At 55.6% G+C, this 57,671-nt stretch carries 41 protein-coding genes, 13 tRNA genes and 3 rRNA genes (2 of these 57 cut by a window edge); 12 read left to right on the plus strand and 45 right to left on the minus strand.

Annotated elements, in window-relative coordinates; translation table 11 throughout:
- Window positions 1-869: the 3' portion of a formylglycine-generating enzyme family protein gene (locus NYE48_RS21995; protein WP_445324078.1), read on the plus strand. Its footprint begins 187 nt before the window's first position; 869 of the gene's 1,056 nt are visible here — the last part of the coding sequence; its start codon lies beyond the left edge, outside the window; its stop codon occupies window positions 867-869.
- A 397-nt stretch (window positions 870-1,266) separates the two neighbouring features.
- On the opposite strand, the gene NYE48_RS22000 is transcribed toward NYE48_RS21995, so the two are convergent.
- Window positions 1,267-2,136, minus strand: coding sequence for an AraC family transcriptional regulator (locus tag NYE48_RS22000; protein ID WP_340999960.1), 870 nt, complete (start codon window positions 2,134-2,136; stop codon window positions 1,267-1,269).
- Between the two features lie 227 nt (window positions 2,137-2,363).
- On the opposite strand from NYE48_RS22000, the gene NYE48_RS22005 reads away from it, so the two are divergent.
- Entirely contained in the window at window positions 2,364-4,343 is a 1,980-nt protein-coding gene (locus tag NYE48_RS22005) for a beta-galactosidase trimerization domain-containing protein (RefSeq protein ID WP_340999961.1), read from the plus strand.
- Window positions 4,344-4,551: 208 nt separating this feature from the next.
- On the opposite strand, the gene rnhA is transcribed toward NYE48_RS22005, so the two are convergent.
- The 3 genes from rnhA to NYE48_RS22020 all read right to left on the minus strand — a co-directional run bounded on the left by rnhA (window position 4,552) and on the right by NYE48_RS22020 (window position 6,608).
- A complete protein-coding gene (rnhA, locus tag NYE48_RS22010) occupies window positions 4,552-5,211 on the minus strand; it encodes a ribonuclease H (protein WP_340999962.1) in 660 nt (219 codons plus the stop codon).
- 45 nt (window positions 5,212-5,256) lie between these two features.
- A complete protein-coding gene (locus NYE48_RS22015; RefSeq protein WP_036712238.1) occupies window positions 5,257-5,724 on the minus strand; it encodes an acyl-CoA thioesterase in 468 nt (155 codons plus the stop codon).
- Window positions 5,725-5,825: 101 nt separating this feature from the next.
- On the minus strand, window positions 5,826-6,608 hold the full coding sequence (locus NYE48_RS22020) for an AraC family transcriptional regulator (protein ID WP_212952077.1): 783 nt from the start codon (window positions 6,606-6,608) through the stop codon (window positions 5,826-5,828).
- A 227-nt stretch (window positions 6,609-6,835) separates the two neighbouring features.
- Here NYE48_RS22020 and NYE48_RS22025 point away from each other — a divergent pair, with 227 nt between their 5' ends.
- Both NYE48_RS22025 and NYE48_RS22030 read left to right on the plus strand, forming a co-directional pair.
- The gene (locus NYE48_RS22025) at window positions 6,836-7,612 is read left to right on the plus strand and encodes an ABC transporter ATP-binding protein (protein ID WP_036712242.1); all 777 of its coding nucleotides are present in this window, start codon (window positions 6,836-6,838) and stop codon (window positions 7,610-7,612) included.
- 106 nt (window positions 7,613-7,718) lie between these two features.
- Window positions 7,719-8,858, plus strand: coding sequence for a phosphodiester glycosidase family protein (locus NYE48_RS22030; protein WP_339323666.1), 1,140 nt, complete (start codon window positions 7,719-7,721; stop codon window positions 8,856-8,858).
- Window positions 8,859-8,980: 122 nt separating this feature from the next.
- Here NYE48_RS22030 and wrbA read toward each other — a convergent pair whose 3' ends face one another.
- Window positions 8,981-9,598 (minus strand): NAD(P)H:quinone oxidoreductase, encoded by a 618-nt coding sequence (gene wrbA / locus NYE48_RS22035; RefSeq protein WP_340999963.1) that lies wholly within the window; start codon window positions 9,596-9,598, stop codon window positions 8,981-8,983.
- A gap of 102 nt (window positions 9,599-9,700) precedes the next feature.
- On the minus strand, window positions 9,701-10,897 hold the full coding sequence (locus NYE48_RS22040) for a Gfo/Idh/MocA family protein (protein WP_339323664.1): 1,197 nt from the start codon (window positions 10,895-10,897) through the stop codon (window positions 9,701-9,703).
- Window positions 10,898-11,240: 343 nt separating this feature from the next.
- Here NYE48_RS22040 and NYE48_RS22045 point away from each other — a divergent pair, with 343 nt between their 5' ends.
- Complete coding sequence (locus NYE48_RS22045; protein WP_340999964.1) at window positions 11,241-11,693, plus strand: hypothetical protein; 453 nt, start codon at window positions 11,241-11,243, stop codon at window positions 11,691-11,693.
- A 112-nt stretch (window positions 11,694-11,805) separates the two neighbouring features.
- Here the strand turns inward: NYE48_RS22045 and NYE48_RS22050 are convergent, their stop codons facing one another.
- From NYE48_RS22050 to NYE48_RS22135, 18 genes are all read right to left on the minus strand, one after another.
- Window positions 11,806-12,531, minus strand: coding sequence for an N-acetylmuramoyl-L-alanine amidase (locus tag NYE48_RS22050; RefSeq protein ID WP_212952075.1), 726 nt, complete (start codon window positions 12,529-12,531; stop codon window positions 11,806-11,808).
- A gap of 429 nt (window positions 12,532-12,960) precedes the next feature.
- A tRNA-Gly gene (locus NYE48_RS22055) sits at window positions 12,961-13,034 on the minus strand.
- A gap of 17 nt (window positions 13,035-13,051) precedes the next feature.
- Window positions 13,052-13,125, minus strand: a tRNA-Pro gene (locus NYE48_RS22060).
- 21 nt (window positions 13,126-13,146) lie between these two features.
- A tRNA-Gly gene (locus tag NYE48_RS22065) sits at window positions 13,147-13,221 on the minus strand.
- A gap of 7 nt (window positions 13,222-13,228) precedes the next feature.
- Window positions 13,229-13,312, minus strand: a tRNA-Leu gene (locus NYE48_RS22070).
- An 11-nt stretch (window positions 13,313-13,323) separates the two neighbouring features.
- Window positions 13,324-13,399 (minus strand) — tRNA-Lys (locus tag NYE48_RS22075).
- A gap of 19 nt (window positions 13,400-13,418) precedes the next feature.
- A tRNA-Gln gene (locus tag NYE48_RS22080) sits at window positions 13,419-13,493 on the minus strand.
- A 14-nt stretch (window positions 13,494-13,507) separates the two neighbouring features.
- Window positions 13,508-13,583 (minus strand) — tRNA-His (locus tag NYE48_RS22085).
- A gap of 12 nt (window positions 13,584-13,595) precedes the next feature.
- Window positions 13,596-13,671 (minus strand) — tRNA-Thr (locus tag NYE48_RS22090).
- A 36-nt stretch (window positions 13,672-13,707) separates the two neighbouring features.
- Window positions 13,708-13,784 (minus strand) — tRNA-Asp (locus tag NYE48_RS22095).
- A gap of 42 nt (window positions 13,785-13,826) precedes the next feature.
- Window positions 13,827-13,902 (minus strand) — tRNA-Val (locus NYE48_RS22100).
- A 52-nt stretch (window positions 13,903-13,954) separates the two neighbouring features.
- Window positions 13,955-14,029: transfer RNA gene (locus NYE48_RS22105), tRNA-Glu, on the minus strand.
- 23 nt (window positions 14,030-14,052) lie between these two features.
- A tRNA-Ser gene (locus tag NYE48_RS22110) sits at window positions 14,053-14,144 on the minus strand.
- Between the two features lie 58 nt (window positions 14,145-14,202).
- Window positions 14,203-14,275 (minus strand) — tRNA-Asn (locus NYE48_RS22115).
- Window positions 14,276-14,314: 39 nt separating this feature from the next.
- A 5S ribosomal RNA gene (rrf, locus tag NYE48_RS22120) occupies window positions 14,315-14,431 on the minus strand.
- 292 nt (window positions 14,432-14,723) lie between these two features.
- Window positions 14,724-17,771 (minus strand): 23S ribosomal RNA (locus NYE48_RS22125).
- Window positions 17,772-18,100: 329 nt separating this feature from the next.
- Window positions 18,101-19,653: ribosomal RNA gene (locus NYE48_RS22130) — 16S ribosomal RNA — on the minus strand.
- Together the 16S, 23S and 5S rRNA genes with 13 tRNA genes alongside form the textbook arrangement of a ribosomal RNA operon.
- Before the next feature lie 498 nt (window positions 19,654-20,151).
- On the minus strand, window positions 20,152-20,793 hold the full coding sequence (locus tag NYE48_RS22135) for an NAD(P)-dependent oxidoreductase (RefSeq protein ID WP_036713377.1): 642 nt from the start codon (window positions 20,791-20,793) through the stop codon (window positions 20,152-20,154).
- A gap of 191 nt (window positions 20,794-20,984) precedes the next feature.
- Between NYE48_RS22135 and NYE48_RS22140 the strand changes: the two genes are divergently transcribed.
- On the plus strand, window positions 20,985-21,437 hold the full coding sequence (locus tag NYE48_RS22140) for an Rrf2 family transcriptional regulator (RefSeq protein WP_036713379.1): 453 nt from the start codon (window positions 20,985-20,987) through the stop codon (window positions 21,435-21,437).
- A gap of 114 nt (window positions 21,438-21,551) precedes the next feature.
- Here NYE48_RS22140 and NYE48_RS22145 read toward each other — a convergent pair whose 3' ends face one another.
- Together NYE48_RS22145 and NYE48_RS22150 are read right to left on the minus strand one after the other, a co-directional pair.
- Entirely contained in the window at window positions 21,552-22,472 is a 921-nt protein-coding gene (locus NYE48_RS22145; protein WP_340999965.1) for a hypothetical protein, read from the minus strand.
- A 157-nt stretch (window positions 22,473-22,629) separates the two neighbouring features.
- On the minus strand, window positions 22,630-23,457 hold the full coding sequence (locus tag NYE48_RS22150; RefSeq protein WP_246537328.1) for an AraC family transcriptional regulator: 828 nt from the start codon (window positions 23,455-23,457) through the stop codon (window positions 22,630-22,632).
- A 159-nt stretch (window positions 23,458-23,616) separates the two neighbouring features.
- Between NYE48_RS22150 and NYE48_RS22155 the strand changes: the two genes are divergently transcribed.
- From NYE48_RS22155 to NYE48_RS22175, 5 genes are all read left to right on the plus strand, one after another.
- Window positions 23,617-24,780 (plus strand): Gfo/Idh/MocA family protein, encoded by a 1,164-nt coding sequence (locus NYE48_RS22155; protein ID WP_340999966.1) that lies wholly within the window; start codon window positions 23,617-23,619, stop codon window positions 24,778-24,780.
- Between the two features lie 24 nt (window positions 24,781-24,804).
- A complete protein-coding gene (locus tag NYE48_RS22160) occupies window positions 24,805-25,653 on the plus strand; it encodes a sugar phosphate isomerase/epimerase family protein (RefSeq protein ID WP_036713384.1) in 849 nt (282 codons plus the stop codon).
- 4 nt (window positions 25,654-25,657) lie between these two features.
- Window positions 25,658-26,737 (plus strand): Gfo/Idh/MocA family protein, encoded by a 1,080-nt coding sequence (locus NYE48_RS22165; protein ID WP_036713386.1) that lies wholly within the window; start codon window positions 25,658-25,660, stop codon window positions 26,735-26,737.
- 45 nt (window positions 26,738-26,782) lie between these two features.
- The gene (locus NYE48_RS22170) at window positions 26,783-27,829 is read left to right on the plus strand and encodes a Gfo/Idh/MocA family protein (protein ID WP_036713420.1); all 1,047 of its coding nucleotides are present in this window, start codon (window positions 26,783-26,785) and stop codon (window positions 27,827-27,829) included.
- Window positions 27,830-28,057: 228 nt separating this feature from the next.
- Window positions 28,058-28,819 carry an SGNH/GDSL hydrolase family protein gene (locus NYE48_RS22175; RefSeq protein WP_340999967.1) on the plus strand — a complete coding sequence of 254 codons (762 nt, stop codon included), beginning with the start codon at window positions 28,058-28,060 and terminating at the stop codon, window positions 28,817-28,819.
- A 186-nt stretch (window positions 28,820-29,005) separates the two neighbouring features.
- Here the strand turns inward: NYE48_RS22175 and NYE48_RS22180 are convergent, their stop codons facing one another.
- The 15 genes from NYE48_RS22180 to NYE48_RS22250 all read right to left on the minus strand — a co-directional run bounded on the left by NYE48_RS22180 (window position 29,006) and on the right by NYE48_RS22250 (window position 53,367).
- Window positions 29,006-31,465 (minus strand): glycogen/starch/alpha-glucan phosphorylase, encoded by a 2,460-nt coding sequence (locus NYE48_RS22180; protein ID WP_340999968.1) that lies wholly within the window; start codon window positions 31,463-31,465, stop codon window positions 29,006-29,008.
- A 387-nt stretch (window positions 31,466-31,852) separates the two neighbouring features.
- On the minus strand, window positions 31,853-33,430 hold the full coding sequence (gene gcvPB, locus NYE48_RS22185; protein ID WP_340999969.1) for an aminomethyl-transferring glycine dehydrogenase subunit GcvPB: 1,578 nt from the start codon (window positions 33,428-33,430) through the stop codon (window positions 31,853-31,855).
- 18 nt (window positions 33,431-33,448) lie between these two features.
- Window positions 33,449-34,858, minus strand: coding sequence for an aminomethyl-transferring glycine dehydrogenase subunit GcvPA (gene gcvPA / locus NYE48_RS22190; protein WP_340999970.1), 1,410 nt, complete (start codon window positions 34,856-34,858; stop codon window positions 33,449-33,451).
- Window positions 34,859-34,904: 46 nt separating this feature from the next.
- A complete protein-coding gene (locus tag NYE48_RS22195; protein WP_036713387.1) occupies window positions 34,905-35,687 on the minus strand; it encodes an SDR family NAD(P)-dependent oxidoreductase in 783 nt (260 codons plus the stop codon).
- On the minus strand, window positions 35,680-38,796 hold the full coding sequence (locus NYE48_RS22200) for a glycoside hydrolase family 2 TIM barrel-domain containing protein (RefSeq protein ID WP_340999971.1): 3,117 nt from the start codon (window positions 38,794-38,796) through the stop codon (window positions 35,680-35,682). Before NYE48_RS22200 ends, NYE48_RS22195 begins: the two co-directional genes overlap by 8 nt.
- A gap of 23 nt (window positions 38,797-38,819) precedes the next feature.
- Window positions 38,820-39,632 (minus strand): carbohydrate ABC transporter permease, encoded by an 813-nt coding sequence (locus NYE48_RS22205; RefSeq protein ID WP_340999972.1) that lies wholly within the window; start codon window positions 39,630-39,632, stop codon window positions 38,820-38,822.
- Window positions 39,629-40,618 carry a carbohydrate ABC transporter permease gene (locus tag NYE48_RS22210; protein ID WP_340999973.1) on the minus strand — a complete coding sequence of 330 codons (990 nt, stop codon included), beginning with the start codon at window positions 40,616-40,618 and terminating at the stop codon, window positions 39,629-39,631. The genes NYE48_RS22205 and NYE48_RS22210 overlap by 4 nt, the downstream gene beginning before the upstream one ends.
- Window positions 40,619-40,654: 36 nt before the next feature.
- Entirely contained in the window at window positions 40,655-41,926 is a 1,272-nt protein-coding gene (locus NYE48_RS22215; RefSeq protein WP_340999976.1) for an ABC transporter substrate-binding protein, read from the minus strand.
- A gap of 131 nt (window positions 41,927-42,057) precedes the next feature.
- Window positions 42,058-43,242, minus strand: coding sequence for a response regulator (locus NYE48_RS22220; protein WP_340999977.1), 1,185 nt, complete (start codon window positions 43,240-43,242; stop codon window positions 42,058-42,060).
- Window positions 43,220-44,962: a cache domain-containing sensor histidine kinase gene (locus NYE48_RS22225; protein ID WP_341000710.1), complete on the minus strand. Its 1,743-nt coding sequence runs from the start codon at window positions 44,960-44,962 to the stop codon at window positions 43,220-43,222. Before NYE48_RS22225 ends, NYE48_RS22220 begins: the two co-directional genes overlap by 23 nt.
- A 231-nt stretch (window positions 44,963-45,193) precedes the next feature.
- Window positions 45,194-46,900 carry an amylo-alpha-1,6-glucosidase gene (locus NYE48_RS22230; RefSeq protein WP_340999978.1) on the minus strand — a complete coding sequence of 569 codons (1,707 nt, stop codon included), beginning with the start codon at window positions 46,898-46,900 and terminating at the stop codon, window positions 45,194-45,196.
- Window positions 46,901-47,270: 370 nt separating this feature from the next.
- Complete coding sequence (locus NYE48_RS22235) at window positions 47,271-48,413, minus strand: YecA family protein (protein ID WP_340999979.1); 1,143 nt, start codon at window positions 48,411-48,413, stop codon at window positions 47,271-47,273.
- 326 nt (window positions 48,414-48,739) lie between these two features.
- Complete coding sequence (gene htpG / locus NYE48_RS22240; RefSeq protein WP_340999980.1) at window positions 48,740-50,620, minus strand: molecular chaperone HtpG; 1,881 nt, start codon at window positions 50,618-50,620, stop codon at window positions 48,740-48,742.
- A gap of 249 nt (window positions 50,621-50,869) precedes the next feature.
- Entirely contained in the window at window positions 50,870-52,186 is a 1,317-nt protein-coding gene (locus tag NYE48_RS22245) for a D-arabinono-1,4-lactone oxidase (protein WP_340999981.1), read from the minus strand.
- Window positions 52,174-53,367 carry an amino acid deaminase/aldolase gene (locus tag NYE48_RS22250; protein WP_340999983.1) on the minus strand — a complete coding sequence of 398 codons (1,194 nt, stop codon included), beginning with the start codon at window positions 53,365-53,367 and terminating at the stop codon, window positions 52,174-52,176. The genes NYE48_RS22245 and NYE48_RS22250 overlap by 13 nt, the downstream gene beginning before the upstream one ends.
- Window positions 53,368-53,781: 414 nt before the next feature.
- Here NYE48_RS22250 and NYE48_RS22255 point away from each other — a divergent pair, with 414 nt between their 5' ends.
- Window positions 53,782-54,408: a DUF3298 and DUF4163 domain-containing protein gene (locus NYE48_RS22255; protein ID WP_340999984.1), complete on the plus strand. Its 627-nt coding sequence runs from the start codon at window positions 53,782-53,784 to the stop codon at window positions 54,406-54,408.
- Window positions 54,409-54,532: 124 nt separating this feature from the next.
- On the opposite strand, the gene NYE48_RS22260 is transcribed toward NYE48_RS22255, so the two are convergent.
- The 4 genes from NYE48_RS22260 to NYE48_RS22275 form a co-directional block, all read right to left on the minus strand.
- Window positions 54,533-55,351: a carbohydrate ABC transporter permease gene (locus NYE48_RS22260; protein ID WP_339325051.1), complete on the minus strand. Its 819-nt coding sequence runs from the start codon at window positions 55,349-55,351 to the stop codon at window positions 54,533-54,535.
- 115 nt (window positions 55,352-55,466) lie between these two features.
- Window positions 55,467-56,339, minus strand: a complete 873-nt coding sequence (locus NYE48_RS22265; protein ID WP_036713404.1) for a carbohydrate ABC transporter permease — start codon at window positions 56,337-56,339, stop codon at window positions 55,467-55,469.
- Window positions 56,336-57,409, minus strand: a complete 1,074-nt coding sequence (locus NYE48_RS22270; RefSeq protein WP_340999985.1) for an ABC transporter ATP-binding protein — start codon at window positions 57,407-57,409, stop codon at window positions 56,336-56,338. Before NYE48_RS22270 ends, NYE48_RS22265 begins: the two co-directional genes overlap by 4 nt.
- Window positions 57,391-57,671: the 3' portion of an HAD family hydrolase gene (locus NYE48_RS22275; RefSeq protein WP_340999986.1), read on the minus strand. 601 nt of this gene lie beyond the right edge of the window; the window shows 281 of its 882 coding nt (coding positions 602-882); its start codon lies off the right edge, out of view; the stop codon is at window positions 57,391-57,393. The genes NYE48_RS22270 and NYE48_RS22275 overlap by 19 nt, the downstream gene beginning before the upstream one ends.

A 57,671-nucleotide genomic window follows, 5' to 3' on the forward strand; every position in this document is an offset into this window, starting at 1 on the left:
CTTTGCGCCCGGATCCCTCTTCATGGCCCGTCATTCCGGAGGGCGAATATTGGCTTGGCACCGATGATCAGGAAGGGTTCCCTTCCGATGCCGAAGGGCCGGCCAGACGGGTGCGCGTCCAATCGTTCCGCATGTCGCCCTACGCCGTAACGAATGCCGATTTTGCGGCGTTCGTCGACAGCACGGGGTATGTGACGGAAGCGGAACAATTCGGCTGGTCGTACGTGTTTCACCTGCTGCTGCCCGAACCCGGGAAGGTCGCCATCGTCGGGTCGCCTCAGCAAACGCCGTGGTGGCACGGGGTTGAAGGCGCCTGCTGGAGAGCGCCCGAAGGGCCGGGAAGCAGCATTGCCGATCGGCTGAACCATCCGGTCGTGCACGTCTCATGGAACGATGCCCAGGCCTACTGCCGATGGGCCGGCGTACGCCTGCCGACCGAAGTCGAATGGGAGGCGGCGGCCCGCGGAGGGCTCGAAGGCAAACGTTACCCGTGGGGCGACGTCCTCCGTCCCAACGGGGAGCACCGGTGCAACATTTGGCAGGGCGTATTTCCGACGAAAAACCATGCCAGCGACGGATATCTCGCCACCGCCCCGGTTGACGCTTATGAACCGAACGGGTACGGCCTCTATAACGTTTCGGGCAACGTCTGGGAATGGTGCGCCGACTGGTTTACGCGCGATCCCGGGCAGCGCGGCTCGACGGAGCGCCCGGCAGGACCCGTCGAGGGCGAAGCGCGCGTGCTTAAGGGCGGCTCTTACCTTTGCCATCATTCCTACTGCAACCGTTACCGCGTGGCGGCCCGAAGCGGCAATACCCCGGACAGCTCGACGGGCAATACCGGTTTTCGCGTCGCGGCGGATCTTTAGATTTTTAACGTGATGTCGATGTCGGCTAGCCTGAGAACTTATACATTCGAACCTCTTCAAAAAACCCCGTCCTCCCCGGAATGGCATGAACGATTCGGGAGTGCGGGGCTTTTTCGAGTTTATTTTAATGAAATACCTTTTTAACAAAATCAATCAGTTTGGACTTTAGTGCGTCACCCTGCTCCCCCCTATGAAACATATCGGTTCCATGATAACCGCTCGGATCCACGATGAGCTCTTAATTCAAAGTGATAATAGAGCTCTGTTGTACATTGAGGCCTGTTTGCTGATTTGTGTTTCGTCGTTTGCTGCTTCGCCCTTCGGATGGCCCGCTCCTCCAGGCTGGAACGAGGCGGCGCTGAAAATCGAGGCCCCTTTCAGACGCCCTCTTCTTGCCTTATAATTGGCGCTGCCGTTGAAGACGGTATTGCCCGGGCGTGATTCCCATACGCTCGCGGAACAGCCTGCCGAAAAAGCTGGCGTTCGGGATGCCGACCCTTTCGGCGATTTCCTGCACGGACAAGCTGGTCTGCGCCAGCATCGTGACCGCATGGGAAATCCGAAGATGGTGCACGTATTGAAGCGGCGTCATGCCCGAATATTTTTTCATGCAGCGCGTAATATAGTCGAATTGAAAATGGAGCGCGTCCTCCATGCTTTTGGAATGGAACGGCTCGCTCCAATGGTTTTGCAAATACAGGACCGCTTCCTTCGCCAGCTCGGACGAACGCGGGGCGGGCCTCGCTTTCGCTTCCGTTTGCAGCGTGCCCAGCAGCTCGCCGAACAACGTCTGCAGCTGCAGCGCCTCCTCCACGGACAGCTGCGCATTCAGCTTGACCATGCGGTTTAAGGCCGGCAGCAGTTTGGCGAAGGGCACGTCGCCATGCTTCGGAAGGTACATTGTCTGATCGGATGGCTTCGTATCGCTGTCGCGCCCCTGCGGAAGGACGGCAGACCACGGAATGTCCTTTGCGTCCAGCCTTCTGAGCGCCGCGGCATGCTTGAAATGCACCCAGTAGACCTCCGTTTCTTCCGTGCACGGGGCGCTGCCCGCATGGGTTTTCCCCGGTTCCAGCACCAGCAATTGCCCGCCCCGGATTACGTATTCCTCCCGATCCTCCCGCATATACATGGCGCCGCTTTTGACGAAGATGACGTCATACACGTCAAATGACCTTTCAAAATGGCAGTTCCCCGGCAACCACATCGCATGTCCGACGGTCACCAGCGACGGCAGCGGCGGGATCGCAAGCTCCAGGCATTTCAACGGGCTCCCCTCCCTTGTTCAAATCGATATCGTTTTAAACCCAATAAAACCGGTACTTCTGAAAACGGATCCATTATGTTCTATATTAACATCCCCCATCACTCCGGTCATGGTGCGAAGGTCGATATCGTGCGATATGAAGTCGCTATTTTGCGTAGTTCGCCGGCTGCGTTTCCGTTACCTTTAGGAAAAGAAATCCCTTTCCAAACCAAAGGAGGACATTCACGATGCGTTTTCGCCAGGTACACCTCGATTTTCATACGTCGGAAGCGATCGACCGTATTGGCAGCAGGTTCGAAAAAGAACAGTTCCAACAGATGCTGAAGCTTGGGCATGTAGATTCCATCACCGTCTTTTCCAAATGCCATCACGGATGGGCCTATCACCCGTCCGAAGCCAACCGCATCCATCCGGGGCTTACTTTTGACCTTCTCGGGGCAATGATCGAGGCGGCCCATGACATCGACGTTAAAACGCCCGTCTACTTATCCGCCGGATTCGACGAGAGGCTGGCCGTCAGCCATCCCGAGTGGTGGGTGCGCCCGCGTTACGGCGGCAGCGAGGATTTGTTCAGGCCCGGATATCACCTGCTGTGCCTGAATACCCCGTATCTCGACATTCTGCTGTCGCAAATCGCCGAGGTCGTTAGAAACTACGAGGCCGACGGCATCTTTTTGGACATCGTCGGCGTGAGGGAATGCTATTGCGCGAGCTGCGTCGCCGAAGCAAGGGCCGAGGGGCTCGACCCGCGCGACGCGGAAGGCATGAAACCGTTATGGGAGCGAACCTACGCCAACTACACCCGGCGCGTCCGGGAAACGGTGGATGCCCACAACCCCGGCCTGCCGGTGTTCCACAACGGCGGCCATATCCGGCGCGGCCGCCGCGATCTGGCCGGGATGAACACGCACCTGGAGCTGGAGTCGCTCCCTACCGGCGGCTGGGGCTACGACCATTTTCCGCTGTCGGCGCGTTACGTGCAGCCGCTCGGGACGCCTTTCCTCGGCATGACCGGAAAGTTCCACACCACCTGGGGGGAATTCGGGGGGTACAAACATCCGAACGCGCTCCGCTACGAGACGGCGCTCAGCCTTGCCCATGGGGCGGCCTGCTCGATCGGCGACCAGCTTCATCCCCTGGGACGGATGGACGAAGCGACCTACGGGCTTATCGGCAGCGCTTACGCGGAGGTAAAGGCGAAAGAAGAATGGTGCCGCGATGCGGCGAATGTCGCCGACGTGGCCCTGCTTTCCGTCGAAGCCGCCGGCTCGCATGCAGCGGACGGCGGGCATGACAGCTTTACCGGCCAAGCCGATGCAGGGGCTGTCCGCATGCTGACCGAAGGCCATATCCTGTTTGACGTGGTGGACCTTGAAAGCGATTTTGACGCCTATCAAGTGGTCATTTTGCCCGACCGGATCCGCATCGACGAACCTCTGCATGCCAAGCTGTCGGCCTATCTCGCCCAGGGCGGACGCCTGCTGGCGACGGGAGAATCGGGACTGTGGGCGGACCGGGACGGTTTTGCGCTGGATTTGGGCATTCGGCATGCCGGAGCGAATCCCTACCGTCCGGATTATTACCGCCCGCTCCACCCGCTCGCAAGCCTGGGCGAGGCGGCGTTTGTCTTCTATTCGGAAGGCCAGCGCATCGAACTGACCGAGACCGGCACGGAGCTCGGACGGAGGGAAGACCCGTATTTCAACCGGGACGCGTTCGCCTTCTGCTCCCATCAGCATACGCCAAGCAGCGGCAGGGACGGCGGTCCGGGCATGGTCGAAAGCCGCAATGGCATCTATATCGCCTGGAACGTCTTCGAAGATTATGCCGTGAAAGGGAGCCTTGTGCTGAAAGAAACGGTGTTGTACGCGCTGAGCCGCCTGCTGCCGGAGCCTACGCTGCGCACTACCTTGAAGGCCCAAGGCACCGTCACCCTGCAGAAGCAGGCGTCGAAATCCCGATACGTGCAGCATGCGCTGTACGCCTCGCCGGTAAGGCGGGGGAAAGGCGTCGAAGTGATCGAGGACATCCTGCCGGTCTATCACGTATCCATGGAGCTCCGCATTCCCGAAGCCGTCAACGCCGTATACATGGCTCCGCAAAGGAAGCCGCTCGATTTTAAGCAAGACGGCGAGAAATTAACGTACGTCATCCCTGAGCTGGAATGCCACCAGATGGTCGTGCTGGAATACGGGGAACCGGAGTAACGGCGGCACGACCCGTCCATGTTTGCTTCTGTTCGCTGCAAGGATCGGGCCGTCCGAAAGCAAAAAAGCCGTCCCTGCCGGTCATGTCGGCCTTGGGACGGCTTTCCTGTTATCGATCGGGTTCGCGGGGGCGAGAAACGTCCTTCGCTTTCAGCGGATACGATCGTATCGCTGTTTGGCTTGTCCATGCCCATGCATGCCCCGCGGCTTACTTCCGCCCGAAATCCGCCTTGATTTCGCCCCATTTCTCCGTGTTCCACTTTAAAACTTTGTTTTCGTAGGTGTTGTTTTCAAGCCACTGCACCGCACGGTCGGTGAGCTCCCAAATTTTGCGCGTGGACTCGTTCCTGGCGAGCGTCGTTGCGGGCTTTTTCTTGCGAACCCAGGCCAAAGCGGTTTGGGAATCGGTGTACACCGTTTTGCTGCTGCCCAGCTTCTTCAGGTAAGCCAATGCATGCACGATGGCGATAAACTCCCCCAAATTGTTCGTGCCGTTTTCGATCGGCCCGACGTAGAACAAAATTTCCCCCGTTCTCGTATCGACGCCTTTGTATTCGACCGGGCCGGGATTGCCGCGGGTGCCCACGTCCACCGAAATGCTGTCGTACACGATCTCTTTTTCGCCGGCAGGCGAAGGTTTACCGGCTCCGGCTTTCCCGCCTCCGGCCGTTTTGGAGGACGTGGACTTGCCTTGCCCCCAGTTGCCTTTCCATCCGTCTTTGAATGCGGCCTCCGCTTCCGCGCGGGATTCGTACGATTTATATTTGGCGTCCGGATAGCCGTTTACCTGGGCCTGACACTCCGCCCAAGTGGCGTAAACCCCCGGCTTTTTCCCTTCCCAAACGACGTAAAACTTCGATTTCGCCATATGCGTAAAAACTCCTTAAGTAAAAAATAAGCTGCAGCCCAAACCTTAAACCCCGCTCAAGCCTTCTTGCTCAAAAGCGGCAATCGCCCCGCGGACAACATCCGGAATCGGCGTGCTTTTGCCGCTCCCCGTATCAATCAGCACGATCGCTCCGCGTCCCGCCGCCTTGAGCCGGTCGTTCGCCACCACCGCATACTCCACGTCCAGGGACGATCTTCCCATCGAAGCAACCCGCACATGAAGCTGAACCTTGTCGCTCCGGTACATTTGCTCCAGGTATTGGCATTCGAGATCGGCGACGACGGCAACCTTTTCCGTGCCGAACATCGAATCGAACAAGCCCAAATTTTCGAAATATTCGATGCGCCCCTGCTCGAAATACATAAAATAGCTCACATTGTTGACATGTCCCAGCATGTCGGTTTCGCAGTAGCGCACCTTGATCGGAATCGAAAAACGAAACTTTTGAAGCCAGCCGGCCGGATCGGGTTTGATAAAGCTTTCTTTGCGCATCGTTTATCCCCTCTCTTCTTCAAAAAAGAACAGTTTGAACAAAAAACGAGCCGCGGCCCGTTTTCAAGCACTTTCAAATCCGCCGTTTTTCCTTCCCAGTTTCAGCTTTGCCTGAACTCGCCCGGCGTCATGCCGGCGAATTTCCGGAATGCCCTGTGGAACTGGCTCGTGCAGGAAAAGCCGAGGCTGCAGCTGATGTCCGCCACCGAATCGCCGGAGCTTTTGAGCAGCTGCTTGGCTTTGTCCACCCTCAGCATCAGCAGATACTGGTACGGGGTAACGCCCGTGCATTCGCGAAAATTCCGGATGAAATGAAACCGGCTTTGCTTGGCGACGGCGGCCAGGTCATCGACCGAAACAGCCTCCGCATAATAAGCGTGCATATATTCGAGCACCTGATGGATATGCACATCGCGAACCTTGCTTTCAAGCCCGCGTTCCGGGATGGAGCCGTTCAGCGTTGCCCGCAAATAATGGAGCACCCGGATTTCCGTCTCCTGCGCCGCAAGCGGGTCCGGCGCATCGCCGAACATCAGCTCCGACGTCCAATGCCGGAACAGGCGGGACAGCTCCCCCGGATCCATCCGCTGACGGACCGCAAATTCCGGCAGACTGCCGGAAGCCTGCTCGAGCCCCAGCGCATCCTCGCGGATTTTGATGATGATCACGCTGGAATCCGCATCAAGCCGCAAAAAATGCTCCGTTCCCGGATGCTGGATCAATCCCTCGCCCCCGTTCAGCCGGTAAGGCTTATTTTCCATCATAACATGGCATACGCCTTGAACCGGAACGGTCACCTGATACCAATGCCCGTGGCGGTGGGACCGGTTCGAAAACCGGTCGGCGCCCTTAAAAAGCTCCATCCGTTCTGTTCGAATACTCATCTCCATCATCGCTTCACCTGTTGACATTATAGCAAAAAAAGCTTTCAAGGCCAGCAATTATCGCGGCGACAACGCCTCCATAACCCGGGTAAGATGAAGGGAAATCCGTTAATGCCGGCCGCTTCCCGCCTTTGCCGGGCCGGGCGGCGGTATTGACAGCGCGCGGATTTGTTTTAACATGTGGAGAACGACATTTCTAATCAGGACTGGAGAGAGGAGATACGAACATGATCATCGATATTCAAAACATTACTTGGAGAAGCGGGCAGCATACGCTCATGAAGGATGTCAGCTGGCAGGTTAAACCGGGGGAGCATTGGGCGCTGCTTGGCCTGAACGGTTCGGGAAAAACGACGCTGCTTAATATCGTCAACGGCTATATCTGGCCTTCGGAGGGCTCGGTGCGCGTCCTTGGCCATCTGTTCGGCGAAGTCGACCTGCGCGAATTGCGCAAATCGATCGGCTGGGTCAGCAATTCGTTCCAAGAGCGGCTGTACGCTTCGGACCGCACGCAGCATATCGTGATCAGCGGCAAACACGCCACGATCGGCCTGTACGATAAAACGAGCGACGAAGATTTCGAGCGGGCCCGCGAACTGATGGAGACGCTTAGCTGCGGGCATTTGTGGGACCGCGAATACCGGACCTGCTCCCAGGGCGAAAAGCAGAAGCTCCTCATCGCCCGCGCGCTGATGGCGGACCCCCGCATTTTGATTTTGGATGAGCCTTGCAACGGGCTGGATATTTTTTCGCGGGAGCGCCTGCTCGAGAGCATTGCGGAGCTCGTGCGCCAGCCGAACGCCCCGACCTTGATTTATGTCACGCATCATACGGAGGAGATTTTGCCTGCCTTCAGCCATGTGCTGCTCATGAGACGCGGGGAAGCGGTCGGCAGCGGCAAAACGGAAGACATTTTGACGGCGGAAAACCTGAGCGGATTTTTCGAATCGCCCGTCGTCGTGGACAGGCATGGAGAACGCTTTTACGTACGGGTAGCGGAATAACCTCCGGCTAATATAAACAAAGTCCTATCCCCTATTCAACAAAAGCATGATTATTCCGATATTACACATGCAGGAATAGATCATACAAAAGGGGATTACAGCACATATGTTCAAAAGATCAATCGCGTTTTTGCTGCTCGCATTCGTCTGCATGATGCCTGCCGCGCTGGCATCGGCGCCGCCGCGGAACGTCGTCGTCATGGATGCGAAAACCAGCCATTCTTTTTTGCCCGTCCGTTTCCTTAACGGTTTTGACGGGAATCAGATCCTGTGGAACGACGCCGCAAAACGGCTTGAAATCACGCACGGCTCCACGAAAATAGCGATGACCCTTGGTCAAAAAACAGCTGACGTCAATGGCCGCTCCGTCTCCCTTCAGGATGCGCCGTACAGGGACAACGGGGTCGTCTACGTGCCTGCCCAGCTCGTAAGCCAAGAGCTTGGCTACAAGCTTGCCTGGCTGAAAGACAGCAATGCCGTCACCATCGCCGCAAACGGCTCGTCGGAAGTTCTGCCCGTCGTCATCCGCAATAACGGCAAAGCCGAAGCCAAGCCGGTCGTAAGCGAAAAGAAGACTTTTAAAATCGGCTCCCGTTCCATCGCCGCGCAGATGGTTACCGTCGACCTGATGAATCCCAAAGTTCATTTGGACGTGGTGCTGGCGGGCAATACGCCCGGCAAGGTCGAAGCGCTCGGCAGCATCGCCAAACGCAGCGGCGCGGCCGTCGCGATCAACGGCACCTTTTTTGACGCTTACACGAATGGCAGCTACAAAGCCCCCTACGGCTACATTTTAAGCAAAGGCGCCATTAAGATGGCAAGCCCGGGCGACAAGCGGGTCATTTTTGCTTACGACAAAAACCAGCTTCCAAGCTTGATTTCCGGCTTGTCTTTCAAGACGGCGTACGACCAAGGGCGCATCGAGGGAGGACTTCAGGCCGGCCCGCGCCTGCTGCTTAACGGCAAAGTGTCGCTGAACGTGAAGCAGGAAGGGTTCAAAGATCCGAAGATACTGACGGGCGGCGGGGCACGCAGCGCACTCGGCATTACCAAGGACCATAAATTGATTTTGCTGACGACGGGCGGGGCGACGATTCCGCAGCTCGCGGAAATCATGCGCCAAGCGGGCGCTTACCAAGCGATGAATTTGGACGGCGGCGCATCCAGCGGCCTGTACTACAACGGCAAATATTTGACGGCTCCCGGACGCCTCATCAGCAATGCCCTCGTCGTAAAAGTGCAATAATGAGAGTCTCTTAACTGAGCTCCGATACTCGACAAAAAGGCTGGCCTTGAGATTTGCAATCCCAAGTTCCAGCCTTTTTTGCTGCGAATTTTCGGGGAAAACGAAGAATCCGGCGTTTAGGATTACGGTTTGCCCAAACCCGTTTTCACCCAATCGGCGACGGTTACGGTGCGTTTTGCCTGATGCATCACGGCTTCCTTGACGTCCTCGATCATTTTTCCGTCCTGGCCGACCGTAACCGATGTGCCGTAGGGGTTGCCGCCTGCCGCAAAAAGCGATGGATCGGTATATCCCGGCGCCGCGATGATCGCTCCCCAGTGGTACATGCTCGTGTACAAGGAAAGGATCGTTTCTTCCTGGCCGCCATGCGGGTTTTGCGCCGAAGCCATGGCGCTGACGACCTTGTTTACCAGCTTGCCGTGGAACCAGAGCCCGCCGGTCAGGTCCAGAAATTGTTTCATTTGCACCGGCATGTTGCCAAAACGGGTAGGGATGCTGAAAATGATCGCGTCCGCCCATTCCAGGTCGGCCAGGCTGGCTTCCGGAATATGCTGCGTCGCTTCCAGGTTGGCTTTCCAGGCCGGATTGCAATCGATCGCCGATTGCGGCGCCGTTTCGGCCACTTTCAGCACTTTGACCTCGGAACCCGCTTGTTTTGCGCCTTCGGCAGCCCATTGCGCCAGCTGGTAGTTGGTGCCGCCGGAGCTGTAATAAATTATGGCCGTGTTTACGTTTGCCATCTCGAATTTCCCCTTTTTCGTGGAATATGGATAGGTTTTATTCTGCCAAAGAAGGAATTAAAGTATTCTCCGCCTAACGTTCACGGTTCATGTTGCCGGGGATTAACGATTCATCCATTTGCCGTTGGTGAAGTCCGGAATCGCCACCGGATGTCCTCCCAAAGCGATCGATTCTTCGGACAAAGCGGAGATGCACATCCAAGCGGCCATGTCGTACACGTCCAGCGGCGTCTCGGTCCCTTGTTTCACGCTTTCGAAAAAATCTTTGAACACAAGCCAGTCCATGCCGTCATGACCGCCTTTGACGCCTTCTTCGATATATTTTTTCCATACCGGATGCTCGTATTGTTCCCTGAATTGCTCCGCGTTGCCCCACTGGGGTTTCCATCCCATATGGAAGTCGTCATGCACGCCGTCCAAATAAATCGAATGGTTGTCCTCCATGTACATGCCTTTCGTACCGCGGACGGTGAATCCCCGGGAATAATAACGCGGCAGCGTCGTATCGAGCGTAATCGTGATCGTTTCGCCATGCGCGCATTTAATGACGGTCGTCACGATATCGCCCTGCAGGAATTCCGTTTGCATCAGCTCGGCATCATCGCTTTTTTCCTTGCGGACATACTCCTGCATGCCTTTTGCCTTGGAAGCCATCGATACCAGCGAAACCATGCGGTTCCCGTGGTTGATGTTCAGAATGCGGGCGATCGGCCCGATTTCATGCGTAGGATAGTTTTCGCAATTGCGATGGATGTAATTGTTCAAGCGGTAATGGCGGTTTTCTTTTCCAAAGGCAATTTCGCTTCGCAGATCGTGATGGTAGCCGCCGGCGCAATGTACGATGTCGCCCAGCACGCCCTGCTTCACCATGTTGAGCACCATCATTTCGTCCCGGCCGTAGCAGCAGTTTTCCATGATCATGCAGGGCACCCGGGTGCGTTCGTACGCTTCGACAAGCTTCCAGCATTCCTGGACGGAATAAGCCCCGCCTACCTCGCATGCCGCATAAATGCCGGCTTCCATCGCGGCCACCGCAATATCGATATGGTCGGCCCACGAAGCGCCGATGACGACCGCGTCGATATCGCCAAGCGCCATCACGTCCCGGTAATCCCGCGTCACGAAAGGACGTGCGCCGCCCTTTTCTGCAACCGCTTTCGCTGCGGCTTCGCCGCGGTCCTCGTATTTGTCGCAAACCGCCACGACCTCGACGTCGTCCATATGCAAAATAACGCCCGTCAATAATCCCATGCCGCGGGCACCGAGACCGATTACGCCGACTTTCACTTTGTTTTTCATCGCAGCCTCCCCAAGGATATGAATCTATGTTTTGATTATGAATCTATGATTCTTTTCACTCTGATATTCCCCCGTTTCCTATGATCTGTCAATATTCATATTTTTACCCTGTGATCATTTGATGATATTTGGTAGATGAATGATGGATGGGTATGGTATAATTTGGGACTGAGGTTCATGAACGACAACATCGTGAGAAGGATGGAGAAACACAGATGAAAAAGCTCTTATCAATTGTATTGATATTTTGCCTGCTGCTGCCAGCGTTTCGGCAAAATCGAACCCGCCTGCGGCCAAAACGTATCCCAAGCTTTATTTGGGCATGGACGCCTCCAAGCTTCCCATGAAGCTTTTGAACGGGCTCGTCGTTGACAAAGAACACGTGGACGGCTTGGGATTCCTGCCGGTCATCAAGCTGAACGGAAAAAAAGTATGGCGCGAAGCCGACGAATCCTGGATCAACACGGGCGGCGCCGTTCAATTTACCGTTGCATCCGGCGGAGACACATTTTTGCTGTATCTGTCGGGCGCTACCGGCGGAAGCATGGTCCAGGTGGTCGGGGTGCACAAGAACGGAAAGGTTTTTCTTAGAAAATCGTTTGGCGGCGTAGGCGTCAATGCGACATTTCTTTCGGCCAACACCATCCAGGTGGAAATCGAGCGGGAAAATCTAAAATGGAACCCTGACCGGGATCCGAATGCGGCAAGACATACCGGGGTTTATGACGTCACGGTGTACCAGCTGTCCGCCAAAGGGATGGCCAAACAAAAGCAATTCGTGAAAAAAACGGGTTAGAACAAGGTTAATGTTTATAACAGGATAGCAGTGGGGCAGGATAGGTTCAGAAGCAAAAAAGGGCGCTTGGAAAGCGGCCCTTTTTTATATTCGAGGCATTAAACGTATGAATTTATTTCGTAATGGTAGCCGTTTTCGTCTGATTGTCCCATGTAAGGTTCGCCCCTAAGGCTTCGGCAATTGCACGCAGAGGCACCGTGACTACCCCATCCTCCAGCTTGGCGCCGCTCAGCGTTTTGCCATTGGCGATTACGGTTACTTCGGGGCCGTCCGGGGCGGGAGTCTCTTTCTTTTTCAGCCCCAAATATTTTGCGATTCCGAGGACATGCCCGCTTACGATCGCCTCCATCACGGCCGGCTGTTTAAGCTTGGCGGCATCGGACGCGACATCGATGAATAAGTTTTCCGTCAAAACGGCCGGCATCCGGCTCTCGCGGCACATGTGCAGGTTCCCGGTCTTTTGCCCTCGATCCGCGACGCCAAAAGGTTTCAACCCAGCCATGATTTCCGTATGGAGCAGGTTTTGGAGCTTCACCGTCGCTGCCGATGCCGACGTATAACGATAAGATTCAAAACCGCCCGAGCCGCCTCCCGCATTGCAATGAACGCTAATCAGAAGATCTGCGCCCGCGGCGTTAGCCTGGCCGGTCCGGTCCTTCAGTTCGACAAACACGTCCGTGCTTCGGGATAACAATGCCTGTACATCCTCATATTCCGAATCCAAACGCTTTTTAATGGCTAATGCTAGCGCAAGAACAACATCCTTTTCCTGCAAACCATTTCCGGTAGCCCCCGAATCTTTGCCGCCATGTCCGGCATCGATCCACACTTTTTTCATTCGGATGACCTCCTTTTCGTGCAAACCGCTTACTATCCTCAGAATTTCTCAGGCCAGGCCGTTCTGTTTTCGAAAATCATACCCTTCCTTTTATATGATTATTCCGGTCATCATTTTTTGAGGCGGCGGTTGCACCAGGAAATATCCAAAAACCGGGAGAACCTGAATGGATTGCTATATAACAAAAAAACGCCCTTCGGCGTGTTTGTTTTAAATCTATATGGTGCGGGTGATGGGAATACTCAACATCTCGATTTAAAAGGCGAGCCTGCGGCTCGCACCTAGAGGTTGATGTTGACGCGCGTCCTGATCGGGACATTCTTAAAGAAGCTTTCACGGACGGTCGCACCCACGCTGCATGGCTTCTCTTCCCCACACGCCTCCATATAACAAAAAAACGCCCTTCGGCGTGATTGTTTTAAATCTATATGGAGCGGGTGATGGGAATCGAACCCACGCTACCAGCTTGGAAGGCTGGAGTTCTACCATTGAACTACACCCGCGTGAAAAAAGAAAGAGATCGGGATGACACGATTCGAACATGCGACCCCCTGGTCCCAAACCAGGTGCTCTACCAAGCTGAGCTACATCCCGAAAAGAAGGTAAACAGTTAAATGGAGCGGACGACGGGAATCGAACCCGCGACCCTCGCCTTGGCAAGGCGATGCTCTACCGCTGAGCCACGTCCGCATATTCATGGTGCGCGTGGAGGGACTTGAACCCCCACGTCAAAGACGCTAGATCCTAAGTCTAGTGCGTCTGCCAATTCCGCCACACGCGCAATTGAAAAACTGGTGAGCCATGAAGGACTCGAACCTTCGACACCCTGATTAAAAGTCAGGTGCTCTACCAACTGAGCTAATGGCTCGTAATTGCCTTGAGTAAAATGGCTGGGGATATAGGATTCGAACCTATGCATGACGGAGTCAAAGTCCGTTGCCTTACCGCTTGGCTAATCCCCAATAGTTAGGATAAATGGGGCGATCGATGGGACTTGAACCCACGAATGCCGGAGCCACAATCCGGTGCGTTAACCCCTTCGCCACGACCGCCATATGCAATTCTGGTGCCGGCGAGAGGACTTGAACCCCCAACCTACTGATTACAAGTCAGTTGCTCTACCAATTGAGCTACACCGGCGCAATGATTGAGTAAGATGATGCTAGAGAACAATAATGGCGGAACCGACGGGATTCGAACCCGCGATCTCCTGCGTGACAGGCAGGCATGTTAGGCCTCTACACCACGGTTCCAGGCCTTTATGAATCCTGAAAGCTTTTCGCTTTGAGGAATAATGGTGGAGACTGAGGGGATCGAACCCCCGACCCTCTGCTTGTAAGGCAGATGCTCTCCCAGCTGAGCTAAGTCTCCTTAAATTTTCTATGAACCCGACTGGATTCTCGTCCCAATCAAGGGAAAGTAATGGTGACCCGTAGGGGATTCGAACCCCTGTTACCTCCGTGAAAGGGAGGTGTCTTAACCCCTTGACCAACGGGCCTTAATATGTAAAGTTTGAAATGCTGGCGGAGAGAGAGGGATTCGAACCCTCGAGACGCTTGTGACGCCTACACGATTTCCAATCGTGCTCCTTCGGCCAGCTCGGACACCTCTCCGCGTCTTGTCCAAAAATGATGATTGCTTTCAGCATTCAAACATTTTATTGGAATTCAACTCCCCGAACAGGACTCGAACCTGTGACAACTCGATTAACAGTCGAGTGCTCTACCGACTGAGCTATCGGGGAACGTTTCGCAAAAAAATAACCACAAAGGATGTGGTTTCCGCTTGGCAGCGTCCTACTCTCCCAGGACCCTTCGGTCCAAGTACCATCGGCGCTGGAGGGCTTAACGGTCGTGTTCGGGATGGGTACGCGTGGAACCCCTCCGCCATCGCCACCAAACGGGATTTTTCGCTGCAACATCGCAGCTTCAAAATCGTTTGTGAAATTCGCTTCATCTTGATTGACGATTGAATTCCAATACGATATGTACAGGAATCGGCATCGCCAAATGCCGAAAGTCATACTTGTCCTTCGAAACCACTTGAGCTTCAAAAAGTTGTTTTGACTCCCTGAAAACTAGATACGAAACGTTTGCGTTTTATTTTCCGTAGCATTTCCCGGTTTTTGTTCCGGGCCCCGCCAAAGTACTCGGAATCAGCTACGAAGCTGCTCTTCACTTTGGTGGGTAATTTAGGATAAGCCCTCGACCGATTAGTATTGGTCAGCTCCATGCATTGCTGCACTTCCACCTCCAACCTATCTACCTCGTCGTCTTCAAGGGGTCTTACATACTGGGAAATCTCATCTTGAGGGGGGCTTCACGCTTAGATGCTTTCAGCGCTTATCCCGTCCGTACGTAGCTACCCAGCCATGCTCCTGGCGGAACAACTGGTGCACCAGCGGTACGTCCATCCCGGTCCTCTCGTACTAAGGACAGCTCCTCTCAAATTTCCTACGCCCACGACAGATAGGGACCGAACTGTCTCACGACGTTCTGAACCCAGCTCGCGTACCGCTTTAATGGGCGAACAGCCCAACCCTTGGGACCTACTTCAGCCCCAGGATGCGATGAGCCGACATCGAGGTGCCAAACCTCCCCGTCGATGTGGACTCTTGGGGGAGATAAGCCTGTTATCCCCAGGGTAGCTTTTATCCGTTGAGCGATGGCCCTTCCATGCGGTACCACCGGATCACTAAGCCCGACTTTCGTCCCTGCTCGACTTGTAGGTCTCGCAGTCAAGCTCCCTTCTGCCTTTGCACTCTTCGAATGATTTCCAACCATTCTGAGGGAACCTTGGGGCGCCTCCGTTACTCTTTAGGAGGCGACCGCCCCAGTCAAACTGCCCGCCTGACACTGTCCCCGTACCGGATCACGGTACCAGGTTAGAACCTAGATACGATCAGGGTGGTATCCCAACGTCGCCTCCACACAAGCTGGCGCTCATGCTTCAAAGGCTCCCACCTATCCTGTACAGATCGTACCCAAATCCAATATCAAGCTGCAGTAAAGCTCCATGGGGTCTTTCCGTCTTGTCGCGGGTAACCTGCATCTTCACAGGTATTAAAATTTCACCGGATCTCTCGTTGAGACAGCGCCCAAGTCGTTACGCCATTCGTGCGGGTCAGAATTTACCTGACAAGGAATTTCGCTACCTTAGGACCGTTATAGTTACGGCCGCCGTTTACTGGGGCTTCGGTTCACAGCTTCGGGATTACTCCCTAACCGCTCCCCTTAACCTTCCAGCACCGGGCAGGCGTCAGCCCGTATACTTCGCCTTACGGCTTCGCACAGACCTGTGTTTTTGCTAAACAGTCGCTTGGGCCTTTTCACTGCGGCCCCCTCGTGCTATTCACACTACCGGGGCACCCCTTCTCCCGAAGTTACGGGGTCATTTTGCCGAGTTCCTTAACGAGAGTTCTTCCGCGCGCCTTAGAATTCTCTTCTCGCCTACCTGTGTCGGTTTGCGGTACGGGCACCTTCACCTGGCTAGAGGCTTTTCTTGGCAGTGTGAGATCATGACCTTCGGTACTGCAATTTTCCCTCCCCGTCACAGCCTAGCCTTAACGATGTGCGGATTTGCCTACACATCAGCCTCACTGCTTGGACAGACATCCATCAGTCTGCGTCACTACCCTCCTGCGTCACCCCATCGCTCATAGCGGTTTACGGTGGTACAGGAATTTCAACCTGTTGTCCTTCGACTACGCCTTTCGGCCTCGCCTTAGGTCCCGACTTACCCTGAGCGGACGAGCCTTCCTCAGGAAACCTTGGGCTTTCGGCGGATCAGATTCTCACTGATCTTTTCGTTACTCATACCGGCATTCTCACTTGTATACGCTCCAGCGCTCCTTACGGTACACCTTCAACGCTGCATACAACGCTCCCCTACCCCTGAATCGACTTCACTCCGCCTTCGAAGTGTGTTTAACCCCTGAGAGCATTTGGTCATCCTTGATTTCATCTCAAGTCTGACATAAATGTTCATCTCAGGCTCACTACCTCAAAGAAGCAGTGAAGTCGATTCAAGCCATAGCTTCGGTGGTGTGTTTAGCCCCGTTACATTTTCGGCGCAGAGTCACTCGACCAGTGAGCTATTACGCACTCTTTAAATGGTGGCTGCTTCTAAGCCAACATCCTGGTTGTCTGTGCAACTCCACATCCTTTCCCACTTAACACACACTTGGGGACCTTAGCTGATGGTCTGGGCTGTTTCCCTTTTGACAATGGATCTTAGCACTCACTGTCTGACTCCCGGTCAATCAGTCTATGGCATTCGGAGTTTGACTGAACTTGGTAACCCTTGCGGGCCCCGCACCCAATCAGTGCTCTACCTCCACGACTGTACAACCGAGGCTAGCCCTAAAGCTATTTCGGGGAGAACCAGCTATCTCCGAGTTCGATTGGAATTTCTCCGCTACCCCCACCTCATCCCCGAATTTTTCAACATTCGTGGGTTCGGGCCTCCAGTGCGTGTTACCGCACCTTCACCCTGGACAGGGGTAGATCACACGGTTTCGGGTCTACGCCCACGTACTTCGTCGCCCTATTCAGACTCGCTTTCGCTGCGGCTACGGCTTCTCACCTTAACCTTGCACGGGAACGTAACTCGCCGGTTCATTCTACAAAAGGCACGCCATCACCCCTAAAACGGGCTCTGACTTCTTGTAAGCACACGGTTTCAGGTTCTATTTCACTCCCCTTCCGGGGTGCTTTTCACCTTTCCCTCACGGTACTGTTTCACTATCGGTCGCTAGGGAGTATTTAGCCTTACCAGATGGTCCTGGCAGATTCATACGGGGTTTCACGTGCCCCGCACTACTCGGGATCCGTCTCGGAGGGAACTGACTTTCGGCTACAGGGCTTTTACCTTCTATGCCGGGCCTTTCCAGACCTCTTCGCCTAACCAGTTCCTTTGTAACTCCATGTGAGACGTCCCACAACCCCGGCCAGCAAGCTGACCGGTTTAGGCTAATCCGCGTTCGCTCGCCGCTACTGACGGAATCACTATTGTTTTCTCTTCCTCAGGGTACTTAGATGTTTCAGTTCCCCTGGTATGCCTCTTCACATCCTATGTATTCAGATGCGAGTGACTGACTATTACATCAGCCGGGTTTCCCCATTCGGACATCCCCGGATCAAAGCTTGCTTACAGCTCCCCGAGGCAGTATCGTTGTTCGCCACGTCCTTCATCGGCTCCTAGCGCCTAGGCATCCTCCGTGTGCTCTTAGTAGCTTAACCTTTGACTCCTGTTTGCCTCGCTTCGCTCCGTTGTTTTGTGCTTCGCACAAAGCCAAAGTCGCTCTCCGATTCAAACACTCGTCTGCTACCTTTATTACTTGGTCTTTCAATGAAGACACAAGCAGCTATGATGAATTTCAATTTGACGCGAAGCCAAATTCAAAATCATCAGAAAAGGATATTTCTAAAACGCAAATTCGTTTCGTTATCTAGTTTTCAAGGATCAAGTGAGAGTTTGCTCTCTCAAAACTGAGCAATGAGTGAGTAACTAGCCGACCGGCTAGATTTAATATTTGAATGTTTCCGTTGCAGGAAACGATTCTCCATAGAAAGGAGGTGATCCAGCCGCACCTTCCGATACGGCTACCTTGTTACGACTTCACCCCAATCATCTACCCCACCTTCGGCGGCTGGCTCCTTGCGGTTACCCCACCGACTTCGGGTGTTGTAAACTCTCGTGGTGTGACGGGCGGTGTGTACAAGACCCGGGAACGTATTCACCGCGGCATGCTGATCCGCGATTACTAGCAATTCCGACTTCATGCAGGCGGGTTGCAGCCTGCAATCCGAACTGAGACCAGCTTTGATAGGATTGGCTCCGTCTCGCGACTTCGCTTCCCGTTGTACTGGCCATTGTAGTACGTGTGTAGCCCAGGTCATAAGGGGCATGATGATTTGACGTCATCCCCGCCTTCCTCCGGTTTGTCACCGGCAGTCATTCTAGAGTGCCCACCTTAATGTGCTGGCAACTAAAATCAAGGGTTGCGCTCGTTGCGGGACTTAACCCAACATCTCACGACACGAGCTGACGACAACCATGCACCACCTGTCTCCTCTGTCCCGAAGGCCGCCTCTATCTCTAGAGGATTCAGAGGGATGTCAAGACCTGGTAAGGTTCTTCGCGTTGCTTCGAATTAAACCACATACTCCACTGCTTGTGCGGGTCCCCGTCAATTCCTTTGAGTTTCAGTCTTGCGACCGTACTCCCCAGGCGGAATGCTTAATGTGTTAACTTCGGCACCAAGGGTATCGAAACCCCTAACACCTAGCATTCATCGTTTACGGCGTGGACTACCAGGGTATCTAATCCTGTTTGCTCCCCACGCTTTCGCGCCTCAGCGTCAGTTACAGCCCAGAAAGTCGCCTTCGCCACTGGTGTTCCTCCACATCTCTACGCATTTCACCGCTACACGTGGAATTCCACTTTCCTCTTCTGCACTCAAGTCACCCAGTTTCCAGTGCGAACTAGAGTTGAGCCCTAGCCTTAAACACCAGACTTAAGTGACCGCCTGCGCGCGCTTTACGCCCAATAATTCCGGACAACGCTTGCCCCCTACGTATTACCGCGGCTGCTGGCACGTAGTTAGCCGGGGCTTTCTTCTCAGGTACCGTCACTCGGATAGCAGTTACTCTACCCGACGTTCTTCCCTGGCAACAGAGCTTTACGATCCGAAAACCTTCATCACTCACGCGGCGTTGCTCCGTCAGGCTTTCGCCCATTGCGGAAGATTCCCTACTGCTGCCTCCCGTAGGAGTCTGGGCCGTGTCTCAGTCCCAGTGTGGCCGTTCACCCTCTCAGGTCGGCTACGCATCGTCGCCTTGGTGAGCCGTTACCTCACCAACTAGCTAATGCGCCGCAGGCCCATCCGTAAGTGACAGATTGCTCCGTCTTTCATTACCGCTCCATGCGAAGCGATAAATTATCCGGTATTAGCTACCGTTTCCGGTAGTTATCCCGATCTTACGGGCAGGTTGCCTACGTGTTACTCACCCGTCCGCCGCTAACCAAGAGCGATCCGAAGATCGCTAAGGTCCGCTCGACTTGCATGTATTAGGCACGCCGCCAGCGTTCGTCCTGAGCCAGGATCAAACTCTCCAAAAAAGTTTGTGACTCATTTTGAATCTGACGAGAAATAATGAATTTTTCGATTGAGCAAAGCCTAATCGGAAATTTCATTATATTAATTCTCATTGTTTGCTCCGCAAACCATCCAGCCATAGGCTTGGACCGATTTGCTTCGCGTTTCGGTTTCGTTGCCGAAACCTCATATCTCACTCGTTGTTCAGTTTTCAAAGATCAAACATTTCGTTTTCGTCGCCGCCGTTGTGCTCAGCAGCAACTCTTATATAATATCACGTTCTTTTTAAGATTGCAAGAACTTTTTTTGAAGTTCTTTTTTTGATTTCTTGGCCCTGCCTTCGTTTCCGTCGGCCGGATTTATAATGTACCATGGATTCAACGCCTGCGGCAAGCAGAAAAATTTTACAATTCGAATCTATTGTCGCTTCTTCTTTTCAATAGATGAAAGAAGTCTGCCGAGCCGCTTATGCTCAGGCAGACCCGCTCTCCTCAACTTAAATCGATTTTATTCGTTCTATATTATAGATGCTCGGCTACGACCGTAAACCGTTCATTGATATGCTTCGGATTTTCGATCTCGTCCAGCACGGCGATCGCATAGTCTGCATAGCTAATGTAGCTTTCGCCCTTGGAATTCACAAGCAGATGGTCTTTTCCCGTTTTGTAAGAGCCCGTTCTTTTTCCTTCCGCATCAAAAAATGCCGATGGGCTGAGGAATGTCCACGTGATCCCTTCCGATTGCTGCAGGTCCTCCAGGTTTTTCCCCTGATTGGATGCCGTCGGATAGTAAATGCTCGGGAAGTCCGGCGTATCCATCACTTTTAATGTTTTGGCTTCGTCGGCAAATAAGCTTCCGGCCCCGCCAACGACAAACAACTTCGTATTCGGTGCCCCTTTCAAAGCGTCGATGAGCGCTCTTCCCGCTTCCACGTGCAGATGCTCGCTGCCCGGTGGGGCCGAAAAAGCGTTCACCACGACGTCGAACGGCTGCAAATCGGCTGCCGACAAATCAAACAAATCTTTTTCGATGACCGAAGCATATCCGCCTTGCAGCTTGGATGCGTTTCTTACGATGGCCGTTACTTCATGTCCTCGCTTGGCGGCCTCTTGGGCGATCAGTTTGCCTGCTTTCCCGCTGGCTCCGATGACTGCGATTTTCATAATATGTCTTCCTCCCGTATGGTATCATTACCTGTAATCGAATATATTACATGTAATTATTTTAGTTACAACTTAACGCTTTGTCAACCGTCACATTTTGAGCGTATTTTCCATCCGGAGCTTTACTTGTAACGATAGTATGGTCATGTTATAAATGATTATATTCGTTAAGGAAGAAAGAAGGGGTCAAGGTGTCCATCAGCAGCAGATTTTCCGTAGCGATACACATTTTGTGCTTGCTGGCCGTCAGCAAAGACAAGGCAACCAATACTTCCGAGTATATCGCCGCCAGCGTCAACACGAATCCCGTCGTGATCCGCAAAGTCATGAGCATGTTGAAAAGCGCCGGCCTCGTACACGTTCGTGCCGGGGTGGCCGGGGCCGAACTGGCCAAAGAACTGCCAAACATAACGCTTCTCGATGTATACAAGGCGGTGAACGTCGTGGCCGAAAACGATTTATTCAACTCCCATGAACACCCGAACCCGGAATGTATCGTCGGCCGCAATATCCAACAATCGTTGACCAAACAATTTTCGGCAGCCCAAAACGCAATGGAGCAATCGCTTGCCGGCGTTACCCTTGCCGAAGTCGTCGAAGATATTTTGGAGTCCGATAAAATGAGATCCTTAGAAAACGGATAGAGGCAGTCGCTTGAAATGCGGCAAACCCTGCGTAAACATAAAAACGAGGCCAATCCCCCATCGCGGAGGTTCGCCTCGTTTCTTCATTATTAGGGAAAAATAACGGATCAGACCTTATTGGGCGGAATTCTTCAGCAAAGGCTGCCAGGTAAGCCCTTCCCCGCAAATTTCGATGCGCAGATCCGAAATCTTTTTCAGCGCTTCTTCCCGCCGCTGTTCAAGAACGTCAACGGATTTGGCATGCAGCAGATCAAGCTCTTGCCGCGTAACCGCCGCCCTGTTCGCAATATCCTGCTTGCTTTTCGCGACAATGGCGTTCAGCCTTTCGGTCTGCTTCTTATAGATTTTCGCGTATTCCTGCTGGGCCTTCGTTTTGCTGATCTTGCCGCGGGAGTATTGATAAATCGGGCTGCCGTAAAAGTTTTTGCTTGAAGCGTGCTTCAGCCTCTGCATCGGACTGTCGTAATAGTTTTCATTGACCGCCTTGCTGTATTTGAATGCCGCGCTGTCCAGATAGTTGGGATTGATCGCCTTACTGTATCTCCACGTTTTGCTGTCGATGAAATTTTCGTTCAGCGCCTTGTTGTAGACCCACATGGTGCTGTCCCGGTAATTGCGGTTGGCCTCGGTGGCATAAAGGTTCATCGGGCTGCCCCGGAAATTCTGGTTAATGTATCTGTCATAGGTTCTCAGGGCTGAAGTTTTACTCCGGTCATCCCCGTATTTTTCCTTCAACTCGTTATAGTCCGCTTCCAGCTTCTCGTCCCATTGCTTCAGATCCGACAGTACCTTGGTTTCGAGCTCGGTCATGGTCGCCGTGTATTGGGTCAAATACTGATTATAGCTGGCATCGATCTGCTCCTGATAGTTTTTATAGGAAGAGGTCACTTTCTGGTTATAGGCCTTGTAATCGGCCAGCACCTTGTTGATCCACTTGGAATCGGCCGCGCTGGCCGAACCGGCAGGGACAATCATGACCAAGGCAACCGCCAGGCTTAAAACCGTCAGCAGAGGTTTGACGATGGCGCGTTTCATTCGCATCTCACCTTTCGTTTGTTTTAGGGCGTAAACCATCCATATCTTACCCAATCAAGGGATACCTTCCAATACGCGTTTTGCAAAAACTTACTTTGGAACCATGAAATCGATACTTAGGTAAGGAAACTCCGCTTCGCATCAAAGCAAGCCGATTTCAACGAATGCAGGCCCGGTAGGCCGAAGGCGATAGGCCCGTATAACCTTTGAACTGCCGCGAAAAATAGGCCAGCTGCATGCCGATCTGGTCGGCGATGTCCGAAATGGCGGTATCGGTGTAGGTCAGCAGCCTTTTGGCTTCCTCCATCCGTTTGCGCTGCACGTAATGCATCGGCGTGACGCCCATGATTTTTTTGAAATAAGGGATGAAATAGTTCGGATGCAAATGTACGATTTCCGCCAACTGTTCGATTTCCATCGGTTCATGCAAATGCGTTTGGATATAGCTTAATACGTTTCCGAGCTTGCTCCGTTCCGTCTGCTGCATAAATTTTTTCCAAAAATCGGTGTATCCCCCGTCCTCCAGGCAGCACGCCAGCATCGTCAGCAAGCAGGACTGTGTTCGCAGCACGGCAAAAGGCCCTCCCCGATGGAAAAGCTCCACCAACTCTTGAAAAGTCCGTTCGATAAAAGCAGGGTCGCGGGCGTCGCAAATATACAGGCTGCCGTCCGCCGGAAAAAGGGGCCATTCCCCCACCTGGGCGTCAAAATGGCAAAAATAGCGCGAATACGGATCTTCCTGATCGGTCAGTGCCATCTGATTCGTGCCCGCCGGCATGATCATCATCTGATTGGGTTTCGGTTCGTATTTGACCCCGTTGAGCGTGACCGACCCCCGCCCTTCCGCGATAAAATAGAGCCGGTGAAACGACGGGGCGATTTCCGTCCGGTTCCATCCGGGAAACCCTTTTCGGTATTGGGCGTAGCTGATGTTCAACGTCAATCCTTCCGGCATTCTTCCGGCCATGTCCGGCGCGAGTTCCACGAGCGCATTCCCCCTTTTCTTCTCCCTTATTGTACCATTGGCCATTTATCCAAAACACCTTAATTTTGTGCAAAACACTCTTAATCCAGGTCATTCTCATCTTTTCGGATTCGGGCTAAGCTTAGGGGGAATAGCAGAGAGAAAGGGTGAAATTCCGGCATGGAAAAGGTTCGCTATGGCATTATCGGAATTGGAAATATGGGCGTCTCTCATGCCCAAAACCTGTGCGGGGAAATTCGCGGCGCCGAACTCACGGCCGTCTGCGACACGAATCCCGAAAGACTGAAATGGGCGAAGGAGCATTTACCGGCGTCGGTGCAGCTGTATGATACGCCGGAAGCGTTTTGGGCTTCCCAGGCGATGGATGCCGTACTGATCGCGGTCCCGCATTACGACCATCCGGGGATGGCCATTCAGGCGTTTGAAGACGGTTACCATGTGCTGGTGGAAAAACCGGCAGGCGTGTATACGAAAGCGGTAAGGGAAATGAACGACGCGGCGGCGAAAAGCGGCAAGCAATTCGGCATCATGTACAATCAGCGCACGAACCCGCTCTACATCAAACTCCGCGACCTCATCCAATCCGGCGAGCTCGGCGAAGTCCGCAGAACGAACTGGATCATCACGAACTGGTACCGCTCGCAAAGCTACTACGATTCCGGCGGCTGGCGCGCCACTTGGGCCGGCGAAGGCGGCGGCGTGCTGCTGAACCAGGACCCCCATCAGCTGGATCTATGGCAGTGGACCACCGGCATGATGCCAAAACGGGTCCGGGCATTTTGCCATTTCGGCAAATACCGCAACATTGAAGTCGAAGACGACGTGACCGCTTACGTCGAATACGAGAACGGAGCCACGGGCGTGTTTGTGACCACCGTCGGGGAAAGCCCCGGCACGAACCGTTTCGAAATCAGCGGCGACAACGGCAAAATCGTCATCGAAAACGATAAATTGACCTTCTGGCGCCTGCGCGTCCCCGAACCGGAGTTTAACCGCAACTATAAGGGCGGGTTCGGACAGCCGGAATGCTGGGTATGCGATATCCCGGTAGCCGGCGGCGGCGGACCGCAGCATAAGGGCATTTTGCAAAACTTCACGAATGCGCTCCTGCATGGCGAAAAGCTGCTTGCCCCCGGCGAAGAAGGCATTCTCGGCTTGACCATTTCGAACGCGATGCACCTGTCCGCCTGGACCGACGATTGGGTCGATCTGCCGCTGGACGAGGACCTTTTTTACGAAAAGCTTCAGGAAAAAATAGCGAATTCCACGTTCCGCAAAGATCCGTCCGCAGCCGCGGTATTGGACGTCAAAGGAACGCATTGATCCCTTGCGAGGAGGCATGAACCCATGAAACTTTCCGTATTTACCGTAGCCACCCCGGACCTGACGCCCGAAGAGCTGGTTCAAGCCGCCAAAGAAGCCGGACTTCACGGCGTCGAATGGCGATTCAAGGAAGTGCCGAAAGCCATAGCCGGAGAGCAGCCTTCCTTCTGGGGAAACAACCTGTGCTCCATCGATCCGTCGCTCCCGGAACCGGAAATGCTGAAATTCAAGGAAGTAACCGAGGCCGAAGGACTCGAGGTCGTGAGCGTAACCCCCTACTTGAACGAAATGAAGCTCGACGAAACGGAACATGCCTTCCATACGGCCCGCCTGCTCGGGGCAAGCATGATCCGGATCGGCGTAGCCCCTTACAATAAGACGTTATCCTACCCGGATTTGTACGAAAAAAACGTGAGCTACTTAAAAGAAGCCGAACGGCTCGCGAAGCAATACGGCGTCAAAGGCGTCGTCGAAACGCATCACGGGACGATCGCGCCAAGCGCCGGACTGGCGCATCGCCTGGTCAGCCACTGCGACCCGGACTATATCGGCGTGCTGCTTGATCCGGGCAACATGGTGCACGAAGGTTTCGAGCATTACCGCATGGGCATGCAGCTGCTGGGTCCCTACCTTGCGCATGTGCATGTCAAAAACGCGCGTTTCGTGCAGGACGGCAGCCGCGAGGACGGAACCGCCAAATGGCGCTCCGAGTGGGCTCCGCTCCGGGACGGCATCATCGATTTTGCCGCGTTCGTGGAGGACTTGAAAAGCGTTGGATACGACGGATACCTCGGCATAGAGGACTTCAGCGGACAATACCCCTCCCGCGAGCTGCTGAAGCAGTTCGGCGAATTTATGCGCGAAAGGATGTAAACGAATGACAGCTTCGAAGCAGGACGGAATGAACTACGCTCCGCAGGGCAAACCGAACCATGTCGTTCAGCCCGGCGAATTCGCGTTCGCGGCGGCCGCGCTGGACCACGGCCATATTCACGGCATGAGCAAAGGGCTCATCGAAGCCGGGGCTGCCTTGAAATGGGTGTACGACCGGGACTATGCCAAAGCCGAAAGTTTCGCCTCCAAGTTTCCCGGGGCCAAAGCCGTGGACAGCCTCGAGCGGATTTTGGAAGATCCCGAAGTGCGCCTGGTCGCGGCGGCGGCCGTGCCATCCGAACGCTGCGCGCTTGGGCTGCGGGTCATGGATGCGGGCAAAGACTACTTCACGGACAAAACGCCGTTTACGTCATTGGAGCAGCTGGAGGCGGCCCGGGCAAAAGTCCGGGAAACCGGCCAAAAATATATGGTGTATTACAGCGAGCGCCTTCACGTCGAATCCGCCGTATATGCGGGACAGCTGATCCGCGAAGGGGCAATCGGCCGCGTGCTGCAGGTCACCGGGTTCGGCCCGCATCGCCTGAGCGCGTCCTCCCGTCCGGATTGGTTTTTCCAAAAAGACAAATACGGCGGCATATTATGCGACATCGGCAGCCATCAAATCGAGCAGTTCCTTTTTTATACCGGAAACAAAGACGCGAAAGTGCTGCACAGCAAAGTGGCCAATTACAACCATCCGGACTATCCGGAGCTTGAGGATTACGGCGACGCCACGCTGGTAGGAGAGAACGGGGCCACCCAATATTTCCGGGTCGACTGGTTTACGCCGGACGGGCTCGGCACATGGGGCGACGGCAGAACGTTTATCCTCGGCACGGACGGGTACATCGAGCTGCGAAAGTACATCGACATCGCCAGGGATTCGGCCGGGGACCATGTATATTTGGTCAATAAAGACGGGGAACGCCGCTTCGACGTGAACGGGCAGGTCGGCTATCCGTTTTTCGGCGAGCTCATCCTCGACTGCCTGAACCGGACCGAACATGCGATGACGCAGGAGCATGCCTTTAAGGCTGCGGAATTATGCCTGAAGGCGCAGGAAATGGCCGTCCGCATTTCGTAATGCAAGGCGGCCATGCCAAATTTCAACGGACAGGACGGGATCGTCATGCAAAAGTTAGGAGCAGCCATCATCGGCTGCGGGGCCATCCATCCCCTTCATGCCGGCTCGATTGCGGAACTGGAAGACGCCGAACTGCGGGTCGTCATCGACGCCGATCCGGAGAAAGCCCAAGGGGCGGCAAGCCGTTACGGATGCGAAGCCGCCACGGATTACAAAGTGCTGCTTGAACGGGAAGACATTCAAATCGTTCACCTGTGCACCCCCCATCATCTGCACGCCGAGATGGCGCTTGAACTGTTCGCGGCCGGCAAACACGTCCTGACGGAAAAACCGATCGCGGAAAATGCCGCGGCCGCCCAAGCCATGATCGAAGCAGCGAAAAAAAACCGGCGCCAGCTGGGCGTTTCGTTCCAAAACCGTTATAATGACGCTTCGCGGATCATCCATGAACATATCGTCTCCGGCGAGCTGGGCCGGCTGGTCTGCATGAAAGGCATCGTCACCTGGCATCGCGGCCGTGCCTACTACGAAAGCGGAGCGTGGCGAGGCAAATGGAGCACCGAAGGCGGCGGGATGCTGATCAACCAGGCCATCCATACCCTTGATTTGCTGCAATGGTTCGGGGGTGAAATCACCTCGGTCAAAGGGAGCGTGACATGCGATACGCTGGAGGATGCCGTCGAGGTGGAAGATTCCGCGCATGCCTGCATCGATTTCGTTAGCGGCGCCAGGGCGTTGTTTTACGGAACGAACGGATACGGCGCCGATTCGCCCGTGGAGCTGGAGGTCGTATTCGAGCATGGCGTGTTAACCCAGCGCCGGGATTCGCTGTACTTATGGAAAGACGGCAGGGAAACGCTTCTAAGCGAGCCGCCCCGATCGAACTTCGGAGGCAAATCGTATTGGGGGCCGAGCCACCGGAAGCTGATTGCCGACTTTTACGCGCATGTCCGGGAGGATCGTCCGTTCTGGATTAACGGGGAGGAAGGCATCAAGGCGCTGCATCTGATCGAAGCGCTGTACGAACGGACCCGGAGCGGCCAAGGGCTGCGGTTTCCTCCGGCAAACGCCGTGCTGACGAAATCACAGTAAAATTTATGTTATGCCACGGAAAAGCTCCTGCATCGATCCTTGCATTCCCGAACTTACGGGCTGCGGCGATCCGATGCAGGAGCTTCCTTTTTTAAGCCGGAGGCCGATGATTCCCCGAAGGGATGCAGGCAGCTTGAGCCCTCGGCCGAACGCCGTTATTTGCTTTGCGGGAAGAAGCTGCATTACAATAGAAGTTATAAGAAATAATAGTGGAAACGGGGTGATGCTGTGAGCGGTTTTCAACATGAATTCGGAAATGACGGCGCCAAATACATCGTATCCGGAGATTCCATCTCCAAAGGCGTCATTTATGACGAGGTTCGCAACAAATACGTGATTTTGGAGGACAACTACGTCTCGCTGCTCCAAAACAAGCTGAAAGGCGCGGTCCGCAATACCGCAAGATTCGGAAATACGCTGCTCAAGGGTATTAGCAACCTGAAAAGGGATGTCATGAAGGAAAAGCCGAACATCGTGCTGATCGAATACGGCGGGAACGATTGCGATTATAACTGGAACGAAATTGCGAAAGACCCCGGCCGCGAGCATCACCCGAAAACGGATTTCCATACGTTCGAAAAAGTGCTGATGGAAACGGTCAACGACCTGAAAAGCCAGCAGATCATCCCGATTCTGATGAGCCTGCCTCCGCTGAACGCGGACAATTACTTCAAATGGGTCACCCAAAACGATCCGGAAGCGCAGCAAAACGTCCTGGAATGGCTCGGCAGCGTCACGAAAATCTATTGGTGGCAGGAGCGCTACAATTCGACGATTCTCAAAGTGTCCGAGCTGACCAAAACAAAATTGATCGACGTGCGCGGCGCATTTCTCCAGCAACCCGACTTCACGAAGTTCCTCTGCTCCGACGGCATTCATCCGAACGAGGCGGGACACCGCATCATTTTCGACAAAGTGGTGGAGTTCGTCAAATCGAATTACCGGCATCTGCTGCGGGACGGCGGTACCAACGCCGCTTGCGAAGGATAATAAGCAGCATGCCCTACGAAAAAAATCCCCTCGGCGCGACCGGCGCCGGGCTGCAGCGGCCAAAACCTTGAACCGCGGTGCCCGTGCCGGCGTATGGAGGGGATTTTTGCCGCTTGCGAAGGGATTCCCGATTCCATGAGCCCCGATGAGGGTCTGGGCGTTAATGGGAAAACACGTTTGCAGCATTTACCTGATTTCGAACGCGTTTCGCACGGGATGGATCTTCCAGATTTCGGACGCGTAACGCTTGACAGTACAATCGCTGGAAAAATGCCCCGAGTGGGCGATATTGACGATCGATTTGGCTGCCCAGTCCTGCGCGTCCCAATACGCCCGTTCAACCGCGGCATGCGTATCGGCGTAATCCGCAAAATCGCGGAGCACGAAAAACTCGTCGTTATGGTCGAGAAGCGATTGGTAGATCACCTCGAATTCGCGGTCATGCCGGCAAAAAGGACCGGGAACGATCAAATCGTCCAGCACCCGTTTGACCCTTGGGTCGCGTTCATAGATTTCTCTCGCCCAGTATCCTCCATGCTTGTAATAATCCATGACTTCCTCCGAACGCAGGCCGAACAGGAACATGTTCTCCGCCCCGATGCGTTCATGCATTTCAACGTTGGCCCCGTCGAGCGTGCCGACCGTCAACGCCCCGTTCATCATGAATTTCATGTTGCCCGTGCCGGAAGCTTCTTTGCCTGCCGTCGATATTTGTTCGCTGACGTTGGCGGCGGGGATGATTTTCTCGGCGAGGGAAACCGAATAATTTTCGAGGAACACGACCTTCAGCCTGCCCTCCATTTGCGGATCCCGGTTGACGGTATCCATGACGGCATGGATCAGTTTGATGATGCATTTCGCCAAAAAATAGGCCGGCGCCGCCTTCGCGGCAAAAATAAACGTGCGGGGAAGGCGTTCGGCGGTCGGATCGTCTTTGATCGCATGATATAAATGCATGATGTGCAGCGCGTTCAGGAGCTGCCGCTTATATCCGTGAAGCCGTTTGACCTGTACGTCAAACAGCGACTCCGGATCGACGGCAATGCCCTGCTTCTGCCGGATTTCACCGGAAAGGCGCTGCTTGTTTCCATGTTTGATCCGGAGGATTTCTTCCCGGAACAACGAATCGTTTTTGAAACGTTCCAATTCCTGCAGCCGTTCGGGATTTTCGATCCAGCCGGTGCCGATGCCGTCGCAAACAAGGCGGCTGAGCTCCGGATTGGCATGCATCAGCCAGCGGCGGTGGGCGATGCCGTTCGTTTTGTTGTTGAACCGTTCCGGGAACAAGCCGTAAAAGGGTTTCATGACGTCGTTTTTCAACAGCTCCGTATGCAGCCGGGCCACGCCGTTCACGCTGTAGCTGCCGACGACGGCCAAATGGGCCATCTTCACCTGGCCGCTTTCGATGATGGCCATCCGGGAGACGAGGTCCTGCCTGCCCGGAAAACGTTCCAGCAGCATGCCGCAAAAACGTTTGTTGATTTCTTCGATGATCATGTACACGCGCGGCAGAAGCTCGCGCACCATGTTGACCGGCCATTTTTCCAGCGCTTCGCTCATCAGCGTATGATTCGTATACGACACGGTACGGATCGTCAGGCTCCACGCCTCATCCCAGCCGAACCCCTTCTCGTCGATCAAAATCCGCATCAGCTCCGGAATGACCAGCGTCGGATGCGTATCGTTGATATGGACGGCCACCTTCCGGGGAAGCTCGGAAAAAGGCAATCCCAGCTTCTCGAAGGTCCGCAGCACGCTTCTCAGTCCTGCCGAGCACAAAAAGTACTGCTGTTTCAGGCGAAGCAGCTTTCCCTCGTACCCCGAATCATCCGGATATAAAAATTCGGAGATGGATTCCACCGAACGATTATAGTCCAAAAATTGATAATATCCTTTATTCGCGGGACCGCTCTGGGCGCCGGACCGCAGGATGGCCGGATCGACCGCGGACTCGGCGCTCCACAGCCGGAGGGTGTTGACATGCGGGCTGCCGTAACCGATGACGGGGACGTCATAGGGCACCGCCCAAATTTTTTCGTCGCCGACCGTTTCGAACACGGTCCTGCCGTTTTTTTCGGACACCTCCACCCGTCCCCAAAAGCTGACCGGAACCCGCTTATCCTCCCGGCGTTCCTCCCATACATACCCTTTTTGCAGCCACGGATCGGGGAGCTCGACCTGGTGGCCGTCGACGATTTTTTGTTCAAACAAGCCGTATTTATAGCGGATGCCGCAGCCGTGGCCCGCATACCCCAAGGACGCGAGCGAATCGAGAAAACAGGCGGCGAGGCGTCCGAGCCCCCCGTTGCCGAGACCGGCATCCGGCTCCTGCTCCTCGATCGTTTCCAAATCCCAGCCCAGCTCCTTCAGTCCCTCGCGGACCGTGTCGTACATGCCCAGGTTCAGCAGATTGTTCCCGAGCAGGCGGCCGACGAGAAACTCCATTGAAAAATAATACACCTGCTTTTCCCGGTCCGCCTTATAGGCCTGATTCGTTTCGGCCCACTCGCGCCCAATGTTTTCGCGGATCAAATTTCCGAGTATTTTGTAAATGTCGCCTGCCGTCGCCTCCTCCATGCTTTTTCCCAAACGGCTAACCAATTGCTCCTTGAACGCAGTTTTGAAAAATTCCTTGTTGTCGAACAAAAGAAGTTCCTCCTGACGTTTAAGATTCGCGGATTTACAGCCAGCGTTACGGCGTTGTACGATCGCCGCCAAGCCTGTCGCGCCGCCGGCTAGAATCGTAAGGCGCTCTGCCTGGATACAGGCGATCCCGTTTACGACGGCTGAAGCAACGTTGGAGGAGAGCCGCTTTCGGCCATGCCCGGCCCGCAGGCTGCAGCCCTATTCCCCAAGCAACTCCCACCTAATAAATATACGCCCAAGGGTGCCGGAGTGATATTCGCTAACCGTCATTCGGCTTGGTTTTTTGGAAGGATGGCCGCCTGCGGCAGCTTTAAGAAACAAACGAAAAAGGCATCCCCCAGGCGTTTCAAGCCAGTGGAGGATGCCTTTTTTACATCGGGCGCGTGCCTATTTCTGCTCCTGCAGTTGAGCCTTCGTTTTCTTCAAATACGCGCGCCACGTAATGCACCACTGCTTCGGATCGTCGAGGGACGACTCGTCGTTGCGGTGAACTGTGCTGTTGTGCGGAGCGGTTTTGACGATGTCCGGGTTCGTATAAGCTTCATTCGAAATATGCTCCAGCGCCCGAATGTATTCGTCCAGATCTTCCTTGGAATAGGACTCGGTCGGCTCGAGCGTAAACGGCTGCGGCACGATGTACGGATGGTGGGACGTCCAATAATGGAGGCCGAAATCGCACATCCGGCGCGTGATGTCCTCGGTCGTGACGCCCGTTTCGTCCGTCAGCTGCTTCCAGCTGTACCGGACCTGCTCCAGGCGGCGGCCCTTGATGTACGGAGCGCTTGCGCCGCGGATCTGCAAAATCTTATGGTACAGGTAATTGTTGTTCAGCACGGCGATTTGGGCCACGTCCTTCAATCCTTCGGCGCCAAGGCTCAGAATCCAGGCGTATGCCCGCAGCACGGTTTGGGCGACGCCGTGGAAGCTGCGGACCTTGCCGATGCTGAGGTCGCCCTGCCCCTTCAGTACGTAACGCCCGCCTTCTTCGCGTTCCACGAGCGGCCCCGGCAGGAACGGCTTCAGCTCTTCGGTCACGCCGAGCGCGCCCGTCGCCGGTCCTCCGCACATATGCGGGGCGGCGAAGGTTTTGTGCAGGTTAAAAAAGCACATGTCGAAGCCGGCTTCCTTCGCCCGGGTAATGCCAAGCAGGCCGTTGGCGTTGGCCTGATCGTAGTAGCAAATGCCGCCGGCGGCATGCACCACGTCCGTAAATTCCCGGATGCGGTGATTGTAAATGCCCGTGTCCTCCGGGTTCGCGACGACAAATCCGGCCGTCCGTTCCGAAACGGCGTTTTTCAGCTTTTCGAGATCCGGGAACCCGTCCTCGTCCGGATGCAGCGTGATGATCTTGTAGCCTTTGACCGCAGCGGTCGCCGCCTGGGACGGATGCGAGAAAATCGTCGTGATGATCTCGTCCCGCCGGTCGCCTTCGCCGCGGGAATCATGGTAAGCCCGGACGATGGAGGCCATGGCCAGCAATGCTTGGGTGCCGCTGCTCGGCTGGAACGAAAAAGCGTCCATGCCGGAAATTTCGCGCATCGCAAGGTCGAGTCGATGGTAAATCTCCAGCATGCCCTGCACGGTGCCGGCATCCTGGAGCGGATGCAGCTCCGTTAAACGCGGGTTACGGATCAGCATTTCATTGATGCGCGGAATGTATTTCATCGTGCAGGTGCCCTGCCCGATTTCGACGTTCAAATCGGATCCCAGCGTCTCCTGGGACAGTCTTAAATAATGCCGGAGCACTTTGGCCTGCCCGATTTCCGGAAGCGCGGGAGCCGAGCTGCGACGCATGGAGGCCGGGATGCTGTCCTCGGCGCTGCCGACCGTTGCCGCCACGGCGGCTTCGCTTCCCGGAGGGATGACGCCCCGCTCTCCTGGGCGGTGAAGTTCAAAAATAACCGGTTCATCCCATTTGGCTTGGTGGAACTGACGGACCTTGCGGTCTCTCTTAATCCGTTTCATGGCGTCTGTCTCCCCCTCTTAGGTTCTTGTAGTCGATGACGTGCCGACAATCGCGCGGATCGCGGCCGCAAGGCGGTCCAGGTCGGACTGCGTATGGATTTCCGTCACGCAGTAGAGCGCGCATTGTCCCCACGCCGGATACCCCGCGGACAAATCCTTGCCGCCGAAAATGCCTTCCTCCATCAGGCGGCGGTTGATCTCGGCAACGGTCAGGCCCGTGGCGTTAAAGTCGACGACGAATTCCTTGAAAAAGGCGCCTTCGAACCGAAGGGCAACGCCCGGAATCTCCGCCAGCTTCTTCGCGGCATAATGCGACTTCTGGATGATGGTGCTGCCGACCTCCTTCATGCCGTGCGGACCGAGCAGCGCCAAATATACGCCGGCCGTAATTCCCCACAAGGCGGTTTGGGTGCCTACGGATTCCTTGCCCTTCTCGCGGAGGGCAAAGGACGTGCGCTCGTAAGCGACGTCCCCGAAGCCGTATTCGCCTTCTACCTCCGTCGGTACGATGCCGAACAGGCGGGAAGGATATTCCATCACGAATTTCTCCTCGTCGCGCGTCGCGATGAATCCCGCCTGGCCGCCGCCGTAGTTCATATGCATGCCCAGCGGCTGCAAATCCCCGCAGACGATGTCCGCGCCGTAACGCGGCGGAGCTTCGAGCACCCCGAGGGAAATCGGGTCGACGCCGACGATCGATACGGCCCCGGCGTCATGGGCAAGCTTCGAGATTTCCGCTCCCCGGTCCTCGATGATGCCGAGATACCCCGGGTTTTCGAAATAAACGGCCGCCACGTCGGGGCCGAGTTTGCTTTGCAGGTCGTCCAGGTCCATTTTTCCCGTCGCCGGGTCGATCTCCACGTATGCGATGTCCATGACCGGTACGCAGTAATTGCGAATGATCGCGGCCTTATCGGGATCGACGGAACGCGGAAGCAAAGCGGTCTTGCGGCCCGTCATGCGGCCGGCCATCCGGATGGACGTCGATGCCGCCTGCGCCCAGTCGAACGTAGGCACGTTGACGACGTCCATGTCGACAAGCTCGGCCACCAGGCTTTGGTATTCGAACAACGCCTGGAAACGCCCATGGTCTTCGTAAGGTTCTCCGGCATAGGCGGTCACGAATTCGGAACGCTGGTTGATTTCGTCGCATACCGCCGGAATGAAATGCTGCCAACAGCCGGCTCCGAGGAAATTGAGATAATCGGCGCCGTCCTTGTTTTTGGCCAGCAGGCCTTCGATATGGCGGCGCAGCTCGTATTCGTTCATCGCCGGCGGCAGGTTCATCTCCCGCTTCAGCTTGAGGCTGTCCGGAATCGCTTCATGCAGCTGGTCCAAGGATGTCAGGCCGATTTCCTTCAGCATCGCGTCCCGGACCTCCGGTACGGTATTCGGAATATAAGGATGGGCATAGGTTCTTTCTGCCAAATGAATCGCCTCCGTTCGTATTGGAAAAGCAAAACAAAGATCCGTCCTAAGCAATGCCGCCTCCGTCGACGACAAGCACGCTGCCCGTCACCCAGGAAGAAAGGTCGCTGGCCAGGAACAATACGGCGTTTGCGATATCCCGCGGCGTGCCGAGCCTCTCCAGCGGCCGACCGCCCGCCGAAGCGACGAGGAACGACGCTTCGTCCTGCTGAAGCTGCCTGGCTTCGTCGCGAAGGAGCGGCGTGTCGGTGTCGCCCGGCGACACGCAGTTGACGCGGATGTTGGCCGGGCCGTGGTCGATGGCCATCGCTTTGGTCAGATTGACGACACCGGCTTTGGCCGCGCAGTAAGCCGCGGCGCGGTCCCCGCCTTTCAGCCCCCAGCCGGAGCCCGTATTGATGATGCTGCCTCCGCCGCCTTGCTCCATGATCGGGATGACGTACTTGGAGAGCAGGTACACGCCTTTCAGCGAAACGTCCAGCACCAGATCCCAATCCCGCTCCTCGAGCTCGGTCACCGTTTTACGGCGGATGACGCCCGCGTTGTTAAACAGGATGTGGATGCCCCCAAGCGCCGATGCGACCTCTCCGGCGACGCGCTCGCAATCCGCGGCGGAAGTGACGTTGCAGCGGTAGAAGCTGGCCTGTCCTCCCTTTTCGCGGATGCCGGCGGCCGCTTGTTCCCCCGCCGTTTCATTGATGTCGACCAGCACCGCATGCGCTCCGAATTCGGCGAGCAGCTCGGCGGCGGCCAGGCCGATCCCTGAAGCGCCCCCCGTGACGACCGCCACTTTACCCGATAAGTTCAAAACATCCTGTGATTTAAGCATCGTTCTCCTCCTCCAGCTTCATGTTGTCCGCTTCCGCCGCCATGCTCCGCCACAGCCGTTCAGGCGAGCCGTTTTCGGCCATATACGCCTGCAGGATGCGGAACCGGAAAGGCTCAGGCTTGACGGCATGTTCCGGCGACTGCGCCGGTCCGCAGCTGTTGCTGCCAAGGCCGTTTTGCCGGTAATCCAAATTAAGGGTGATATAATCCCGCGGCTTCAGGTCGCTCAAATGCCGAGCCGCTTCCAGATCGGCGTCCGCATACCGCCTTGCGCTGAATTCAAGCACCGGCGCGCCGGCCGCCATCAGGCCGATGCCCGTTCCATCCGAGACGGACACCCAGCGGACATCCGTCCGGTTGCCGTTCTCTTGCGGATACACGTACGGCGTAAATAAACCGTCGACCGTATTCCTGTAGACGCCGAACCTTCCTGCTTCCTTGCTGTCCGAATAACTTTCCCCCGGCCCGCGCCCGTACCACCGGACATGCTCCATATCGCCCGGCATTTCGAGCTGGAGGCCGATTTTCGGCAGCATGGAAGGCGGCGTTCCTTCCGGCGTCCCGTTCACGTCGATGACGACCAGCCCGCTGCCGCTCACCGTATACGAAACCTCGCAGCGGAAACCCCAATCATGGACCGGCGGCGCAATCCGCGAATTCCAGGTGATCCGTACCGCGCTATCGTCCAGCCGTTCCCAACGGAAACCGTCGATCCGTTCCGACAGCCGGTCGAGATGGGCTTTGCGCCAATCCGCGAGCACGTACATGTCGTTGTCGATCGGCGCCCGCCAGAAGTTCAGGCGCGGACCGCGACGAATCAGCTCCTTGCCGCCGAAGCGCAGCGAAGCGATTCCCGGCTGCAGCCGGTCAAAGGTCATCCGGAACGCATCGTTACCAACGGCAAGCCTCCGGTCCTCCTCGTTTGCCGACAAGGCCCGAGGTTCGGCGGAGACGGCCGCGGCTCCCGGTTCAATGGAGGCGGGTGCGATTGGCAACGCAAACTGGGCCCAGGCCACCTCATAGCCTTGGGAAGCCCAATCGCAATCGGCCGCCAGCGTGAAGCCGATGTTCAGCCAGCGTTCCGCACCGACGTTCCGTATCGGGTCATCCCGCAGCGGAATCTCCACCTCGTGGCTTTCGCCCGCCCCGATCTCCGGCAGCTCAAGCACGCCGCTGTCCAAAACCCGTCCGTCCGCCGTGACGCTGTAATGCGCCCGCAAGTGATCCAGGCCGATAAAATCGTAGCGGTTCGTCACGCGGATGCGGCCTTCATCGGCCATTTCCACCCGGACGGGTTCGATGATTTTCTTATATTCAAGGAGGCCCGGCGATGGCGTCCGATCCGGGAAAACCAGTCCGTCGATCACGAAGTTGCCGTTGCTTGGCACATCGCCGTAATCGCCGCCGTAAGCGTAATCGGCCTTGCCGTCCGCCGTCCTGCGGCTGAGGCCGTGGTCGATCCATTCCCAGACGAAACCGCCCTGCAAGCGCCGATACTTGTCGAAGACGTCGAAATACGCGCGCAGTCCCCCGGGGCCGTTGCCCATGGCATGGGCAAATTCGCACAACACATGCGGTTTCGGATGATCCTCCATTCGGCCGAAGCCTTCCATTTTCTCCACGGAAGAATACATCGTGCTGACGACGTCGCATACCTCCGCTTCCCGGTCTTCCTCGTAATGCACGAGGCGGGTCGGATCATGTTCCTTGCACCATGCGGACATCGCGCGGAAGTTGCAGCCGAAGCCCGATTCGTTCCCCAGCGACCAGAAGATGACCGACGGATGGTTTTTGTCGCGTTCCACCATGCGGCGCACCCGGTCCACGTAAGCTTCCTTCCAGGCCGGATCGTCGCTTAGCCGCGATATGTTACCAAGCGGCTCGAAGCCGTGCGTTTCCAAGTCCGTTTCTTCCATGACGTACAGCCCGTATTCGTCGCACAGGTCGTAAAAGCGCGGGTCGTTCGGATAATGCGCCGTACGGACCGCGTTGATGTTATGCCGCTTCATCAGCTTGATGTCCTCCAGCATCGTCGACAACGTCACCGTCCGGCCCGTATCCGGATGATGGTCATGCCGGTTGACGCCTTTGAGCAGGATCGCCTTGCCGTTCACCAAAAACTGGCCGTCCTTCACCTCGATGCGGCGGAAGCCGACCCGCTGGGCGACGGTTTCGGTTACCTGCCCCTGCGCATCGTATACGGTCAACACCAAATGGTACAAATACGGCGATTCCGCGTTCCATAAAACCGGTTTGGCGACGGGCAGGTTAAACTCGGCATGCGCCTCCCCGGACCATGTTTTTTCGGCGAAGAGCAGCTCGGCTCCCGTCCGATCCAGCAGCTGGAGGGAAACTTTGCCTCCGGCGTCCTTTCCAGCCATGTCCGTGCGCACCGACAGCACCGCGTTCGTCAGCTCGGCGTCCAGCTCCGTTACCACCCGGAAATCGGCCATGCGCACGGAGGACGGTTCGGCCACCAGGTACACGTCCCGGAAAATGCCGCTCATCCACCACATGTCCTGATCCTCCAGATAACTGCCGTCCGACCACTGATATACGCGAACGGCCAATCGGTTCACGCCGGATTTCAAATAAGGGGTCAAATCGAACTCCGAAGTCAGACGGCTCCCTTGGCTGTAACCGACAAACGCCCCGTTCAGCCACAGATGGAAGGCGCTGTCCACGCCGTCGAATTTAATGGACACATGCCGTCCGTCCCATCGGGCGGGAAGCTCGAAGTCCCTGACGTAACTCCCCGTCGGATTGTCGTTCGGCACATGCGGCGGATCGACCGGAAACGGGTAATACAGGTCCGTGTAATGCGGGTGCCCGTAGCCCTGCAGCTGCCAGTGGCCCGGCACGCGGATGTCGTCCCATCCCGAAACGTCGAATTCCTGCTCGTAAAAATGCCGCGGAGCCAGCTCCGGCCCCTCCGCAAAATCGAATTTCCATATCCCGTTCAGCGATTTGAACCACGGGGAACTCCCCCGGTCGTAACTCAAAGCGCCTTCCCGATCGGGGAACGGAATGAAATAAGCCCGGCTCTTCGTGCGGTTACGCTCCAGCACGCCGAGGTTATCCCAATCCCGCTGCTTCATGATGTCATTCATGGTCCTCTTCCTTTCTCTGCGATCTATCCTTTGATGCCCGTCGTTGCGATCCCGCCCACGATATAACGCTGCGCGAAGAAGAAAATGGCCAGCGGCGGGATGGAGATCAGGCATGTAATCGCCATAATCGACTGCATGTCGACGCCGTACATCCCCTTAAATTGGGACAAGCCGAGCGTCAGCGTATACTTCGTCTGGTCGTTCAGGAAAATGAGCGGTCCGAGATAGTCGTTCCAGCAGCTCATCACCTGGAATACGGCCACCAGGATGAGCGAAGGCCCCATCAGCGGCACGATGATCCGGAACAGCACCGTCACTTTGCTGGCGCCGTCGATCGTGGCCGCTTCGTCCAGCTCCCTGGGCAGGGTCAAAATAAACTGCCGCAGCAAAAAGATATAATAGGCGGATCCGAACCACGAAGGCACGATCAGCGGCTTCAGCGTATTGATCCAGCCCAAATAGTTGAATTCCATGTATTGCGGAATCATCGTCACTTCCCACGGAATCATCATCGTCGCCAGAACGACCAGAAACAGGAAGTCGCGTCCCTTGAACTGGAACCGGGCGAAGCCGTAAGCGACCAGGGTGCAGGAGATCAGCTGGCCGAGCGTGGACAGGGCCGTAATGATCACCGTGTTTTTCAAAAACAGGTTAAACGGCTGGCTGTTCCAGGCTTCGGCAAAATTGCTGAATTTCCAGACGGAAGGAATCCATTTGGGCGGGAACAGATACAGCTCCTGCTGCGATTTGAGCGCCGTCGTCACCGCCCAGAACAAGGGCGCGATGAACAGGAGCGAAAAAACGATCAGCAGCGCGTACGTCAGCATCTTTTTCATCCGGCCTGCCCCCCTTTTTTCGATTTCCGTTCATCCCGCGAATTTTTTTTCATTTCGCCTTCGTAGAACACCCATGCTTCCGACGACTTGAAGACGAGGAACGTCAGCACCAGCACGATCAGGAACATGAACCAGGCGTTGGCCGCGGAATATCCCATTTTGAAATATTTAAAGGCGTTTTCGTACATGTACATCGCGTAAAAATACGTAGACTTCAGCGGTCCGCCCCCCGTCAGGAGCAAAGCCAGGGTCAGCTGCTGGAACGCCGCGATGATGGACGTAATGAGGTTGAACAAAATCGTCGGGGTGATCATCGGAATGGTCACGCTGAAAAACTGCCGGATTTTGCCGGCCCCGTCGATCGAAGCCGATTCGTACAAATCCTTCGGGATGCCCTTCAATCCCGCCAGGAAAATCAGCATCATCGAACCTTGTCCCCACAGGCTGGCGACGACCATCGCCACCAGCGACCATTTCGTGTCGTTCAGCCAGTCCGGACCCTGAATCCCGAACAGCGACAGAAAGTAGTTCAGGATCCCGTAATCCCCGCTGTACACCCAGGACCAGATCATGGCGAGCGCCACGCCCGAAATGACGGACGGCAGGTAGAAGGCGGTGCGGAATATCGCGCTGCCCCGCACCTTTTGGTTCAGCAGCATGGCGAGTCCCAGCGCGATGATGATGTTGAGCGGGACGAACAGGGCCGCGAATTTCAAGGTGACGAATAACGATGTCCAGAACATCGGATCGTCCGTAAACATTTCGATATAGTTGTCGAAACCGATAAACGTCACTTTGCCGACGATCAGCCAATCGAAAAACGATATGATCAGCGAAAACAGCAACGGGCCGAGCGTAAAGACGACGAATCCGAATATCCAAGGAAAGATGAAGAGGTAGGGAGCAGCCCCACCCCATCTGCGTTTTCTCAAGGGCTTAAGGGCGGCTGTCTGTTCCCGTGCGTTGTGCAGGTAGGTCTGAGCCATCTCCTAACCTTCTTTCTTTAGAGGTTGTTTAAGCGTTTATTTCAAATACCGCTCGCTGTCTTTGACCGCCTGGTTCAGCACTTCCTGGGCGCTCGCGCCGTGCATCACCGCTTCGACCGCTGCCGACAGCTGACGGTTCACTTCGTTCCATTTCGGGTTCAGCAGGAACGCCGGCGTATCGCTCGAACGTTCAAGCATCGCGTAAAACGGCTTGTAAAGCGGATCCTGGTCCTTCTTCAGCTCGGTCACGACGCTTTGGCGGACAGGCAGGTCGGCTACGCGCATTTTGATCGAATCGTTGGATACGTAAAATTTGACGAACTCCCACGCCAGATCTTTTTGCTTGGAGTCTTTGGCGATGGACAGCGCGGATTCGGCGAGCACGCCTTTGACCGGTTTGCCCGGGAAGGCCGGCATTTCCACGGTGCCTACGTCGACGCCCGCCTGCTTAAACGACTCCAGCGGCCAAATGCCGCTTTCCCACATGGCGATTTTGCCGGCTTTGAAGATGTCGTCGCCGCTCTGCTGGCCTTTGCCGCCCGTCAGCACGGCGGAGCCGTTTTTCACCATGTCCCCGAACATTTGGATCGCTTCGGCCGTCTCCTTGCTGTTCATGTATCCGTCGATCGCTTTGCCGTCCGGGGAAATGAAGGAGCTGCCGTTGCTCCAAACGAATCCCTGGAGATCGTACGTGTCGTTTTCGGCGCGCACCCCGAAGCCGTACTGCTTTTTCGACTTGTCGGTAAGCTTCCGGGCGATGTCCTGGAATTCGGCCCAGGTCCAGCCGTCTTTCGGATACGGGACGCCCGCCTCGTCGAACAGCTTCTTGTTGTAGTACACGACGCGGGTCGTAAACCCGGCCGGGATGCCGTAAAGCGTATCGCCGATTTTGCCGTAGTTGAACAATCCTTTGTAAAAATCATCTATGTTGAGGTCCGGGTCCTTGTCCGCATAGCCGTCCAGCGGCTCAAGCGATTGATGGTACGTCGGGAAGTCCCACATGTACATCACGTCCGGCGGGTTCGCCGCGCCGAAGCCGGCGGCCAGCTTCTGGTCGAATCCGTCCGCGTAAGCCTCGACCTGCACCTTCGTGCCCGGATGCGCCGCTTCGAACTTTTTGGCGATATCCTGTTCGATCTTAAGCGCATCCCCGGTATCCCAGGTCGCAAAACGCAGCGTTTTCGTTTGTTTGGAGCCGCCTTCCCCCTGGCCGGACGTTTCGGCGTTTCCGCCGCTTCCGCCGCAGGCGGACAATACGGATACCATCACCGTTGTTGCAAGGACAATGAGTGAAATTCTCTTTTTCATCTTGTCAGCTCCCCTGTCAATGAGGTGTATAATAATTGAACCGCTTTCATCGTAACTCTTATGAAAGCGGTTCAAAACGTGCATCTATTCGAATGTTGTTGCGTTTTTGTTCGAATGTCGCCGGGCGGGTGTCAATCTGTTCGGGACGCCTCCCCTTTTTGTTGGGAACGGTAATGGCTCGGCGTTTGGCCGGTGCAGCGCTTGAACCATTTGCTGAAATATTTGCTGTCCCCGAGGCCGGTGCGCTCGGCGATTTCCTGCATCGTCAACCCCGTATCGCGCAGCAGCGCCGATGCGAGCCGCAGCTTCCGCTTGTATTGGAAAGCGATAAAGCTGTCTCCGACCGCCTTCTTGAACAGGATGGAAAAATGGCTGCGGCTCAGGCCGACCCTTTCCGCCAGCTGGCTTGCCGACCAGTCCGCCGCCGGATTTTCGTGCAGCAGGCGGACCGCTTTCCAGATCGGCTCCGGCCAGTCCTCTCCCGATACGCCGTATATTCGTTCCAGCTCCGCTTCTTTATGCAGGGATTGGAACGCCTCTTTCAGTTCCACGGCATCCTGCAATGCTCCCTTTCGGCTCCATTTCAGCTTCCCGCACCGGCTTTTGCATTCGACCAGCAAGCCCTCCGCGGTCCCCCGCCGCGATTCGGGAACGGCCCAATAGCAGTATTCCCCGCCGTAAGGGATCACGGTGCCTTCGCATAAGTGCCTGACGTCCTGGCCAGTGCCGAGGAGCAGCCCGCTCCAGCTCGAACCGCAATCGGCCGTACGGATCAAATAAAGATGCAGCGGCTCACCGTTGAAATGCCACGTTCCCCCGCGCAGCCTGGCAAGCTCGGCCGGAAATTTTTCGTGATGCCCGCTCAGCCAAGCGAAAAGCATCGCCTCCAGCCGTTCGCCGTCCTGACCGTCCGCCGGAGGCGGGGACTGCAGCTCCTGCCGGAATTGCTCCAGCATCGCCTCCAGCTCTTCATCTTCGAACGCGGTCTTGAGCAGGTAACCGGATGCTCCCAGGCGGATGCCCTGCTGGGCGTATTCGAAATCGCGGTGGCAGCTCAGCAGAACGATTTTCGTCCGCTGTTCCGTTTCCTTCACCTTGCGCGACAGCTCGATCCCGTCCATTTCCGGCATGACGATGTCGGTAATGACGACTTCCGGGCGGTATTCGAGAAAAGCTTCCCAAGCCTTCAGCCCGTTCGGCGCATCCGCAACGACCTCCATGCCGAACCGCTCCCATGCGATCGTGGAACGCAAACCTTTGCGAACGATGCTTTCGTCATCCGCAATCAGCACCTTAATTTTTTTTGCCGTCTCCATCCGAACCCTCCTCCTTTTTCGGCCAACGAATGAGGATCGTCGTGCCTTCGCCTTTCGTCGAATGTACCGTAAGCCCGTACGGCGGGCCAAAATGCAGCTTGAACTTCTGGTCCGCGTTTTGCACGCCGAGCCCGCCGCGCCCGCGGCTCTCCGGCTTCGGCTTGAACAACTGCTCCAGCTTCTCCGCCGCGATGCCCGCGCCGTCGTCCTTCAGCGTCAGCACCAGCTCGTCGTTGTCCTCCCTCACGTCCAGTTCGATGGAGCCGACGCCGTCGGTAAAGCCGTGGAAAAATATATTCTCGAAAAGCGGCTGCAGCGTCATCCGCGGGATCAGGTACCGTTTCAGCGATTCCCCGCAGTGCAGGTCGTAACGGAAAACCTCGCCGTACCGGATTTCCTGGATTTTCAAAAAGTGATCGATCATGCGCAGCTCTCTGCCGAGCGTAATCAGTTCCTGCGAAATGTCGAGATTCCCCTCCAGCACCATCGTCAAATGGTAAAGCATGTGGCGGATCTCCTCCGCTCCCTCCAGCCGGGCTTTCCATTGGATCGAATTCAGCGTGTTGAACAATAGATGCGGATTGATCTGGTAATGGAACGCCCGCAGCTCCGCTTCCTTTTTCAGCCGTTCGCTTTGCTCCACTTCCTCGATCAGCGTCTGCACGCCGCTCACCATCCGGTTGAAGCTCATGTCGAGGCTTCCCAGCTCGTCGCGGCCCTCAACGGGCAGCCGGGTATCGAGCTTGCCGAAGCTAACCTTCTGCATCGAATCCTTGAGCGTCCGAATCCGGGCCGTAAAGCGGGAGGAGAAAACGTAAGCCAGCCCGAACGCAAGCACGCAGGAAATGACGGCAACGACGACGGTGTTGGAGCGAATGACTCCGGACGATTTATAAAACGCTTTGGCCGGCAGCCGGGCTTCGATGGTCCATTGATTCACCGCCAACGTCCGGTCCCAGATGACGTCGTTTTTTTTCGGCGCAAACTTGGAAGCGCTCTCGTATATGAGTCTTCCATCCGGGGACTTGATCGTCAGATGGGCCTTCGTGTCTTCTTCGAACAGACGGAACATGTGGAGCAGCTCCCCCGCATTTTCCTCGATCAGGATCGTGCTTCCGTCCTGCGCACCGTTCGGGTGATGGATGGGCACCGCCAGCCCCAATACCGGGAGATGGGAATCCTCCCCTCTCATCGCATGGTTTTGCTCGTAAAAACCGAGCCAGTACGTGCCTTGATAAGATGCCGGCCTGGACTTCCATGCGGGAATGTTATCCAGCTTGGCCACGTCCAGATTGCTTTCCCCGTAATAATACCCCGAAGGCGTAATGATATAAATGCCTGCCGTCCGGTCCGTCCGAAGCGACTTCAGCAGCGCTTCAAAATCGTTTTTTTCGATAATTTCGCTATAGGTAACAGGAACCCGGTTCCCTAAACCGGTACGGGCCGGGTCTAACAAATACGAATAGATGGTTTCGCTTGTTTGTTTCATGCGGCCCAATGACGAATTGGTCTGCTGCTCAAGCTGGGCCACGGCGTTTTCCCCGTATTTGCCGAACTGCGAATTGATCATTTTCGCCGACTGGTAATACGACACCGCGCCGAGCGAAAGCAAAGGAATCAGGGCCACGATGAGAAAACAAACAAGCAGCTTGGTGCGGATGCTGCGGTACGAGCCCGACACGAGACGGCGGTACAGCTGCCGAAGCCGCTGGCCTTTCATCACGATTTCCCCCCTTGCCTGCATGTAGCGTATAACAACATTCTAGCATGGACGAACACGCAGATGATAAAATAAAGCTTCCGATGGAACCGCTTACATTTTTCCAGTTGCGGATAAGCTTGCTTTGACGCGGATCCGGCGCGGAAACCAGCCGGCATATCATGCCGGACAAACGGGAAAAGCACTTCCCCTTGACGCTTTTAAAAAGCGGGAGAAGTGCGTTGTATTGCGTTACAATGCGTATTCATGCCCCAAAATGAGGAACACGCTCGACGTCCAGGTAAACGCTCTGTCGCGGAGACCTTCGCCGGTCAGGGCGTCGAAATTTTCCGCCATGCCGCTTTTGTTCAGCATGCGGCAGAAGCGGCGCGATACTTCGCGGGCCAGCTCGGCATCGCCGGCCGCGGCGACGCCTTCCACCAGCAGCATCGTCGACGGCGCCCAAATCGGGCCGCGCCAATATCCGTCCGGCGTATAATACGGGCTGCTGACGCTTTCGGTCGCCCAGCCGTTGGCCGTCAGGAAGCGGCTTTCGTCGCGCAAGCCCTCCAGCAGCGCGGTGCGGATCGGCTCGGGAAGCCGTTTGCCGAGCACGATCGGCACGAACAGCAGCAGGCTGTCGCCGTCGGACGGCTCATGCGTGCCCGAGCGGCAGGAAATAAACGTTCCGTCCCGCCAAAAATGGGCGATCATGTTATCGAGCGTATCCTCCGCCAAACGGCGCCATGCCGAGGATTCTTCCGGAAGTCCGAGCAAGCCGGCGATTTCGGCAAGCAGCTCGGCCTGAAGGATCAGGAACGCCGCCAAATCCGGGCTTTCCACCGGAATCCCGTTATTAAACGCCGTGCTGTTGTCCCAGCCCGAATCGTTGCCGTGGTTGTACTGCGGAATGCCGTCGCCGTCCCCGTCGCGGTACCGGTACCACCATTTCGTCCATTTGGACAATGGGCCGTATACTTCGCGCAGCTGAGTCTCCCGGATGTAATCCGTCCGCTGCATCATCCAGGCGAGCGTCCAGCCGTGAATCGGCGGTTTGTTGCAGTTCCACAGCTCGTATTTGTCGTTGACGAAGTCGGGAATCAGCCCGCTTTCGTCCTGCCGGTCGAAAAAGATCATGAACTGGTCCCAGGCCAGCTTCGGATCATGGCGGACCAAAGCCATCGCGTTAAAGCAATGGTCCCAGCTCCATATATTCGTCATCCAGTTTTTCGACATGTACATGGCCGGCCGCGTCAGCAAGCCTTCCGCCGGGACGAGGCAGGACCAGGTTATATAGGCCGCAAGCTCCCTTCCCTCGGCGAAAGCCTCGGACACGGGCAAACTTCGATCGAGCCAAGAAGCAAAGTCTTCCTTTGCCGACTGAACCGCTTCGTCAAACGGCTCCCATGCGGCCCGCGGCTCCCAGACCGTGCGGAATTCCTCGACGGCAAACTCCGCTTCGTTCGTGTCCGGATCCGGAACGAACTCGGCGACGACGCGGGAGCTTTTGATTTTGTCCCACGGCACTTCCATCTTCATGGCGCCCGCAAGCCGGGTCAGCATAAAGCGGCATTCATGGGTAAAGCTGTTCATCTCCCAGCTGTTTTCGTTCACTTCGTAAGCATAATCGTAAGCGGCCGGCATGAAGGTCAGCCGGATGCCGCAGCCCTTCGAACGGAAGCGGACCGTACGTTTGTCCGAAATGCAAATGTCGGCGTAGATTTCGGACGCGGGCGACTGAAGCTTGACCGCCTCCGGCGATGCCTCAGCCGTAAACGGAATCAGCCTGCCGAGGGCATCCACCGGTTCGATGCGGAAGGCTTCTCCGAACTTGTCGTCTCCGCCCCGTACCGTCCGGAGGTAGAGGCCTTCCTGTCTATTTTTTCCTTCGGGCAGGAGCGAAACCGCAAGAAACGTTTCTCTCCGGCTGAAGGGCACGATGCTCAGGTCGAATTTCATGGCTGTTCTCCTTCGTCAAGAGGAATCATAACGCTTTCATTGTACCCTTGATCGGGAAGGGCCGAAACGGCCAGTTGTTTTCGAGTGGCGGCCATTTTGTTGGAAAAACGGGGGCCACCTCATAAAAGGTGTCTTTTTGTTCGACCATGCGGGGCACAAATGTTAGGCCGGTCTCCGCCGCCTTCCGAGATTCGTTATTGAGCGTTCGGCTTGGAATGGCTCGCGTCGTTGCCGGTGGCCGGAACGGAATCCGCTTCGTCCATCAACAAACCCTATGAACACGAAAAACACCCTGCAGCCGGACAACCGAAGGGCGGTCCGAGGTCTGCAGGGCGTGGATAAGGCCTGGTCAAAACTTATGATGATCTTGTTATTTCCCGTGACACTTCTTGTATTTCAATCCGCTTCCGCATGGGCAAGGTTCGTTTCTTCCGACTTTGGGAACGGTATTGTCGCTTTCGTCCACAAGTCGGACGAGCCCTTTCTCCGGATCGATGGCATTCATCGCGCTCAGCTCCACCAGCGTATGACCGGCGTTGGCCCACATTCTCGTGTTGTTGTACACTTCCGCCAGCAGGGAAATGACGCGCTGCGCATGCACAGGCGTTTTGAACGGGATTTTATGGCGGTCAAACTGATTGATCAGCTCCTGCATCGGGGACTTCTGCACGCAAGCCCATTGAATGTCGTCAAGCAGATGTTCCACCCGCTCCGCGTCCTTGCTCATGTTGTTCAGCACAAAAGCCTGCAGTTCTTCAAGCTGCGGCGTCATCTCGAAGTAACCCATATCCGCGTAGCGGAGCAGCTCTTCTTTTTCCGGAACGTAAAACGGTTTATCGTCCAATCCTTCCGCCAGCTCGGCCAGCTTGTTTTCATCCGCGCTGCCTGCGATCAGTCCGTTGTACAGAACGTCGCCCGCCAAAAGGATGTTTTGTCCGCGATCGCCCATCTCGCCTGCGCAAGCCGCAAGCTCCTCTTTGGTGATCGACTCTTCATGCTGCGAATTATATACTTGAACAAGCTTGTCCAGCTTGATAACGCCATACAAATGAGCCGCGGCGGCGATATAATCGTAAACTTCCTGCTTCGAGCCGTGCTCTTTTTTCAATTCGGACAAGCCGATTTGCGATGCGGCCGCTTTGATTTCCTCCGGCATCAGCACATGCAGCTTGCCTTCGTTAAAGAAGCTGAATACCAGCCCGCGCTCCAGAAAATTCGCATAATGTCCGAAAGGCAGCGTATTATCCTGAATGGACGGCTCGTTCATCACTTTTTCCAGAAGGGCCCATTCATCGGCATCCGTCGCCATCACGATCGGCCGCAGCTGCTCCGGATCGGTCAAATATGCTGAAAGAGCATCTGCAAGCTCTTCCTTCTTCATCTTGGAACGTCCGGAAATTTGATTGGCGGCAGCAAGCGAAGAAAGTCTTGATTTGGTCAAGCTTTGCAGAATTTCCGGCAAACGGTTCATCACGTCTCCGATGATGGCGTGCTGTATATTACGTTCTTCCATTTGTAACCTTGGGTCTTCCAACATTTACACCTCTTCCAGATTGATAAGCATGCAGGCAACGATTTTGCAAATCCAAAGAACCCTCTTCGGCATCGAGCGGCCGAAAACGTTTCATTCGTTTATAGATCGCACCCTGGAGCGTCTAAATCCATGCCGCGGCATCCGAGGCATGTGAATTTAGCCGCATCTTTAAACATTATACACTATTCGAGCCGTTTCATCTTCCATACCGAAAATTTTACAACATGCCGGCAAGGAGAAAAGCAACAAAAGCGCCCGGCCTCCGGAAGGCCGGGCAATATTCGCTGCTATTCATGAAACGAAAGCTACACCATGATTTTACAAATATCGTTCGTAAATTCGACCGGATCCTGGATCGGAAGCCCTTCGATCAGCAGCGCCTGGTTGTACAGCAGGTTCGTATACAAGCCGAGCTTTTCGCGGTCTTTGTCGAAGGCTTCCTTCAAGGATTTGAACACGTCGTGCTGCACGTTGATCTCCAATATTTTGTCGGCCTTGATGCCTTCGCTGCTCGGCATCGCGTTCAGCACTTTTTCCATTTCGATCGAAAGCTCGCCTTCGGCGGACAAGCATACCGGATGGGACTTCAGGCGTTTGGATGCCTTGACGTCCTTCACTTTGCCGGCAAGCAGTTCCTTCATCGCTTCGAACAGCTCTTTGTTCTCTTCCGCTTCGGCTTTGGACGCCTCTTCGTCCGCTTCGGACTCGATGCCGAGATCGCCGCTCGATACCGATTTGAACTCCTTCTCCTTGTAGTTCATCAGCATCTTGATCGCAAATTCGTCGATGTCGTCGGTAAAGTACAGAATTTCGTAACCTTTGTCAAGGACAAGCTCCGTTTGCGGCAGCTTCTCGATCCGTTCGACGGAGGTTCCGGTAGCGTAATAGATATATTTTTGATCCTCAGGCATTCTCGACACGTATTCATCGAGCGTAACCAGCTTTTTCTCCTTCGAGGACGTGAACATCAGAAGATCGGACAACATGTCCTTGTTCATGCCGTAATCGTTGTATACCCCGAATTTAAGCTGCCGGCCGAACGCTTTGTAGAACGTTTCGTATTTCTCGCGTTCGTCCTTCAGGAGGGACAGGAGCTGGGATTTGATTTTGTTTTTGATGTTTTTGGCGATGAGCGTCAGCTGACGGTCATGCTGCAGCATTTCGCGGGAGATGTTCAAGGACAGATCCTCGGAATCGACCATCCCTTTGACGAAGCTGAAGTAATCCGGCAGCAGGTCCGCGCATTTGTCCATGATCAGGACGCCGTTGGAATACAGCTCGAGGCCTTTTTCGTATTCCTTCGTGTAATAATCGAAAGGCGTGCGTTCCGGAATGAACAAAATGGCGTTGTACACGACGGCGCCGTCCGCCTTGACGTGCACGTAGCTGAGCGGTTTGTCGAAGCCGTAGCGTTTTTCCGCGTAGAAGTTCTCGTAATCTTCCTTCGTCAGCTCGCTTTTGTTTCGGCGCCAGATCGGCACCATGCTGTTGATCGTTTGCTCTTCCTTGTATTCCTCGAATTCGCCCTCGCCGCCTTCCTTCGGACGGCTTCCGCTCACTTCCATTTTGATCGGATAACGGATGAAGTCCGAATACTTCTTGATGATCGTTCTCAGGCGGTATTCCTCAAGGAATTCGTCATACCGGTCGTCCTCGGTGTTTTCTTTGATTTTCAGAACGATTTCGGTTCCTACCGAATCCTTCTCGCAAGGTTCGATCGTGTAGCCGTCCGCGCCTTCGGATTCCCAGCGGTAAGCCTGGTCGCTGCCCAGCGCTTTGCTGGTCACCGTCACCTTGTCGGCAACCATGAACGCGGAATAAAAGCCTACGCCGAATTGACCGATGATGTTGTGTCCGTCCTTCGCTTCGTTTTCGCTCTTGAAGGCAAGCGAACCGCTTTTGGCGATGATCCCGAGGTTGTTTTCCAGTTCCTCCTGGGTCATGCCGATCCCCGTATCCGTAATGGTCAGCGTGCGGTTTTCCTTATCGGGAGTAATGCGGATATAATAATCATCTTTATTGAAGACGATGTTGTCGTCGGTGAGAGCTTTGTAATAAATCTTGTCGATCGCGTCGCTGGCGTTGGAGATCAATTCCCTCAAAAAGATTTCCTTCTGCGTGTAGATCGAGTGGATCATCATGTCCAGCAGCCGTTTCGATTCGGCTTTGAACTCCTTTTTGATCATGAGTCAGTGCTCCTTTCGGCTCGATGGGTATGTTAGCACTCTCGCACAATGAGTGCTAATTCTTATTTTTATATATCACACCTTGAATTTCGAAGTCAATACATGAAGACGATTTCAAAGCCGGTGATCCTGGCTTTCGCCGATACGTCCCCCCGAACTGCGCCCATCCGGCGCGAAACGGGCCGGCCTGCGCAAAATGACGGTGCCAATATAAAAACCCGCGAATCCTCGCGGGCTTTTGTGCCGTCTCTACTCCGCCGCAAACAGCCTCCTTAAATAATCGTTCAAAAATAGGCCTGCCGGGTCCACCTGCTGGCGTACCTTCCGGAACGCCTCCCACATCGGGTACAGGCCGGCAAGCTCCTCCGCCGTGCGGGTATGCATTTTCCCCCAATGCGGTCGGCCGCCGTGCTTCCGGAAAATGTCCTCGACGTCGCGGAAATACGTCTCATGCGCCATTCCCTTGTACATATGAACGGCAATGTACGCGGAATCACGGCCGTAGGCCGGGCTGAGCCAAATATCGTCGCCTTTGACGTAGCGGCATTCGACCGGGAAATGCACCGCATGTTTTTCCGCCGCCACCTTGGCCCGGATTTCGCGGACAACTTCCTCCATCCGCTCCGCCGGCACGCTGCATTCCATTTCATTGAAACGCACGAGCCGCTGTGTGGCAAAAAGCTCATGGCTGTACGCCACGTTCTCGCCCGTAGGGACGAACCACGCCGACAACTGGCTGACCGGCTTGCACAGTCCCGGCAGGATGCGGCAGCCTTCCGACATCATGCCGAAAAAGGCGTTTTCCATCACCAGCTGATTGACCTGCTGCCAAAACCGGTTTTCGGACGGCTTTTCATCCGTTTCATCCAACAGCTTCACCTGGACGGTATCGGTATGGGGGAACCAAAAAAATTCGAAATGGTCGTGATGGTCCCGGAGCTCCGCCAGCCTATCGAAACATTCGTCCATGGACAGGCGCATGCTTCTATAGTGAAGCACCGTCCGGGGAACGACGCGGATGCGGACCTTCACCACGATCCCCAACATCCCGAGCGAAACCTGAAGCGCCTTGAACAGCTCGCGGTTCTGTTCCTCGCTGCATGTCAGCAGCTCGCCGGACGCCGTCACTACCTGGGCTTCCAGCAGCTGCGTCGATAGAGAACCGAACCTTATTCCCGTTCCGTGCGTTCCGGTTCCGATCGCGCCCCCGATCGACTGGACGTCGATGTCGCCGAGGTTTTCCTGCGCCCAGCCCTGCTTGTGCAGCGCTTCGCTGATGTCCTTTAATCTCGTCCCCGCCCAAATCCAGACGCTGCGCGTGCTTTCGTCCACCGGCTCGACGCCGGCCAGGTGGTCCAGCGAAAGCAGGACGTCTCCGGTCTCGACCAGCGGCGTAAAGGAATGCCCGGCCCCGATGACGCGGATGCCTTTGCCTTCCTTGGCGCAGGACTGGACCAAAGCCGCGATTTCATCGACCCCGGTCGGATATGCGACATGCCTCGGCATGGTGCGGACGGTTCCCGACCAGTTCCTCCATACCTTCCGGTTTTCGTTCAAAGAAAGCATTGTCCATCCCCCCGGTACGTCGTGATTTTTTCAACGATCTTGCCTTTCGATACGCCGTACAGATGATTGAACCGTTCGCATAACTCCCCGGCCTTCGCATGCCGGAAAAAGATCGGATCGCCCAGCGTGAGTGGCTCCTCTCCTTCGTACTTTACGGGGGTTTGCACTTCCCCCGCGCCTTCCAGCGGCATCAGGGACGCCCCTGCCGGCAAATAAGGTTTCGGCAGCTTATCTTTGCCGGCGGCTCCCGAAGCCGCATATCCGCCCCCGAGACAGGTATACAACTGTTCACTAGGCTGGCGCACGATTTCAACGGCGAAACCAGCCGCGGGCAGATAACGGAAATCTTTGTAATTGTCGAATAACGCCGGCGCAAAGAACCCGGAGCCGACCGTCACTTCCGTCACCGCTTCCTCCTGAACGGTCGAATGCAAGCTCCCCGTGCCGCCGCCGTTTACGAAACGCAAAGGCGCCCCCATCGCGTCTTCGATCATGGCGACAAGCGCAGCCCTTTTCTCGGCAATCTGCCGAATGGAGCGCCGCTTCAGCGTTTGCACCAGCCTGTTTTTCGGGCCGCTGTTCGGATAATGGTCGCCTACCCCGGCAATTTGGGCTTCGTACCCCATGACGCCGTCCAGCATCACCATGCGGGAGGAGAGGATTCTCTCCACGACCGGCTCCGCCTCGGCAACGGTGCGGATCGGCGAGCGCCACACGCCGAAATGCAGCCCCGGTACGTCCATCGACATGTCCATGTCGAGACATACGGGGAAACGTACGCCATGCCTCGCCGCGATGCGTTCGAGATGCTCGATATGCGCGATCGAATCGACCATCAGCGTAACCGATTTGCCCCGGCGGATGAGCTCGGCCAGGCCGGACAGCGCGGACGGCTCCCACACGGGATAACCCATCACGATATCGTCCAGTCCCTGCTTTACCAGATATATGGCCTCCTGCGGCGAAAAACACATCACTCCGCAAAAAACCGGGCTCCGATGAAGTATCCGCTTCAGCAAAGCGACGCTTCGGACCGACTTGGTGGCGATGCGCAGGTTTTTGGAGCCTGCCCGCTTCAGGATGTTCCGGATATTTTCGTCAAACAAATCCAGGTCCACGTAAGCGAAAGGTTTGGGAATGCCCTCAAACGCCTTTTTATAATAGGCATAACCGCGATCCATCTTCTCCCTCCTTCTGAAACGTCTGCCGTTGCGGGCAATAAAGCCGGAAAATGGAACGAATGAATGGAAACAAACGTGAGGCGCGGATCGAAACAGAGAAAGCGCTGTCATTTTAAAGGAACGGTATGGGCTGCTACGTCTTATTAAGGGTATCTAAACGATATGTTCGTTAACTGGAAAATAGGCTTGCGGAGTCGTCGAAAATTGAGGTCGATCGATCAAGCGGTCATGTGGAAGCGAAAATGATTCTTGAGGCATGTAAATTATCCTTATTTTAGCTGAAAAGGAGAATGCGGGCAATCGGTTCTTTTCGCGTGCTTCCCGCCCGGCACCGGCCGCCCGGAAGTCACGAAGAAGAGGGCTTGCGAATAGGCTATTGCAGCAAACATACGAACCTGATTAGGAGCGATTGCAATGCCTCTTTACGAGCCTCCCGTTCAAGTGCGAACCCTTGCTTATGACGCCCCCGGCATCCGGATCCAATATCCCCAGGTCGCCGGACTGGCGAGCCCCCAAGCCGAGGAGCGAATCAACCGCGCGATCATCGGGCAGATCCAGGAAATGCAGCGAATTCAGCAGCATGTCCAGACCGGAAGCCACCCGCAAACGACCGGAAATTTCGAAATCAAAACGAACGAGCGCGGCATTCTCAGCCTGGTGCTCAGCAACTACACATACTCCGCTCCCATGGCCCACGGCTATACCGTTGCCAAGGGATTGACCTTCAATACCCGCACCGGCGCTTCTTACGCGCTGGCCGACCTGTTCCAGCCCGGCTCGAACTATCAAGCGAAGCTGACGTCGGAGATCAACGCCCAGATTCGCAAAAGGAACCTCCCCATGCTGGAAGGAACGACGGTAACGGTCCAGCCGACCCAGGATTATTATGTGGCCGATAAAGCACTCGTCGTGTTTTACCCGCTGTATTCGATTGCGCCCTATTATGCGGGGTTTCCGATGTTTCCGGTGTCGGTCTACGACCTGCAGAACATCGCTGCCGAAGAAGGACCGCTTACGGTGCTCGCGGCGGATATCGCTTAATGCGATAGCGGCAGCCCCGGCAGGGATGCAAAAACGCCAAAAAAGCCGCCCTATACCGCCGGAAACGGCGGTGCAGGCAGCTTTTGCAGGCGGCATCGGCTTTCAAGCTTCCATGAAACTGCGCTTATTTGACGCCATTATAGACGAAAGCTTTGATAATTTGGCGCTGCGACAAGAAAAACACGACGAGAATCGGCGCCACGAGAATCAGGTTGCCCGCCATCAAAATATTCCAGGTGCCCACGCCTTCGACCTCGCGGATTTTGGCAATGCCGATCGGCAGCGTTCTGGCGGTTTCGTTTGTCGTCATGACCAGCGGCCAGAAATAATCGTTCCAGTGGGCGATAAAGCTGAACAAGGCGAACGTGACAAGCACCGGCTTCACCATCGGCACCATGATCCGGACGATGATTTTCCACTCCGCCGCCTGATCCAGCCTTGCGGCTTCGATCAGCTCGTCGGAAATTTGCCGGAACGCCTGCCGCAGCAGGAAGATGCCGAAGGCGCTTGACGCGAATGGCAAAATGAGGCCCAGATGGGTGTTGAGCAGCTTGAAGGCGCTCAGCTCCAAATAGACGGGCAGGAAGATCAATTGACTCGGAATCATCAGCGTCACCATGACGATGCTGAACAAAAAGCCCGATCCGGCAAACTTATATCTGGCAAACGCATAGGAAGCCGGAATGATCGTCAGCATTTGCAGCAAAAGGATGCTTACGGCGATGATGACGCTGTTCGTAATGTAATGCAGGAACGGCCCCGTGTTCCAGGCGTCGACGTAGTTTTTCCAGACGGGATTCCGCGGAATCCATTCCGGCGGAAATATCATCGTCTCCGGCAGCGTTTTGAGCGACGTGGACAGCATCCAGACAAACGGCAGGGCAAAAATGAGCACCAGCAGCAGAAGTCCGGCAGCGTTCGCAAGGCGGAGCACGACGTTCATGATCGTGCGCAGCAGAGCCCGTTTCGACCGGATCCCGTTCATGGGCGTGCCGGCGGCAGCCCGGATCGGGCCTTCGATGGCGCGGTTTGCGGCTTTCAAGCGTTACACCTCTTTCTTAACGGTAATGAACCCGGTTCGACAGCAGTTTGAAGTAGATGATCGTCAGGATGCCGACAATGACCAGCAAAATGACGCCTGCCGCGGAAGCATACCCGATTTTAAAGAACCGGAAGCCGTATTCGTAAATGTAGTACACGAGCGTGTTCGTGGAATTGACCGGCCCGCCCTGGGTCATGATGGCGATCGTTTCGAACACCTGGAAGGAACCGATCATGTTGATGATGACCAGGAAAAAGATCGTCGGCGACAGCATCGGCAAAATCAGCTTCGTAAACGTCGTCCACGGCCGGGAGCGGTCCAGGGAAGCCGCCTCGTAAATATCGGCGGGAATGCTCTGCAGACCGGCGATAAACACCAGCGTGTTGTACCCGATGCCTTTCCATACCGCGACGATGACCAGCGAGACGAGCGAGGTGCTCGGGTGCGACAGCCATTGCAGCTTTCCGAAGCCGAACAAGCCGATCACCCAATTGAGCAGCCCGTATTCCGGGTCCATCAGCCAGCTCCACAGCAGCGAAATGGACACGAGCGAAATGATATGCGGGCTGAAAATCGCCCCCTGCACGATGCCGTAAAAGAAATTGCCGCGGTTGAGCCACAAGGCCAGCAGCAGCGACAACGCCGTCGTCAGCGTAACCGTCAAAACCGTGTAAACGGTCGTATTGGAAAGCACCTGCATGAATTCCGGTTCGGACAACAAATCCACGAAATTTTGAATCCCGACGAACGTTTTCGTCGGACTGATGAAATTCCAGTCGTAGAAGCTCAAATAAATCATGTAGAAGATCGGATAAATAAAAAACAGCGAAAAAATGATGATGGCCGGAGCAACCATGCCGTAGGGACGAAGTTTATGCCAAACCGTCATACGATCGCGCCCCCGGCAATAAGTGCCCTCTCCTGCATCCCGGCCCCGTATATTCTGCCGCCGTCCGGACCGAAATAATAAAGCTGGTCATGCGGAACCGCTACGGTCACCGCGTCCGCAGGCTCCAGCGGCTTCAGAAAGGTTTTGACGAAAAACGTTCCGGCATCCGAACGGATTTGGTAAATGTTCTCCGCGCCCAGGCTCTCGCGGGTCAGGATATCCCCTTTCAAGACAAGCCCTTCCACCGGGCGATCGGGGTTCAGCAGCCCCTGTTCGGGCCGGAAACCGATGAAACCGACCGGACGGTCCGAGCGGATATTCAGACCTTTCATGCCCTGCATGTCGATGATATTCATCGCGGGCGTGCCGATAAATTGGGCGGTAAACAGGTTGGCCGGGTCCTGGTAAAGCTTCATCGGCGAATCCGCCTGCTGGATCGCTCCCTTGTTCATGACGACGATTTCGTCTCCCATCGACATCGCCTCTACCTGATCGTGGGTCACGTAGACGAATGTCGTGCCCAGCCGCTTGTGAAGCTGGATCAGCTCCGTCCGCATCTGATTGCGCAGCTTGGCGTCCAGATTGGAAAGCGGCTCGTCGAGAATGAATACCTTCGGCTTTTTGACCATGGCGCGCGCGAGCGCGACCCGTTGGCGCTGCCCGCCGGAAAGGCTTTGCGGCTTTTTGTCCAGGAAAGGGGCGAGCCCGACGATCTCCGAAATGTCCTTGACCAGCTTATCGCGCTCGTTTCGGGGCACGCCCCTGTTTTTCAGTCCGAACTCGATGTTGCCGCGGACGGTCATGGTCGGATACAGCGCATAGTTTTGGAATACCATGGCGACGTCCCGCATGCCGGGCGGCGTATCGTTCACGCACGTATCGTCGATCCAAATTTCTCCCCCGCTTTGCTTCTCCAGACCGGCAACCATGCGCAGCGTGGTCGATTTGCCGCAGCCCGAGGGTCCGACCAGCACCGTAAAAGAGCCGTCTTTGATCTCCAGGTTCAAATCCTGAATCACCGTTTCATCCTTGAATGTTTTGCTGATTCCTTTTAGCAGGATTCGTGCCATACATGCATCTCCTCCTTCGTTTTCCGCTTGTTCAGGGCACGCAAGAGCCATTCCAGTTCGTCAAGCGTCGTCAGCCGCAAATCCCATGCCTCGGCGTCGCGGCTTGGATACGGGGAAATGAAGCAGGTTCTGCCCCCGATCCGCTTCGCCGGATGCAAATCGTTCCACGGGTTGTCGCCGACCGACAAAATCTCATCCGCTTGGTATCCCTGCCGCAGCAAGGAAGCCAAATAAGCGTCCAACCCCGCCGGCTTTCCCGCCC

The organism is Paenibacillus sp. FSL M7-1455 (assembly GCF_038004655.1).
Taxonomy (GTDB): domain Bacteria; phylum Bacillota; class Bacilli; order Paenibacillales; family Paenibacillaceae; genus Paenibacillus_AQ; species Paenibacillus_AQ cookii.

Excerpts from the sequence above, each read along its gene's own strand:
- NYE48_RS22210 (WP_340999973.1), bottom strand. The coding sequence starts at position 40,618 with ATGGCTCAGACCTACCTGCACAACGCACGGGAACAGACAGCCGCCCTT.
- NYE48_RS22020 (WP_212952077.1), bottom strand. The coding sequence starts at position 6,608 with ATGAGTATTCGAACAGAACGGATGGAGCTTTTTAAGGGCGCCGACCGG.
- NYE48_RS22205 (WP_340999972.1), bottom strand. The coding sequence starts at position 39,632 with ATGAAAAAGATGCTGACGTACGCGCTGCTGATCGTTTTTTCGCTCCTG.
- NYE48_RS22015 (WP_036712238.1), bottom strand. The coding sequence starts at position 5,724 with ATGCGCAAAGAAAGCTTTATCAAACCCGATCCGGCCGGCTGGCTTCAA.
- NYE48_RS22170 (WP_036713420.1), top strand. The coding sequence starts at position 26,783 with ATGCAAAAGTTAGGAGCAGCCATCATCGGCTGCGGGGCCATCCATCCC.
- NYE48_RS22200 (WP_340999971.1), bottom strand. The coding sequence starts at position 38,796 with ATGAATGACATCATGAAGCAGCGGGATTGGGATAACCTCGGCGTGCTG.
- NYE48_RS22270 (WP_340999985.1), bottom strand. The coding sequence starts at position 57,409 with ATGGCACGAATCCTGCTAAAAGGAATCAGCAAAACATTCAAGGATGAA.
- NYE48_RS22220 (WP_340999977.1), bottom strand. The coding sequence starts at position 43,242 with ATGGAGACGGCAAAAAAAATTAAGGTGCTGATTGCGGATGACGAAAGC.
- NYE48_RS22230 (WP_340999978.1), bottom strand. The coding sequence starts at position 46,900 with ATGAAATTCGACCTGAGCATCGTGCCCTTCAGCCGGAGAGAAACGTTT.
- NYE48_RS22005 (WP_340999961.1), top strand. The coding sequence starts at position 2,364 with ATGCGTTTTCGCCAGGTACACCTCGATTTTCATACGTCGGAAGCGATC.
- gcvPB (WP_340999969.1), bottom strand. The coding sequence starts at position 33,430 with ATGAAACGGATTAAGAGAGACCGCAAGGTCCGTCAGTTCCACCAAGCC.
- NYE48_RS22160 (WP_036713384.1), top strand. The coding sequence starts at position 24,805 with ATGAAACTTTCCGTATTTACCGTAGCCACCCCGGACCTGACGCCCGAA.
- NYE48_RS22135 (WP_036713377.1), bottom strand. The coding sequence starts at position 20,793 with ATGAAAATCGCAGTCATCGGAGCCAGCGGGAAAGCAGGCAAACTGATC.
- NYE48_RS22045 (WP_340999964.1), top strand. The coding sequence starts at position 11,241 with ATGAAGCTTTTGAACGGGCTCGTCGTTGACAAAGAACACGTGGACGGC.
- NYE48_RS22195 (WP_036713387.1), bottom strand. The coding sequence starts at position 35,687 with ATGCTTAAATCACAGGATGTTTTGAACTTATCGGGTAAAGTGGCGGTC.
- NYE48_RS22030 (WP_339323666.1), top strand. The coding sequence starts at position 7,719 with ATGTTCAAAAGATCAATCGCGTTTTTGCTGCTCGCATTCGTCTGCATG.
- NYE48_RS22145 (WP_340999965.1), bottom strand. The coding sequence starts at position 22,472 with ATGAAACGCGCCATCGTCAAACCTCTGCTGACGGTTTTAAGCCTGGCG.
- NYE48_RS22025 (WP_036712242.1), top strand. The coding sequence starts at position 6,836 with ATGATCATCGATATTCAAAACATTACTTGGAGAAGCGGGCAGCATACG.
- NYE48_RS22225 (WP_341000710.1), bottom strand. The coding sequence starts at position 44,962 with ATGAAAGGCCAGCGGCTTCGGCAGCTGTACCGCCGTCTCGTGTCGGGC.
- NYE48_RS22245 (WP_340999981.1), bottom strand. The coding sequence starts at position 52,186 with ATGCTTTCTTTGAACGAAAACCGGAAGGTATGGAGGAACTGGTCGGGA.
- NYE48_RS22250 (WP_340999983.1), bottom strand. The coding sequence starts at position 53,367 with ATGGATCGCGGTTATGCCTATTATAAAAAGGCGTTTGAGGGCATTCCC.
- NYE48_RS22215 (WP_340999976.1), bottom strand. The coding sequence starts at position 41,926 with ATGAAAAAGAGAATTTCACTCATTGTCCTTGCAACAACGGTGATGGTA.
- wrbA (WP_340999963.1), bottom strand. The coding sequence starts at position 9,598 with ATGGCAAACGTAAACACGGCCATAATTTATTACAGCTCCGGCGGCACC.
- NYE48_RS22255 (WP_340999984.1), top strand. The coding sequence starts at position 53,782 with ATGCCTCTTTACGAGCCTCCCGTTCAAGTGCGAACCCTTGCTTATGAC.
- NYE48_RS22265 (WP_036713404.1), bottom strand. The coding sequence starts at position 56,339 with ATGACGGTTTGGCATAAACTTCGTCCCTACGGCATGGTTGCTCCGGCC.
- rnhA (WP_340999962.1), bottom strand. The coding sequence starts at position 5,211 with ATGGCGAAATCGAAGTTTTACGTCGTTTGGGAAGGGAAAAAGCCGGGG.
- NYE48_RS22040 (WP_339323664.1), bottom strand. The coding sequence starts at position 10,897 with ATGAAAAACAAAGTGAAAGTCGGCGTAATCGGTCTCGGTGCCCGCGGC.
- NYE48_RS22155 (WP_340999966.1), top strand. The coding sequence starts at position 23,617 with ATGGAAAAGGTTCGCTATGGCATTATCGGAATTGGAAATATGGGCGTC.
- NYE48_RS22260 (WP_339325051.1), bottom strand. The coding sequence starts at position 55,351 with ATGAACGTCGTGCTCCGCCTTGCGAACGCTGCCGGACTTCTGCTGCTG.
- htpG (WP_340999980.1), bottom strand. The coding sequence starts at position 50,620 with ATGATCAAAAAGGAGTTCAAAGCCGAATCGAAACGGCTGCTGGACATG.
- NYE48_RS22050 (WP_212952075.1), bottom strand. The coding sequence starts at position 12,531 with ATGAAAAAAGTGTGGATCGATGCCGGACATGGCGGCAAAGATTCGGGG.
- NYE48_RS22165 (WP_036713386.1), top strand. The coding sequence starts at position 25,658 with ATGACAGCTTCGAAGCAGGACGGAATGAACTACGCTCCGCAGGGCAAA.
- NYE48_RS22235 (WP_340999979.1), bottom strand. The coding sequence starts at position 48,413 with ATGGAAGAACGTAATATACAGCACGCCATCATCGGAGACGTGATGAAC.